Below are 57671 nucleotides of genomic sequence, written 5' to 3' on the forward strand. Positions count from 1 at the left end.
TCAACGTCATTCAATTACAATGCCCTTTATCATTGCTATGGCAATTTTTTTATTCCACAGTATCAAATCACCGAAGATGCTCACATTAACGTCTAATAATAACAATGCTTAAATCAAAAAGACGAAGGGAATGTGCTCCCTTCGTCTTTTTGTTGCGGTCAATCCGTATAGTACATGAATCCGATTGCACCGATTCCCGTATGGGTACCGATGATCGGTGTTGTCGGGACAATGTCGATGTTGTCGTATCCGGTCTTATCAGAGATTTTCGCTTTCAGACTCTCCGCCAGCGGCAGTCCGTCTACATGGACAAGTCCGACGCCGAGGATGTTCTTTCCATCCACATCTTCAACAAACTGATTCGCTAAGTATTTTACGACTTGAGAATGGCTTCGCACCTTGGCTACAGGTGTATATTCGGCATTTTCCAGTGAAGCAATCGGTTTGATGTTCAGCAGGGATCCGATCATCGCTCTTCCCTTTCCGATCCTGCCACCTTTGACAAGGTTTTCAAGTGTATCAACTACAACAAATAATTTCGTGTTCGCACGGATTGTTTCGATGGCTGAAAGGATTTCATCCATCGATTTCCCTTCTTTTGCAAGCCTGGCTGCTTCGATTACCTGAAAAGCCAATCCTTTAGAAATAAAACGGGAATCAACAACCGTTACATCGGCTGAAGACATGTCGGCAGCCGTTTCAGCCGAACGGACCGTACCACTCATTTTTCCGGTCATATGTATGGATAACACTTTTGAACCGTCTTTACCCAATTCATCATAAAGTTCGACAAATGAACCTGCCGGGGGCTGAGAACTCTTTGGTAATTCCGAAGAAGCTTTCATTTTTTCAATGAAGCTCTGTGGTGAAAGATCAACTCTATCTAGATACGTTTCCCCATCGATGGAAATCGATAAAGGAACTACATGAATGTCCAGTTCTTTTACAACCTCATCAGACAAGTCCGCTGTTGAGTCTGTTACAATATAAATCTTGGTCAATTTTGCCACATCCTATCTCCCATATCATATGTATTATATCGTTAAATGCCGAGAATTTAAATAGATAGTGAGGATTTAAACAATTGTCGATCGTGTGAATAGGGAACGCGGAGCTTGCATACAAATGGGCTGCTCCGGCGCAAGCTCTGCGTAACGGACCAGCCCCAGTAAAGAAATCATGCATTATTCTTTAATTCCTCTGATTGATAAATTTCTTCATACTCTGACCATTTCGTCGTTCTCTTCAAATACTCCCTGAAGCTGAATACGGATTTTGGCCCGTTTTCCTTGTGGATCCGATTAATGAATTGATGGAGTCTGAGATTGACTCTTAAATAGAGCGGGCTGCCTTCTTTCATGACAGGAACTTCTAAGATTTTGATCTTCCGTCCATACTTCGATTTAAACTCGATCGTTTTTGTCAGCAAAGTATCAATCCTCTTTTTTTACCCGTTTATACCTATATTATACCCCATTTTTCAGCGCAAAATATGTCAAACCGTGAAAAAGCGCGAATATTTTTTCAATGAACTGGAACAATACATTCCGCTGAATCATTTTTAGGTGAATTTACGGCTTTTGATACCTCGTATGCCTTCATTTCATCCTGCCGGTAGGGCTTCAGGATGGAGGATGCTTCCTCAAAAGAATATGCCTCCGTATTGAGCCATTTTTCGATATCCTCCTGTTCGCTAAGTATGACAGGCATCCGATCGTGAACATTGCCTACAAGAGGGTTGGCTTCTGTGGTGAGAATGGTGGAGGTATGCATATCACCATTCCGCTCCCATAACCCGGCAAACACAAAAGGTTTTTCATTTTTTAATTGAAATCGCACCGGGATCTTTTCACCTTTCTGGCGCTTCCACTCGAAAAAACCATCTGCGAAGATAACCATTCTATTTTGATGAACAAGTGACTTGAAGCTTGCTTTTTCAAGAAGGGTCTCGCTCCTTGCATTGATAAGCGGTTTCCACTTCTCTCGGTCAGCCCAGCGTGGTACAAGCCCCCAGGTGATGCTCCCTGCTCTGCGCTTCCCTTTATGTGAAATGAGGGACAGGACCTTCTGTGTAGGTGCGATATTATACCTAGGCTCCCATTCATCGATGAATTCATCTATCAAATATTGTTTCACAAGCTCCTCCAAAGGAGTGGTCAATGAGTACCTTCCACACATGCTTATCACCTTCTCTTGAATTCTTTATGTAGCAATATACAGTAATTCACTTAATTTTACCAATCTTATTCAAAGATCCTTCAATCCTTTACCATGTTAATGATTGCACAAAAACGGGAAGAGGATTATCATGGATATACGCAAGAATTTCTTAAAACGGTCATAGAAAGGATGAACATGCTTTGACATATGATTTCGATTTTTCCAATTGGAAAGAAGAGATTGCGAACGCCATCACACATGGAATCGGGTTGGTATTGAGTATCCCTGCATTGGTGATGTTGATCATTTTCGCCGTTCAGGAAGGCTCGGCATGGCATGTGGTAAGCTTCTCGATATTTGGAGCATCCATGATCCTGCTTTACTTATTTTCCACTCTGTTACATAGCTTTAAGCCATCAAAAGTGAAAAATCTTTTTGCCATATTGGATCACTCGGCCATTTATGTACTGATCGCAGGAACGTATACGCCTTTCATGCTGGTCAGTGTAAGAGGAGCACTGGGATGGACATTGTTTGGGATCGTATGGGGGCTTGCCGTCATAGGGATTGTGTTTAAATGTTATTTCGTCCATCGTTATCAGATTGTTTCCACTCTCTTTTATCTTGTGATGGGCTGGCTCGTGATCATTGCAATCAAGCCACTATATGCAAGCCTGACAGGTGAAGGATTCTCCCTGCTCTTGACAGGAGGAATCATGTATTCCATCGGGGCAATCTTCTATGTTTGGAACAAACTTCCTTATAATCATGCAATCTGGCATTTATTCGTACTTGCCGGAAGCAGCTTTATGTATTTTTGTATTTTGTTTTATGTTTAGTATCCTAATAAATTTATAGGACTTTCAGGGGCCAGTATTTATTTTACTGTATATGTTATGAAAGGGAATGCCAGAAGATAATCTCCGGCATTCCCTTTCGTTTTTTGGGCATGCGGTGTTCATTCAATCACTCGTAAGAATACCCCAATCATTCTCTTCATTTTCATCTTGTTAGCGATTAATCCGATCATACACAATAAAATAATAATCATAAGGATTTTGCTCATTCTTCATCCCTTTTTCCTTAGATATTACCTTCCATTCATTTGGATCGAGTTCAGGAAAATATGTATCCCCTTCAAATTCTTCATCGATCAAGGTGATATACAAGCGGTCAGCGCTATCAAAAGTTGCATTAAAAATTTCTGCCCCGCCAATTACAAATAATTCTTCATCAGTATTTGCATTGATTCTTTTAATGTCCTCAATCGAATGAATGACTGTACAACCATCCTTTGAATAGTCGGTATCTCTGGTAACTATAATATTTTCTCTGCCGGGTAAAACTTTTCCGATGGATTCAAATGTTTTTCTACCCATAATAATCGGTTGACCCATTGTAGTCTTCTTAAAAAAAGCTAAATCAGCAGGTAATCGCCAAGGTAACTCATTATTTATCCCTATTACCTGATTTTTATCCATCGCCACAATAAATGAAAGCATACATATCATCCTTTTCAAAAAATCATTCATTATTCATCCTATGCTAAAAGTGCCTAAACCTCAAATTTACAATCCCTGCAGGATCATTTGTGTTTTAGCCTGAAGGATATAACTATTAACTTTCAATCATTCGACATGCTCGACAAACATTCCTTCTCTTGAATACGAAAACTGAAAAAGGCTTAAGGGTTAGTTCCCCTTAAACCTTTTTTCTTAAACAGCAATTGGTCCTTTTATTTTTGGATGAGGATGATAATCCACTATTTGGATGTCATCCATTTCAAACTCAAAAATTGACTGTTTGTTGGCATTTAATTTTAATGTTGGAAGTTTTCTTGGTTCACGTTTCAATTGGGTTTCAACTTGTTCTATGTGATTTAAATAAATATGCACGTCTCCAAACGTATGGATAAACTCCCCTACTTCCAAACCACATTCCTGGGCGATTAAATGGGTCAACAATGAATAGCTTGCTACATTGAACGGCACCCCAATAAATACATCTCCGGAACGCTGATATAATTGACAACTTAACTTCCCATCAGATACGTAGAATTGAAACAAACTATGACATGGAGGAAGCGCCATACCTGAGACCTCTCCTGGATTGTATGCGACTACTAAATGTCTTCTACTATCCGGGTTGCATTTGATTTGCTCTACCACATCTTTTAATTGGTCAATTGTTTCACCGCGGGCAGTTTCCCAGTCTCTCCATTGTTTTCCATATACAGGACCAAGTTCACCAAATTCTTTTGCAAACTGATCATCTTCAAGTATCATTTTCTTAAATATCTTCATCTGTTCTTTATATAACTCTTTAAACTCTTCATCTTCTTGACTTCTGATGCCGAAATCAGTCATATCGGGACCGTCATACGCATCACTTTCCACCCACTTTTTAAAAGCCCATTCATTCCATATATTATTATTATGTTGAAGCAGATACCTGATGTTCGTATCACCTTTAATAAACCATAATAATTCACTGGCAACTAATTGAAATGCGACACTTTTAGTTGTAAACAATGGAAAGCCTTCATTTAGATCAAAGCGCATTTGATAACCAAAGATGGATTTTGTACCCGTACCTGTTCTATCTTCTTTCTTCGAACCATTATCCAGAATATAACGGCACATATCAAGGTATCCATATTCTTGATGTTTCAATTATTCCACCCTCTCTCACCGATAATCAATATCATTTTACTAAAGATAGCAGGAAAGTTCTAGAGAGCATTCGTAAAAAACTCTCAAACAAAAGCATACATTGCATGTTATAGATTGGTGAAAAATCGATACGTTGCCGGCGCTTTCTTTTTTAAAAGATTCCTGGTTTCTCCATTCAGGTAAAACATGGCGAACGCTTCAGCAAAATATTCTGCTTCGTATTGGTGGAAATAAGGTTGTGCGGGAAATAACAGTGGAGCTTCTTTCTTCCAGATTGGCAAAAATTCGAGCGTATAGGTGAGGTCTGCCAGCACATACCTGTCAATGCTGTGGGCAAGCTCATGAAGTTCAAGATTACAGGAACCGTGTCCATTCCCCTTTTCACTATGACCAATCTTCACTAATACAAGCTTTGATCCGCCGATTCCGGGAACATTATCCCAGGTGATATTTTCATTTGTGTACCCTCTTGGTGTGACACCTTTCAAGTGGCTTGTTGTAGAGAAATCGGTTAACTGCTGTTGAAAAAACCTTATCTTGATTTCCTGCCTGTCAGCAGCCTCCAGCAGGTTAGGCGGAATATGGTCCAGACGGCTGATCATATCTTTTGCCTCTTCCTGATCAAATGGGCTTTCCGGCAATAAGATAATGTTTTCCAATGCGTGTGTGGATTGAAGGATTAATTGGGTTTTCAATGGGGAGTGTTTCAAGGGGATGCCGCCGTATTCCGCTTTCGTTCTGGTCCATATTAAAAGAATTGTAGCACAGATGACAAATATGATGGATATCCGTTTCAAGCCGTGGTCCTCCCGTTCATCGTGTTCGTATATTACTATCTTAACATAATGATAGAGGGCCATTTAGGCATGATTGTTTCCAGCTGCAATGGATCTGCTTCTATTTTTCAGGGTATCCAGAAATAAAAAAAGCAAGTACAGGGATTGTACTCGCATTATCAGTAGATTGTATATTCATGAATTAAGCTCTATCAAGAAACGCTTCTCCATTGAGGAGGGGTGTTTTTATTCCAATAAATGCTCCCAAGATCATGGTGAGCCTGAAATTGATCTTGTGCAGTATGGTAATGGAAATTAAAGTAGTACCCGTCCTTAGGCGGATGGTCCTTTCTTACGTGAAACCGGATGACATCTTCACCGGTTCTCTCATCGTAAATATGAAAGATTTTTTCCGTTTTGGCATATTGGGGTACTTCGGAAATGGTCAGTGACGATAAGTCTTTGTCTGGATACTGAACAGCTGTATCCATGATGGCTTGTTCGATTTTTGGCAGGATCAATGATTTGAATTCGTCTTCAATGACAGGTTTGATCTTTGTCCCGAACTTTTCATATGCATTTTTTTCTGCCTGTATGATCATCGTTTCAATGAAAGCATCCCGAGATAGGACAGACTCTTCTTCCCTTACTTCTTCTGAAGAAGATTCCATCGAAGAAGCAGGCTTGCCATTATTTTTGGCAAGTGCATGATTTTCTTCATTCAAAAAGGCTTGAGATGGAGAAACAAGGCCGAATGTCAGGATCGATAGGATAACAAAAAACGACTTTTTGAGCCAGATTGACATAAATAACGTCCTTTCCTATGTATTACGTCTATTATTATACTACTTCCTACGAATAAAAAGTGAAAAAGGTTTCATTTTTTTGTAGGATATAAAAATCTTTATGTGGTAGTATATAAATGACAATACTTTGCAAGGAGGCTATCCCGATGGACACTGGAATCATGATCAATATCGGATACATACTGCTTTTGGGTTACTTTATCGTACTTGGCTTTACTGATTGATATAACAAGTGCTATAACAGGAAAATCCGGACGGTCATGCGAGATTCTTTGAGGGAAATCGCAACCGTTCGGATTTTTTTCATGAATTGAAAGATCCGTCGCCTATCTTCACTCGGAGTGAGCTAATCGAATGACGCCGAAGTGAAATTGTGCGGACGGCCTTTTTAATACATCAAACCCCATTTCTTCGAATAATGGAGATTGATAATGCTCTTTCAATACGACCCTCTTTTTCGCGACTCTCTTCGCCTCTTCAATCCCCTCTCCAGTGATACCTGCATAACTTGCCCACTTCCTGATGGGATTGATTCCGTGAGATTCCGTGATCGCTTCTTCAAACATAGGGTCCATGTACACCACATCAAATGCATCATCCGGGAACTTTTTAAGCTCTTCTTGAAATTTCCCATTGATCACGTCAACCCTTCTCATTGCATCATTCAATTCACGAAGGGGGGACATCCAGTCTTGCAGTCCCTGGTCAAGAAGATATGAAATATATGGATTTGCTTCAATGCCGATCACCTTTCCTTTTTCACCGACGATATGGCTTGCAATGATGCTGTCGGAAGCAAGGCCGAGTGTACAGTCGAGAAAGCTCATCCCCTCTTTTAGGTCAGCCGCCTCAATCAATGGATCCTTCTCACCGCGAATGAGTCGTTTAATACGGAAAGAAGCAGAATTGGGATGGAAGAAAAAAGGCTCGGTCCCTTCTTCTCTCACATGAAGTTCCAGTCGTTCTTTCCCAATCACCATGCAGTCCTGATCGTGCATGGACATATGATGGCGAATCGATCTTTTTTTTCTCGGTATATATGTTAAGGAAAGCTCTTCTGCAGCCCGGTGCGCCCGATCGATGACTTCTTGATTTGCTCTCCCGCATGTTGTAACAAACACTAAATTCATTCTCCTTTTAATCGTCCGAATACGGACATTCTATCATTTTCTCTATCCTACCATAAGAGCCTGCTGCTTGGCTTCTACTTCTCATACCACCTGCGGTTGAACTTGCCCGTCTTAATCAAATGGAATGGAGGAACTCATGCATAGCGTGTTACTGCATGGCTGTATTAAAAAAGGCTGTTTTCGTAAACATTGTGGCTTTTAGACAAGCGAGGTGCGGTTGATTTCCGCTCCAGATGCTCGCTTTCCGCGGGGATGGCGAGAGCTCCTCGGCTTCGCCTGCGGGGTCTCACCTGTCTAGCTACGGCGGCTAGCCCCTCGAGGTCATAAGCTAAATGGTCCATGAAGGCAAAGACCGCCTTCACAGCCCATTCATCTTATGCTTGTCGGGGCTGAACAAGCCGCCTCCGCTTTTCGGACTGTCCATCAGTTCCCGCAGGAGTCGAGCATCTGCAGCGAGAATCAACCATTGAAGATAAAAACGAAAAATTCATTGTATAAACTACTTATTCTCTTCTGAAAAATAGTGATCAACGTCATTCAAGTACAATGCCCTTGATTCATTGCTATGGAAGTTTTTCATTACACAGTCAGTCTCACATTAACGTCTAATAATACCAACAATCTATACGAAAGAGCCCAAAAAAAAAGAAACGGACAGCCATGCCATCCGTTTCTCATTGTTGACTTTATCTTAACAGTGCTCATCAAAACCCTTTGCAAGGTTGGCAATAATTGAAGCAATGTCTTGATCTTCAATTTCTTCACGGGGAATGAAATGGACGACTTTGTTCCCTTTCAGTAAAGCCATCGATGGGGAGGATGGCTCGAATCCCTCAAAGTATTCCCTCATTTTTGCCGTTGCTTCTTTATCCTGCCCGGCAAATACGGTGACAAGGTGATCAGGTGTTTTCTCGTTGGTCAAAACAGACTGTGTAGCCGCCGGTCTTGCCAGTCCTGCTGCACATCCACATACAGAATTGACAACAACCAGTGTCGTCCCTTCCGCCTGCTCCATGTAATCCACTACTTCTTCTGCAGTCACAAGTTCTTTAAAGCCTGCCTGTGTCAATTCTTGTCTCATCGGTGTTACCAATTGTCTCATGTATTCCTCATATGCCATTGACATTCTCATTCATCCCTTCTGTCATCTATTTGTTCCCCGGGCTTCAGTCATTTGTTTCCAAACTGAGCCCTTCGCTTCTTCTCCGCCTGCAATCCGTTCGATTGCCATCTTCACCTGCAGCTTCACTTCAAATTCAGGATCATCTTCGGCTTCTTTCAGAGCGGGAAGGGCCGATTCGTCCCCAGCTTCGTAAAGGAACATGGCAGCACGCCACCTGACAAGCTTGCTTTTATCCTGCAATGCTTGAATCATTGCAGGTGCCGCTTTCGCAAAGCCTAAATCAGAAAGGCAGTCTCCCGCCGTCCTTCTTACAGAGACCGATTTATCCTGAAGCCCTTTGTATAGAAGGGGAAGGACCTGTTCATCCTCTATCATTCCTAAATATACCACTGCCAAGCGGCGGATCGAGACTTTATCATCTTCAAGTGCTTTTTCAAGAAGAGGCAGGTCGGCAAGAGTTGGATCATCCATTGACTCAAGTTTCTGATAACGTGTCTGCCAATCCTCTGCCTCCAAGTCTGCCATATTCAGTTTGTGCTTTTTCTTATAAATGAGCGGACCTTTCGAATCGGCAGGCTTTTTCGACTCCTCAACAAGTAAGGCGAGTCTGGACGCAGGGTATGCTGCAATCAACTCTTCCATCACATTGTGTCCGATCTCGTCAAGGTCACCATAGCGTACTCCGTAATCCTTCCACTTCCTGAGAAGAACAACATTATCCCCTTCTTGCTGGGCGTGACCGATTGCTTCCAGGTATGGTGCTGGAAGTGAGAAACGCTTTTCTTCCTCCCCGTCGGCTACTTTCACTTGCATAGGGATCCCTTTGAACATTTGGACAGCAACATTCACTTCACCGAAATGCTCTTCCATCTCCGATTTCGACTGTACATTTCTTGACTCTTCACCAAAGGCTTTTCGAACCTGTGGAAGAAGTTCCTGCCAATCAAACTTGGCATTCCGTTCGACAGCAAGGAAATCTGCGACGTGATAGACGCCTTTGATTCCTTCAATGGCAAGTATGTCTTGAATGACAGAAGGAGCACCTTCTGCCGCATCTTTTTTATAATTGTTGCTTTTCCCAGCTTTCAGTTCCTGATCAAGAAGAACTTTCATCGTATTCGGACTAGGAGTAGGTTCAATCGATACGATTCTCATTGCATTTACCCCTTTCTTAACACACTTCATATACATCCCATTCTAACACAGGATGCGTCTGGCCTTAAATGAAGAGGCTTATTCGGCAAATTCAGAAAGATATGTCCATCTTTCGATCAGTCTCTCAAGCTCTTCATTGAGGCTTTCACTTTCCGACATCAGCGCCTGGGCTTTTTCAAAATTACTTCCGACCTTTTGAAGTTCTTCATCGGCTTCTTCGATTCTCTTTTCAACACCGGCTATCTTATCTTCGATTTCTTCCCATTCTCTTTTTTCCATATATGACAGACGTTTCTTTTCCTTCTCCTTCACTTCCTTGACAGGGGAAGGATCCGGTTTCTTTTCTGCCGCTTGCTTTTTACCTCTCGATGCATTTCTTTCAAGGTATTCTGTGTATTCACCGAAGTACATATCAATGTCCCCATCCCCGTTGAAAACAAGCAGCTGCTCTGCTGTTTTGTCCAGGAAATACCGATCATGGGAGACGGTGATCACGACACCTGAAAATTCCTGGATGTAGTCTTCAAGAACGGTAAGGGTTTCAGTGTCTAGGTCGTTTGTCGGCTCATCGAGCAGCAGGACATTCGGTTTTGTCATAAGCAGCTTAAGTAAGAAGAGCCTTCTTTTTTCACCGCCGGACAATTTCCGGATCAGTGTACCGTGCGTGCTCATTGGGAATAAGAACCTTTCAAGCATCGATGTGACGGAAATCTGCTCTCCCTTATCGGTGGTGACGTATTCTCCCGCTTCCCGTAGGTATTCAATCATGCGCATGGACTCATCCAGTTCCTCATGGCCTTGCGTATAGTACGCTACATTGACAGTCTGTCCGGTCAACAATTCCCCGCCTGTGAGTTCATCGTTTCCGGTCAGGAGATTGAGGAAAGTGGATTTTCCACTTCCGTTCCTGCCTACAATCCCGATACGGTCTTTAGGTTTGATGAGGAAGGAGAAATCTTTCAAAATGCATGTATCGTTGAACGTTTTGGATGCATGTTTAAACTCAAATACTTGCTTTCCTAAACGATTCCCGCCGATCGCCATGTCTACCTGTCCTGATGAAGGTCCCGCTGACATGTTATCCTCCAGACTTTCAAAACGCTGGATTCTGGCCTTCTGTTTCGTCGTCCTGGCCTTTGCGCCCCTCCTCATCCAGGCAAGCTCTCTTCGGTAAAGATTTTGCTGCTTTTCTGATAGCTGGCGCTCCGCCTCCTCACGGGATGCTTTCGCCTCGATGAATGAGGCATAGTTCCCTTTATAGGAATAGAGGCTGCCCCCATCAAGTTCAAAGATGCGATTGGTTACTCTATCGAGGAAATATCGATCATGGGTCACAAGTAAAACAGAACCGTTATACTTCCCTAAATAATCCTCCAGCCACTTGATGGATTCAAAATCCAAATGGTTGGTCGGCTCGTCCAATATTAATAAATCCGGTGTTTCGATCAAAACCCCGGCAAGAGCGACACGCTTCTTCTGTCCGCCGGATAACTCGTGCATTTTTTTTGAAAAATCCTCGATTCCAAGTTTCATCAGAATCGATTTTGCATTTGCACTCCCATCCCATGCATGGTGGATGTCCATCTGTTTTTGAGCTTCAAACAGTTCATCCTGAACGGTTGGATCATTTGGGCTCTCTTCCATTTTCATCAGGGCAAGCTCATAATTCCTCATGGCCTGGATGACCTTTGCTTCACCGCGAAACACCTGCTGAATCACGGTCAAGTCTCCATCGAATGCAGGCTCCTGCTGAAGATAGGCAATATGATAGTCGTTTGGCTTGGATATCTCTCCTCCATCATAATCCTCCATACCCGCTATCAGCTTCAATAGGCTCGATTTTCCCGTACCGTTCACACCGATCAGGCCAACTCTCTCCTTTTCGGTAATGGAAAATGATATATCTTTAAATAGCGTTTTCTCTCCATAAGTTTTGGAAAGATTTTCAGCTGTTAACATTCTCATTCCTGACCATTCCATTCTTTATTAAATTGCTCCAGAAATTGAAGCATGAAATCATGGCGTTCTTCTGCCAGTCTCCTGCCCGTTTCCGTACACATCAAGTCTTTTAGCTTCAATAATTTCTCATGAAAGTGATGGATGCTGGAGCTTTCACCATGTCGGTATTCTTCAAGGGACATCTCTTCCCTCACACCTAAATCGGGGTTATATAAGGGCTGACCTTTTTTTCCACCATATGCAAAAGTCCTCGCGATCCCGATCGCACCGATCGCATCAATCCGGTCCGCATCCCTTACGATTTTCGCTTCCAGGGAAGTCAGTTTTGCTTCATGTCCGCCTTTATAAGATATCGAATAAATGATGGATTTCAATACATTTATTTCATTGTCCGTTAAAGAAAGAGAGGATAAGATACCGTCAAGCTTCTTTTCCCCCTCTTCTTTCCCTACAAATTTCTCATCGGGCACATCGTGCAATAATGCAGCCAGTTCAACGATATATGTATGTTGGACCCCTTCTTCTTTTGCAATCCTCAATGCCTGTTTGCGTACACGTTCCAAATGGAACCAGTCGTGGCCCGTTGACTCACCAAGGTATTCCTTCTTCAAGACATGTATTACATCATTCAATTTCTTTTGTTCCATACACTCACCTTTTCTCCATTGTAGCAAACACTTGCTCTTTATCAGAATAAAAAGGAGGGGTGCAGCACTCTTCAGCCCCCTCCTTCACTATTTCATTCTCCTTCTGCATACCAGCTTATCCCGATTGTATCCGCCCCGGCATGAACGCCGATGACCGCACCGAGGGGATATGCCCCAAACTCAACGTCCGGGTATTCCTTTTTCAGTTCGTCGATCCATTCCAGTGCGTCATCCCGGTTTAACCCGTGGAGGACTGAGACCTTTGTGATCCGCTTCGTTTTCATTGCTTGATTCAAACGGGTTTCCATGCTGCTCAACCCTTTTTTAATGCTTCTCACCTTATCTTTCACTTCAAGTTTTCCATCCTCGATCGCCAGCATAGGTTTTACGTTCAAGACACTTCCGAGGAAGAAAGAAAGGCCTCCCATCCTTCCACTTTTATGAAGCTGCTCCAAACTTCCCACCATCACATATGTTTCACTGGAGGATACCCTCTCTTCGATGGCTTGTTTGATATAGGAAGGATCTTTCCCTTCACCCTCCAGCTTTTGTCCGTAATGAATCAACTCTGTCAGTGGATTAGAAAGGATCTTCGAGTCGATGCAGACAATATTCGGGATGGTATCACTCAAGAGAGCCGCAGCCTGAGTGGCCGATGAATAGGTTCCGCTGAAGTGGGACGATACATGGATGGAGAAAATATAATCGTATTCTTTTGCTAATTGTTCATATAGTTCTTTGAATGTGCCGATAGAAGGCTGTGAAGTTTTGACCTCCACTGCCCCCGCTTTCATTTTAGCAAACAACTGGTCAGGGGACAGGTCCACCCCGTCACGAAACTCAGTCTCGCCAAAAAGAATGATCATCGGCACGATAAAGATGCTGCTGTTCTCTGTAAGTTCTGGCACATACGCTGTACTATCCGTTACCCAGGCAATTTTCATGCACATTCTCCTTTTTTAATATGTATATGAATCCTGATCGGCACTAGAAGTTGTTTCGGTCAAGCTGTTGCATCGTATCAACCGAAAATGAAATCATTTGGAGGACGTCATCAACCATCTCTTCAGTGATGACTCTGTTGAAGCTCAGCGTCCCTTCGTGGGAAGTGGGATGTTTGGAAGAGTAAATCTCTTTCCATTCCCACTGTTTATCGTCTCCCCATACATCCTCAAGGCCTCTCCGTGCAGATTTCAATGCCTCATTTCCTTTATAGACGATGAGGATTTCGGCACCAGCCGTATTTCTTTCAGTCATCATGTTCCTTTCTGCAAGAAAATGGCCCATATCCGCCTTCAAATGAAATGCGACCGAAATGGACTTCTTGTACGGCAGTGAATAGCGGATCTGATAGCAACGGTCATAATGAGCGAAGTCAAAGAGGTCCTTGCGATCGAGTATTTGTATGTCACCAGAAAGATCAAGGTCATACACTGCCCCTTCGAACACGACCTTTAAATTATCAAAGGCTGTTGGATCAAACATGTCATCCTCTCTCCTTTCTTTCGAACATGTTAAAACAATCCGATGGCCCTGCCTTTTTCGTCCACATCCATACCGTATGCGGCAGGCTTCTTAGGCAGTCCCGGCATGGTCATGACTTCACCTGTCATAGCGACGATGAATCCTGCACCGATCTTCGGCTTCAATTCGCGGATCGTAATGGTGAAATCTGCAGGACGGCCGAGTTTGCCCGGATCATCAGACAGGGAATACTGGGTCTTCGCCATACAGACGGGAAGGACGCCCCATCCCTGCTCTTCAAACTGCTCCAATTGCTTTCTTGCTTTGACCGTATAATCTACTGTGCTCGCACCATATACCTTCTTGGCAATGGTATCGATTTTGAACTGGAGGGAATCTGATAATTCATATAGAGGTTTGAATTCCTTCGTATTGTTCTCGATTTTCTCTATGATTTTTTGAGCTAAATCGACTCCTCCCTTGCCTCCTTGAGCCCATACGTCAGTGAGTGACACCTCGACCTGTTGGTTTTCACACCATTTTATCAACAATTCGATTTCCTGGTCACTGTCTGATACGAATCGATTGACCGCAATGACAAACGGCACATTGAACGCTTCCAATGTTTCCATATGTTTTTTCAGGTTGTTCAAGCCTTTTTGGAGTGCTTGGAGATTCTCCTCCTGAAGCTCTGCTTTCCCTTGCCCGCCGTGCATCTTCAACGCCCGTACGGTGGCAACAAGGACGACCGCATCCGGCGCAACGTCCAGGGCCCTGGATTTGATATTCAGGAACTTTTCAGCCCCAAGGTCAGCTCCGAATCCTGCTTCAGTCACCACATAATCTGCTAATTTCAAAGCAGTCTTTGTCGCCATTATACTGTTGCAGCCATGAGCGATATTGGCAAATGGACCACCGTGAATGAGTGCAGGGGAATGTTCGATCGTTTGTACGAGGTTTGGTTTCAGCGCATCTTTCAACAATAGTGTCAGTGCTCCCTCGACACCGAGATCTTCAACGGTTACCGGTTGTTTGTCAAAATTATAAGCGACGACCATTCGTCCAAGCCTGCTTCTCAATTCTTCGATCGTTTGAGATAAGCACAAGACAGCCATGATTTCAGATGCGACTGTGATATCAAAGCCATCTTCCCTTGGCACCCCTTGTAAAGGTCCTCCCAGACCGACGATCACTTGCCTGAGGGCACGGTCATTCATATCAACGGCCCGTTTCCATACCACCCTCCGCTGATCGATATTCAGGGCGTTTCCTTGATGCATATGATTATCAATGAGCGCTGCCAATGCGTTGTTCGCAGTCGATATGGCATGGATATCACCTGTGAAATGAAGATTGATATCCTCCATCGGCAATACTTGTGAATACCCGCCGCCTGTCGCTCCCCCCTTGATTCCCATCGTCGGTCCGAGTGAAGGCTCCCTCATGGCAATGATCGCCTTTTTATCCAATTGGTTCAGTGCATCGCCGAGGCCTACCGTGACGGTGGATTTTCCTTCTCCGGCTGGGGTAGGGTTGATGGAAGTCACTAGAATCAATTTCCCCTCAGGTTTATCTTTCAATTTATGTATTGCTTCAAAGGATATTTTCCCTTTGTATTTACCATAAAGCTCGACATCATCTTCGGTCAGACCGATTTTCTTTGCTATGTCTACGATCGGGCTCAAGGATGATTGCTGGGCAATGGTAATATCAGATGCTACCTGTTTCTTTGTCGTCGTCATGAAAGCCACCTTCTAACTATTGGATTTATGGATTCAAATGTACATAAAAATGGGTGTATCCTTGCTGGCATTTATACTATGTTTGTACTCTTACAATATAATGTTTCTGTCAATTTCTCAATAAATCATTTATTACAATTTACTGCTTCTACGATGATCTGAAGTAAACCAGAGGATTCACCCGCCTGTTCATTTTTGGAACATGAATAAAGTCATAAACGTCAAGGCCTGCTTCAATTCATTGGTGAGCCCTTCTGTAAGAGGAGCGCTCACTCCTTTTTTATACACCCACGATTCATCGATTTTTTTCCATCCTTTTTCACCGGCCAGCTTTTCCAGTTCCCACGGCATCATCGTGTTACAGATCACTTCTTCACCGTGCAAGCGTGGATAGGCATTGTCCCTGGGGTGTGCTGTCGGCCCTAAGAGACCGATACAGATGAACCCCTCCTGAGACACAACCCTCTCGATTTCGTTTAAAGTATGTAAGGGATCTTCCGTCCACTCGATGGAATTGATCGCCATCACGGCATGGAAGGCTCCGTCAGAAAAAGGCAGAGATCTTAAGTCACCCTGTACGAACGACAACTTCTCCCGCTCATGTTGCTTCGCAATGTCTACCATGTTTTGAGAGAAGTCCATCCCTGTCACGTCATACCCTTTTTCATATAGAAGAAAAGAGCCATACCCATCACCGCAGCCTAAATCTGCAACCTGGCTGCCTTCTGCAATATGTTTGCAAAAGAAGGGGATGATTGACTTCCTGCTTCCTCCCTTCCACATTTCCACGCTTTTCCCATGCCAGTTTTCTGCATTGTCCTCCCAGCGTGTTCTTGCACTATTATGCCATTCTGATTGACTCATCTATAGATCCTCCCCCTTTAAATTAAAATTCCACTTACATTCAGTCTATGGAATCCTTTCCCCTGTGGCAAGAGGGCTTTTCATGAAAGGCTGTTTTCGTAAACATTGTGGCTTTTAATCAAGCGAGATGCGGTTGATTGCAGCGAGAGATGCTCGCTTTCCGCGGGGATGGCGGTGAGCCTCTTCCACTCCAATCAACCATCCAAGATAAAAACCAAAAATACACTGAATTAACTGCTTATTCTTCTTCTGAATAGTAGTAACCAACATAATTCAAGTACATTGCCCTTAATTCATTGCTATGGTAATTCCCTTATTCCACAGTCTTATATTTCAGAAGATGCTCACATTAACCACTATTAATAATAGCAACCAGTGCGAAAACAGATTATTGAAACCAGCGAACCTTTTCGTTATGCATCTCCATCAATTTGTCCATACTATAGCTAAACCATGACATGAAAGGTGATGAAACATGGAGGAAATTACGAAGGTGCAAAGAAATTATCATGGAGATATCATCAGTTTCCAAACGTCTTCAGGCCGTATCATTTCCTATAGAAAAGCTGTGTTGGAAGCTTCTGAAGGGATTCTGCATGGGGTGTCGTTGAACGAAAATGAATGGGGAGAAACAGAATTGACCAATTCAGGGCTTGAAGGTGGTTTTCAGGATTATCCGACCATTTTCTAATCAGCCTGCACATGCCGAAAAAGGACTTTCAGTCAAAGCTGAAAGTCCTTTTGGCCATTATGCCATTCTCAATTTCAATACTCAGGTTGCTATTCACTGCGGTTTTGAATCGTTCTGAGCGCATCTACCCGCTTCTTTTCTTCGTCAAAAAATTGGACTAGATCACCGATTCGGTCGATTGAGTCCCAGCTTAAGTGATGCTCGATCCCTTCTACGTCTTCATAAATATGCTCTTCTTTCACCCCAATGACGCGAAGGAACTGCTCTAGAAGTTCATGTCTGTAAACTAAACGTTTTCCTACTTTACTTCCTTTTGGAGTCAAGACAAGCCCACGGTATTTTTCATAGATGAGGTAATCATCCTTGTCTAATTTCTGCACCATTTTCGTAACTGAGGAGGGATGGACAGATAAAGCTTCTGCGATATCCGATACTCTGGCATAACCTTTATTCTCAATTAACATATAAATCTGTTCTATATAATCTTCCATACTTGGTGTAGGCATTCTGTACCCTCCAAATTCCCATAAATATCATTAAAAGTTTACTATAAGTACAGAATGAATACAACCCAGGCATCTTTTTACTCTTCTGTCAGGCGTTGATTGAGGAACCTGGATAAGAGACCGTATCTAGGCGAGAGCATCCAAACAAGGAAGAATACAACCCCCGCCGAAACAGCCATTGCCCCAGATATGGACACATCGAAAATCTTTGCCCCATAATAGCCGATGATACTGTCAAACACGCCAATCAGGCCGCTTAGAAGAAGCATCATTTTATATCGGTCAGTCATCAAATACGCTGTCGCTCCAGGTGCAATGAGCATTGCTACCACCAAAATGGCCCCGACACTATCGAAAGCGGAAACGGTCGTCACCGACACGAGACCCATCAGGATGTAATGGACCACAAGTACCGGTATCCCTATTGCCGCTGCCATACTTGGATCGAAGGATGTCAATTTAAATTCCTTGAATAACAGGAAGATGATCAACAGGTCAAGGATCAATACAGAACCGAGCATCACGACGGATTTGGGAATATCGCCTATGACCGGCAGTGAAAGTGTATTCCAGGGAACGAAGGCGATTTCCCCCATCAATGCGTGCTCTACATCCAAATGGACGTTCTTGGCAAACAATGAAATGAGGATCACACCTACTGCAAACAGAGATGTAAATACAACTCCTATCGCCGCGTCCTCCTGTATACCGCTCGAATGTAATAACTGAACGATAAAAGTGGTCAATAGTCCGGCTATAACAGCACCGATCAACATATAGAAACCATTCATACTTTGGCTCACGATGAAGGCCATCACCAATCCAAGGAGAACGGTATGGCTGATGGCATCAGCGAGCATCGACATCTTTCTGAGGATCAGGAAACAACCGACAATTCCACAGGATAAACCAACCAGGCTACCGGTAAGCAGGATCCATAATTCATAACTCATATTCCTGCCCCTCCTCTCCCTGTCCGGATGTTTAAATTCAAGAAAGGATATTGCTTGTAAATGTCCGACATTTTCAATCGCAAGTGAGCGAGATGCTCATTTGACACCACTTCTTTTTCTTCTTTTTCAAGCCACCTGACATCTAGGGAACCTAACTCACTTGGGTACATTTCTTTCAGCTCCATGATCTCATCCACAAACGAGATCTGCTCCGCTCTCATCGACCCCGATTTGGTTAACGTCCATTTCCCTTCTGCACTTTCCACATACCCTTTCTTCAATAATGCTTTTGTTACACGATTGAATCTGAGTGTGGATACATTGCACCTCTCTGCTACCCGCTGTTTACTGATCGCTTCACCTGATTGATAAAGCATTTTCAGTACAAACCTCAGAGCAAGGCGGTCATCGTTTTTAGATCGTTGAATCATGACAGAGATCAAGCCCCTTTTAGGGGAAAACAGCATGGAAACGATGAATATGACAGTCGCTGTCAATACAATGAACGGGCCTGTCGATAAGCCTCTGCCCATCGTACTGATCAAAGTCCCGACTGCACCGGACAAGCCGCCTGTCACGCCTGATATGAGTACCATCACCCTTAATGAATCGGTCCAATACCGGGCTGAGATTGCCGGTGTGATCAGCATTGCAGCCATGAGGATGACCCCGACTGCCTGAATGCCGATCACCACGGTAATGACCAGCAGGGAGATGAATAAGAAATTTAGAAATCCGACTGGAAGTCCGATCCCTTTTGCGAACTGGGGATCAAACGTACTTACTTTGAATTCTTTGAAAAGCACAGACGTAATGATGATCAATGCAGCTGCGGTCAAGCCCATCAGCTGTACATCCCTCCCTACGAGGGATGCCGCCTGACCAAAGATGAAATCGTCAAGGCCGCTCTGATTGCCGGTCGGCATCTGGGCAACCTTTGTTAAAAGGACGATCCCCAAACCAAAGAAGACGGATAAAACAAGACAAATGGCTGTGTCTTCCTTAATTCTGGTTGTATTCGTAATAAGCTGTATTGTATAAGCTGCAAGGAGTCCCGTGGCTGCTGCACCTATCAAGAGTACAAAGAAGTTTTTCTCACCTATGAACATGAAAGCAAAGCATATGCCGGGGAGCGCTGCATGGGCAACGGCATCCCCGATCAGGCTCTGTTTCCTTAATAGGGCGAAACTGCCTAACACACCACTTGCAATACCTAATAGTAATGTACTGAGCAATACCCATTGTGTATTGCCGTCATGTAATATCGATTGCCATATATGATTCATCTCACTCACCTCTTTCTACGGATGAATAAACATTTGGTCCTTTTCAAGGAAAGACAGGCGTCCTCCATAAGTCAACTGCAGATTCTCAACGTTGAAGACTTCCTTCGTCGGACCATATGCGATGGTCTTCCGGTTAAGCAGCATCGTCCAATCAAAATATTCGCCCACAGTTTGTAAATCATGATGGACCACCAGGACCGTTTTTCCCTGTTCTTTTAATTCATTCAGTAATGATATGATTGCTTTTTCAGTCGCTGCATCCACACCGACGAATGGCTCATCCATGAAATATACTTGTGCTTCCTGGGCAAGCGCCCTTGCAAGGAAAACCCTTTGTTGCTGGCCACCTGACAGCTGACTGATCTGCCTTGAAGCAAATTCGGTCATTCCCACTTTTTCAAGGCACTCCATGGCAAACACTGTGTCTTTTTTAGACGGTCTTTTAAACCATCCTAAGTGACCGTATCTTCCCATCAAGACCACATCAAGTGCATTTGTCGGGAAGTCCCAGTCAACAGAACCACGCTGGGGCACATATCCGACCAATTTACTTTTGGGAGAATAAGCTTCGCCAAATATTTTGATCTCGCCTGAAGAGCGGGGGATCAAGCCAAGGGTCGCTTTGATCAGCGTTGACTTTCCGGCCCCATTTGGTCCAACGATCCCGATCAGTTTTCCTTTCGGCACTGAAAACTCGACGTCCATCAATACCGGCTTCCTGTGATAAGCCACGGTCAGCCCTTTAACATCAACTGAGTTCATACTTTCCCCTCCGATCGATTACTTCAATCCTTTAACGATTGTATCGACATTATGTCTGTACATCCCGATATATGTTCCTTCTTCTGTGCCTTCTTTCCCCATTGCATCAGAGAATAACTCTCCGCCTTTCACGACATCATGTCCTTTGTCCTTGGCGCCCGCAATGACGGCATTAATGGATTTCTCCGAGATACTCGACTCTACAAATACTGATTTGATATTGCGTTCAACAAGTGTATTCACAAGTGATTGAACGTCAGCCAAGCCATACTCGGCATCCGTACTCAGACCCTGTAACCCCATTACTTGAAGGTCATATTTCGCACCGAAATAATTGAATGCATCGTGAGCTGTCACAAGCACTCTTTGTTCATCAGGAATTTTTGATAATTCATCTTGCGCATATGCTTTTAATTCATCTAATTGAGCAAAGTACGCCTCTGTGTTTTGAATGTAATCTTCTTTGTTGTCTGGATCCATTTCAATCAAACCATCCCTAACCTGCTCCAATGCAATCTTCCACAAATCAATATCAAACCATACGTGTGGATCGGTTGCTGTTTTGTCTGCCTGATCTTTTCTCAGCATCTCTTTTGGGATACTGTCGGCAATCGCATAGGTCGGTTTCTCTTCATTCATCTTTTCGAAAATTTCAAGCATTTTACCTTCCAAATGGAGACCACTATAGAATATGATATCTGCTTCTTGAAGTTTCCCGATGTCAGATTGTTTCGCTTTATACAAGTGGGGGTCCACTCCCGGTCCCATCAAGCTTTGTACTTCAACATGTTCTCCCCCGATATTCTTTACAGCGTCACCAATTTGCCCGATCGTTGTCGTCACCTTCACCTTGTCGCCGGAAGTATTTGCAGGAGCGTTGCCGCATCCCCCTAGAATTAGCCCGGCAGTCAATATGATGATCATTCCGACCATTACCATCAGTCTCTTATTCATATGCAATCCTCTCTCCATTCCATTTTGTATTTACCCTATTCATAAATATTATATGTGTTCACTTCTTTTTACATTAGCAATATATTTTTTACTAATATATAAAAGTTTCCTTAGTGCAAATTTTATTTCCTTACTCAATATTTGTCAACACATAATCTAAATTATTTAAATATTCTCTTTTAAAAAACGCTCTTTTCGGATAGATTGTTGCTAATATTAGACGTTAATGTGAGCATCTTCGGTAATTTAAGACTAGGGTTGTCATAGCAATGAATCAAGGTCAGTGTACTTGAATAACGGTGATCACCACTATTCAGAAGATGAATTAATCCAGTGAATTTTTGGTTTTCATCTTCAATGGTTGATTCTCGCTGCAATCAACCGCATCTCGCTTGTCTAGAAGCCACAATGTTTACGAAAACAGCCTTAAACAATGGTGTAATGTTGACTGGTAAATCTCCATATTGTATAGTTAAATCATCATCGAAATGATGGAGCATATACCTATTTCCTCCTTCATTTCATGATAATATTTCCCAAGGCACATACGTGCTTGAACGATTTAGGAGGATTAGAACATGCAAAACGGTAAAGTAAAATGGTTCAACAATGAAAAAGGATTCGGATTCATCGAAGTTGAAGGCGGAGACGATGTTTTCGTACACTTCTCAGCAATCCAAGGTGAAGGATTCAAGTCATTAGAAGAAGGTCAGGATGTTTCTTTCGATGTTGTCGAAGGAAATCGCGGACCACAAGCAGAAAACGTAGTTAAATTATAATCGGTCACCAATATATGCAAGACAAAAAGGACATCCGTCCCGGCTATTTCCGGGACGGATGTCCTTTTGTTTCATTCAATATCTCTCCGTAGGAACGGATTTGTTCCCCTACGGTGCATTTTTCTATACAAAAGCGGTGAGCGTATGTCTTTCCGTACTCTTTCCTGAAATGAACTTTAATCAGGCAGTCATGACAGTAAGTATCCAGAAGCTCATCCACTTTATCAACCACTTCCCTGCGGTTCATTTTATCACTCCCATGTTAAAACCAACGATGTTATTTATAGAATATATAGACTGAGGAAAAATTATTCTATCCGTTTGTGACTGTGCACCTGAACCCCCTGCAATGCTTGATTGGCCAACTTATCTGCCTCTTTATTATCTTTGCGGTTCAGTACATCTACATTGATTTTCAGCCTTAATTTTTTTATCCGTGCTTCGATCCGGTCGAGCCAGCGGTTTAAACCTTCCTCGTAACACGGCCATTCCCCTTCAAGCTGTTTGAGTACGACTTGTGAATCCCCTTTGATCGTACAAGGTGTATTTTTCACGCCGATTTCTTCCAATAAACCAATGGCAATATGTAAAGCTGCATATTCTGCTTCATTATTATTTTCGATTTCCTCTAGGCGTTCATTTTTTCTGATTCTGAAAGATTCCCCGCCTTTATCATAATAAACAGCGATACCGGCACCTGCAAGCTGAGTTTCTTTATCATATCCCCCATCAAAATATACAACGATATTTTCCGGCTCTTTCTCGAGCTCCTGATTGAGCTTGATGAATTCCTTTCTCGACCAGGCATTTCCCATTTCATCGATGATTTCAAGATCAGAGACTCTCCCGGTTTTCATCAGGTCGTCAACGTGGATCATCGTTTCTTTTCTCGGAAAGAAGTCGGATTCAAACCAAATATCAGAAGATGTTTTACTTGCGTATTTAAATTTGATTTTCATTTCCATCGCCATAAACTCCTTTGACGTGCGTGATTTTATTGATAAGGACTTACCGATTTCAGAGCGGCTCGACCCGTCTTTCCCCTTCGAACATACGCTGTGTTTACATTCATAAAAGGATGCCTTCCTGGTCAAACCGCCAACATTTCCCTCCAAACAACGGTTTCAGGGAATGTAATTAGTCGGATGGGACTATTTCGAATGGTGTATCGCTTTATTCGCTTTATGGGCATCCTCTTTAGGCACATAAAGCTGGTAGGTGCTGGCATAGCCATAACCACCTCCTTCTCCTCCCCCAGAACTGATGGTTTTCGTTTTATGCTCCACACCGTTCTGCATAAGCCTTCCTTTCATCGTGGCGTACTCGCCTACATCCTGAGTTGAATAAACCAAATCCCATTTCCTGAATACTTTCTTTAACAGTTTATGAATCATCTTACCACTCCTTATTCCTTTTATACAATGAATGGCTGACCTTCTGTCCTGAAGTCCCGATGGCTGATGCTGATTAGGTTGTTCAACTAACTGTCCATGTATAAACCAATATATGCTACTATATTAATATTCTTACGTTATATGAGAGGTGAAGTTCTATGATAGAAGTGAATATTGATGGAGCAAGTGCCGGAAATCCCGGTCTTAGCGGAGCCGGCATCATCCTGAAAATGAACGGAAATGTGGAAACGTATGCCATTCCATTAGGTGTGATGGATAATCATGAGGCCGAATTCACCGCATGTAAACGGGCACTGGAGATATGTTTGGAAAAAGAAGACGCTACCGTTTGGCTTCGCACTGATTCACAAGCAGTCGTTCAGGCGGTTGAAAAAGAATTTGTGAAGAACCGGCAGTACAAACCACTCCTAGAAGACATATTGAAAATGACAGCCCAAATCAACCTCTTCTTTATTAAATGGATACCGGGCAAGGAAAATAAAGCAGCGGATGAGCTGGCCCGCAAAGCCATCCATATGAATGAAGACGGATCTCTTTGAGCCATTTGGCAGATGGATCGTTACTCAATGACGCCTTCATATGGGGGCGTCATTTTTCATCGTCCAGTCAGCACTCTTCTCCTGTCCTGACCTGGATATAGCAAAGAGTAAGGACGTTCAGGTCACGATTTACACAGGTCTTTGGCATAAAAAAATCCGAACACATTCACCTGTTGAATGACTGTCCGGATTTCCTTTATGCCTGCAGGTTTTACGCCAACCCCTGTTTTTCCATCCATTTCAAAGCATCTTTCCTTGAAGATATTTGTTGTGAATGAAGTCTTTCAAGAATCGACATGTAAAAGCTGCTGTCAAACTGTTTTTGGGCTTTCAATGTAATTTCGATCGCGCTGTTCACCAGCTCATCCGGCGCATCTGTATATTTTTTCCCAAAATAAATAAAACCGATTGCATCTTCCTGAAATTTAAACCCCTTATTTTCTAAATGTATGAGAAATTCTTCGGTTGTCTTTTTCACGCTTCTCCTCACCTTATCGCCACTTTGTCTCTTCTTATCTTACAGAAAATTTTTTCTTTTGCCTAGCCCATCCTTCTTAGAAAACACATAAGCGATAAATCCCAGGACTGAGCCCAGAACTGCACCACCGACGACTTCTTCCGGCTGGTGCCCAAGCATTTCCTTCAATCTTTTCGGTTTCTTCTCTTCAAACTCAACTGATTCATGCTCATGGGCTTTACTAACCAGTTCATCCAGGCTGTTCACTTTCAGGGTCAATTCGCCTGTTTGCCTGCGAATGCCCTGTGCATCATACATGACAATCAACCCAAAGATGAAGGATAGAGCAAAATCAACGGTTTTCACCCCTCTTTTAAGGGCAATGAATGTCGTCAAGGAAGCAACTCCCGCACTGTGGGAGCTTGGCATCCCCCCTGTCTGGAAGAACAACTCCGGCTTCCATTCCTTCTTCTTCAAGAAATGGAGAGGGATCTTCAAACCTTGAGCGAGGCAAATGCTGATTAATGCTGTGAGTATACCTTTATTCACCCTAACACCTCCTATCAGATAGTGTGTCCTACTTTGTCCCGTCTCATGGCATATTTGCAAGGAACAAAGGCAAAATATAAACAACACCATCAAGGAGGGTACACTCATGACAAAAGGAAACAATAAGAATAAAGGTAAGAATGCCAACAGCGTAAATCCACAAGGTATTTCACACGATGCTGAATTCGCCGCTGAACCAAAGGGCAAGCTGGAAGATGCCGCTAAGCGGGCAAATACGAAACGCTAAAAAAAGTGTCAGGGGATCATCCCCTGACACTCACTATCCTATTAACTTAAGGCCGTCATCACGTTCGAGCCCATCAAAAATCTTCTAAGCACTTTTAGTTCAAGCTCGTCCACAATCGAAAGTGTATCTTGTGACACGTGGCTCCATCTCGCTTCTTCTATCGAAACAGTGAGGGGCACTTCACAGTGGATCTCGGCAAGCTTTCTGGATACATGAAGCATCTCCAGGTCTTCTTCAATTTTCTTCCGTTGAGATGGGGTGAGTTGATTCAGATTCTCCAGGATTCCTGAGATGTCGTCATATTGTTGAATCAGTTTGAGGGCAGTCTTCTCCCCGATACCTTTCACACCTGGATACCCGTCGCTCGTATCCCCCATCAATGCCTTCACATCGATGAATTGTTGAGGTGTAATCCCTCTTTCTTCCACGAACAGATCCTTTGTATACGTCTGGTAATTGCCGAATCCCTTCTTCAAAAGCATGATATCGATATTATGATCCAGAAGCTGAAGCAGATCCTGGTCTCCACTCAATACAGATACTTTCCGTTCCGCGTGATGGCTTTTGGCCAACGTACCGATGCAATCATCAGCTTCATACCCTACGACGCCCACATTTGAAAGATTGAAACCTTCCGCCACTTCTTTGGCCAGGTCGAATTGGGGAATCAACTCGACCGGGGGTGCGTTCCGGTTCGATTTATAATCGTTGAATACATCATTTCGGAAGGTCTTGCTTCCCATATCCCAGCATACGATGATGTGAGACGGGTTCACATGCTCTGCCGCCATCAGAAGATGCTTCATGAAGCCCTGTACCCCGTTTGTCGGGAGTCCTTTCGAATTCATCATGAATTGACCGGTTACAGCGGTGGCAAAGAAAGATCGAAATAATAGTGCCATTCCATCTATCAATAGTAAATGTTCATTTTTTGTGTTCACTACATACACTCCTTATTGCTTCATTTCACATACTAAAGTATAACATACATGAAGAAATAGCCGATTGGAAAAGTGATGTATCTCTTCCAATCGGCTATTTTCATTTCCCTTTTTCCACTGAGTGTTCTTCATAAGAAACCCAGTCACTATAGCTTCCTACGTACAACTTAACATGTTTGAACCCAGCTTCCTTTAAGCTGATGAAATTTGCGGTGGCCGTCACGCCTGATCCGCAGTACACAATGATGGGCGAGTCTTTTGAAAGAGAGGCAAATCGGTCATCATGCTTTTCTCCAGTGAAGCTTCCATTCTTCACCCCATCGGTCCAGGGAAAGTTGACAGCCCGGGGGATATGGCCAGGAATCCGGTCAATCGGTTCTTCTTTTCCGATGTATCTTTCACTGCTCCTTGAATCAATCAGGATGACATCATTGTCCCCTCTTGCACAACTCCTGACTTCCTCGAGGGATGCGATGATGCCCTCGTTGAAATGAGGGCGGTAGTTTTCATGTGGGTATTGGGGGACCCCGGTATCGGTTTCTCCCCCGGCTTTTTTCCACGCAGCATATCCACCGTTCAGGATCATGACGTCTTCATGTCCGATATATGAGAATAACCACCAGCACCTTCCGGCGAAAGCCCCGTCCTGATCATCGTAGATCACGACGGTCGATTCATTGCCGATTCCTGCGCTTTCCACTTTCCGTATGAAGTTTTTCATATTCGGAAGGGGATGACGTCCTCCGTGCTTTTTCACGTGCCCTGATAAGTCTTTTTCTAGATCAAAGAATAAGGCGCCGGGGATGTGCCCCTGTTTGTATTGTTCACGCCCTTCCACCGGGTTACCTAAAGAAAACCGGCAGTCTATGATTCTTACGTTTTCATCCTTCACATGCTCCATTAGCCAGTCAGTATCAACGAACGTGCTCACGATATCATCCCCCTTTTTTTCATCAATTCCGTCACTTCCCGCTTAGGTTCCCAGCAGGTGAATTGATAGGTCGTTTTGGTTTCATATCCGAGACGGGAACATACATACGAGGTTTTCTTATCCGTCTTCACCCCTCGTATATGAATGCAGGTGGCACAACAATGATAAGGATTCTCCACGTTTCACGCCTCCTTTTACACAGAATGCTTTTCCAATAAGTCCAGATCCCGTTGCAATGCATCCAGGTCCTGAACAGTTTCCAGCACATCCAAGTGGGACTGGATCTGCTCCATCACTTGACTGTTCACTTCCTTATGGATGGCATTGAATTCCTCTTTCAAATAGGTTGCCCCCCATTCAGAAAGGCGCGTCTGTTCTGTTGTTAAATAGCTGTCGGCAGGCGTTTGCAGGCGTGATTCCAATTGATCCTGAATGATTTTCTTTCCACCCTTTTCAAAAAACTGTTTCGGATTTTTGAATGAGGAGAATGCATCTTCAAATGATGTCGGATCCGCTTGTTTGAATGCATGTTCAAATTCAATGGTATGTTCATACTGTGTTTCCTGTGGAGACAGGACAAGGCCCTTTTCCACCTCTTGTATTTTCCCTTCAAGCACCGTCCAGTGGGCACTTAATTGTTTTTCAATGAACTGCTGGATGCGGAGGGATGTAGCCCGCATTTCCTGTGCAAGATCGAAGCCGATACTGTCCAGAAATTCCTTCAGTCCCTCTCTGATCGCCTGAGAGTGATTGGCGTACTGCAAAAACAATCCTGAGTGAAAGGCTTCCTTATAGAAGTCTGATACCCTGAAAAACACTCGCTGCTTAACATAATGGACAAGCTCTTTGGATTCCTGCATCATTTCAATGGTAAGAGGCTCGACAGACTGGCTGTCGACAAGCTGCTGAATTTCCTTCGCCGCCTGTTTAAGCTGTTGGCTTCGTTCCTGTTTATAGTCCTGATCGCTTGATGCATGGCTAACATATTCCCGAAAACGATGGAATCCTCTTTCAAGTTCATTCTGTGCAGATTCCACGCTCATGCTCACTAACTCATTCTCGATGAAAGCGTTGAATTCCTGCTTGAACCCTTCCATTCCAGACTGCTTTGAACCGGCTTCTTTCAGGGCCTGCAAGGAAGAGACCCCGAAGATCCTTGGAAACCTGATGCCGTATTGTATCAACTGGTTTTCCACATAATCGATGACATCATTCTTTTCTTCCTCATCACGAGCAAGGTCGATGGCATTGACGATGAAGAACATTTTATCAAGTTCGAATGTATCCTTCACACGTCCCAATTGGATGAGGAATTCACGATCGGCCTTGGCAAAGGCATGATTGTAATAGGTGACAAACAGTATGGCGTCAGCATTCTTGATATATTCAAACGCAACTCCCGTATGCCTTGCATTAATCGAATCAGCCCCTGGTGTATCAACCAGGGTGATTCCCTGCCTTGTGATTGGGCAGTCGTAATAAAGATCGATGGATTCGACGAAGCAGGCTTTCGTTTCATCGGCAACAAACCCCCGATATTCATCCAGGTTCGCTTCCACCTTTTGTCCCAGCCTTCCCTTGAACAAAGGATAGCCCTTTAGGAAAGCCTGAAGGAAAGAAAGATGGACGTTTTCTTTCCCGCTTCCTTCACTCGACAGGGCCGGGATGATATCCATCGCTTCATCAAGTGAAGCAGCCGTTCGGTCAAAGAACGTCAGGGAATGGCTGATATCCTGAATCAACTGCTCATGCGTCTTGATTTGGACATGTGCCGTCTCATGTTTTCCTTCCTCTGATACAGGCTTGATCCGGTTGATAGAGGCAGTAGTCGGGTTCGGGCTGACAGGGAGGACTTTCTTCCCTAAAAGTGCGTTTGCGAATGAAGATTTCCCTGCACTGAAAGCACCGAATAAAGCAATCGTGAATGATTGATTGGACAGTCGCGTCTTCTTACCTGCCAGGTGATCGGCGATTTTTGAAAATCCTTTATATTTTCTGAACACATCGGTCATGACATCAAGACGCTGGGTCACCTCTTCAATAGAAGATTCATTTTGCTCCTTCTCCTGGTGATGCCTTTTCGGAGCTTTCGTTTTTTCTTCTTTAGGCTGGCTTGAATCGGATTGTGATGCAACTGTGTAAGTTTCTTCTCTTTCCTTCCATCGTTCTTTCCATTTTTGAATGATGATCTCAGCCTGTTTCGAATCGATTTGGATTGCTCTCATCCGTTTGATTTGCGTGTCCTTTTCATGAGACATGGCGTCCCATTCATAAATGACGGCGGTCTTCTCCTGCAGCAAATGGAGTTCTTTTAGAGCAGCCTCCTTCTCCCTGGCAGAAGATGTTTCCAACTCTATCAGGAGTCGTTGGATTCTTTCATTGGAGTCGTTCCTCGCCCTTTTTTTCAATGCTTCTGAAAGGTCTTCGCAATATTGCAGGACATAATCACTTGTGACCCCTGCCCCCGGCTTGATCAAATCAGTCAGGAACACTTCATCGATCGCAAGTGTCAATCGATCCCATTCAGCGGAATCGCCTGCCCCATATGCTTTCACCATGTCTTTTCCTAATGTTTTTAAATGCCATTCCAGCTGGGATTCAATCCGGCTATTGATTTCTTCTTTGAACTTCTCCAGTCGTTCAGCTCTTTCATCTTCGGTCTTTTGCTTTGAAAAGAGGAAGCCCACTTTAAAATCTTTTTGTCTGCTTTCCAAAAAGGCTTTCGCCATTTCCCTCGTTTCAAAAGGCATGAGATATGCATTCTTGAGGACTTCCTTTCGCTTCTCCTCAAACTGTTCTTTAACCGATGAGACATCCTTTTTTGACACTTCATCCATCAGCTTTTTCTCAGATGATAGAAGGCCCTCTTTGTTCTTCCATTCATGCTCGCTTAGGACGTCCCTGGCTTTTCGTTCGATTTTCTCCAGTTCTTCCTCATACCATCTTTCGTGTTCGGACTTCAATTGAGAAATGGCCGATTGTGCCGATTCTTCAATCAAACCGCTTTTCTTATCCACCTGTTCTCCAATCAGCTTCTGAAATTTCACCAGGTTATTGTGAGGATGGCGTGGATCCCTTAAGCTAGTGAAGAACGTGCCGTCGGGAACAACACCCCATGATGCGAATGATGAACTGACACTTTCTTTGAAATCACGGAAGCTTAATTCTTCTTCCTGATGCTTATCAATCATATTCACGATCAAATACAGCTTCACCCCATGGCGGACCATTTCTTTCGTGAATTCGAAGTTCACCTGAGACTGCACGTGATTGTAATCCATGACGTAAAAGACAGCGTCGGCCAGATGGATTGCAGACTCAGTGGACAGTCTGTGGGCATCATCAGTGCTGTCGACACCGGGTGTATCAAGAATCGAGATCCCTTCAGGCACCTCACTCCTACTCCGTCCGATCTCAACTGAATAAACGTCTTCCCCGTTTTTACAATACTCTTTAACCGTTGAGAAATCGTATGGTGCCTGAAAGTAAAGGGGTTCCGAGTCATGATAGTGAATCTTCGCAAAGTCCACATTGGCACGGTGCACTTTCACCAGATTCGCACTAGTCGGGATGGGGCTTGATGGCAGAATTTCCTCTCCCATTAAATGATTGATCATCGTTGACTTCCCTGCGGAGAAGTGTCCGCAGAAAGCGAGAATCAATTCATCATTGAACAATTTCTCGGCCAGCCTTTCAACCTTGTCAGCCCGTTCACCGTCTCCATTTTGACTGAAAAGCTCGTAATAAGCTGCAAGCTCTTCCATTCTTTTATGTAAATGTATGCTTTTTTGTTTTATGCCACTCATTTCATTCCGTTCCTTTCTGTTGTTCAGAAAATGATAACGTTTTTATTTTATCGCATTTATCGCAATTTCTCTATGAATACATCTATCTTTCAGCTGATACCAGTATATGCCCCGATCCAGTTTTGGGAAAATGGTAAAATAAAAGCCCCCTTCAGATTGAAGGAGGCCGAAAATTTATTGTACTGTTTCAGTTGGAATCAAGTTTGAATGGCTAAAAGGTTTTGCACTGGTCCGATATGTTGATATTTCCCCATTGTGTGCCTGATCTTTCATTACATTAGATAAAACAAACTTCATGACGAAGCCATATGCTACTACAGTGATCAATATCAAAAACCATACCATTTGTGTCCCCACCCTTTTATTTAAGTATAACTGAGAATAATTTTCATCTTCAATTAGAATCTTATCAAAAACGATAATCATTTTCAATAAGAAAATTATTTTTCTTTTTTCATGAGTGATCCCCACCCTTTTGTTTGGATGTGAACCTCCCCGTAATCTGTTTCATTCCGTAAAGCTTTCTCCTCCAGGGGAATGCGTACCGAGAGGATGAGCTGATTGAGCAGTGCGAAAATGAACATCGTCCAATACGCATTGAAAAGTAAGGGAACAATGATCAGTTCGATCGTTACAATCAAATAGTTTGGATGTTTCAAGTATTTATATGGACCCTTATTGACAGACTCAGCATTCGGCAGCACGATGATTTTTGTATTCCAATACTTCCCTAAAGAAGTGATCACCCATATCCGCATGATCTGGGTGATCAAGAATGCGCACAGCAGGAATGGCCAATAGCTGTTGACCCCCGATTCCTTTATACCGCCTTCAATCAACAAAGAGATGAAAAAGGCTACATGGATCGCGACCATCAATTTATAATGGGCCTGTCCATATTCTTTCGCTCCCTGCCTTATCATCCATTTCTCATTTGATTTCGCTATCACAACTTCCACAATCCGTTGAATGATCAACACTGAAAAGAACAGAAAGAAATACAGCACTCATTCCCACCTCATCAATAATAATTCCGAACTGAACCCGGGACCAAGCGCGGTCCCCAAACCAATATCCCCCCGTGAACAGCCCTTATCCATAAATTCTTTCAGCACATAAAGTATCGTCGCAGAAGACATATTTCCATATTCCTTTAACACTTTCAAAGCTTCTGACGTCATCGATTCGTCCATGCCAAGCGCTTCCCGGTATGCTTCAATCACTTTCTTTCCTCCAGGATGGGCAACAAAATGATTGATGCCCCCAAGCTTTACACCATGTTGGTCCAGGAATCCCTCAACATTGGGACGGAGCCAATTCTTCACAAGCGCAGGGATGTCTTTTGAAAACACCACATATAGCCCATTGTCCTTTACTTCCCACCCCATGACATCCAATGAATCCTCCAGAAGCGTTGATTGGGTGGCGATGATCGCTGGCAACGGCTGTGAAACTCCCTCCAGTACAGTACTGTCATCTCCACATACGACTGCACAGGCTACACCATCAGCAAAAAGCGATGTCCCGATCAAGTTACTCTTAGACCGGTCCCCATGCTGAAATGTCAGAGAACACAGCTCTATGGAAAGGACCAGCACAGTCGCCTCAGGAAATGCCAGACAGTATTCATATGCCCGGGCAAGTCCGCCTGCTCCCCCTGCGCACCCCAATCCCCAAAGCGGGATCCGCTTGATATGAGGAGAAAATGGCAGGGAATTCATGATCCTTGCTTCAATGCTCGGGGTGGATATCCCAGATGATGAGATCGTGATGATGGCATCAATGTCATTCATCGTGAGCCTGTGTTCTGTAAGGGTTTTTCTGATCACCCTGCTCCCCAGATCCACAGCATGACATATGTATGCGTCATTCTTTTCCCTGAAAGAATGTTCTTTCGAAAACCATTGAAGATCATTAACGAAATACCGGCTTTCTATCTCTCCATTTTGAAACACATTGATAAGCCGGCCGATATCCTTGAAGCTTGACGAAAACAGCTGTTTGGCAAATTCCGAAGCTTCTTTCTGGGTGATTTTCACCGGAGGTACTTCTTTTTCAACAGACAGGATTTTCGGCATATCCTTTCACTCCCTGCACTTCCAAGTAAGGATAGTATTTCCAGAAACACAATCATTATGTACACAGCAGAGATTTTCCCTCACCATCAAGCCCTTGAAAATGAAAACAATTCCAAATAATCATTCTTTCCGACCAGGTAATATGGTATGATAAAAATGACAAAATACTGGAGGATTCGACATGATTTTAACAAAAAGTGTCACCGATATACTAAATAGTTCAGTACAGGCAATCAAAAGTGTCATCCCTATGAATATTGATGTGAAGCAGCCCTCTTTGTTGACGGAACCTTTCAGCCAACATAAGATTGGCGTGCTCATCGGATTTACCGGTGGTGTACGCGGCAGGATGATCGTAGATGGAGAAGAGGAATCCTTTCAGGCACTGGGCGCATCCATGTTCGGAATGCCGCTTGAAGGGGAAATGCTCGAGTCGTTCGCCGGGGAGTTGGGTAATATGATCGCTGGTAATCTTGCCACATTACTCGCCCAGGCAGGACATTCACTTGACATTACCCCGCCGACCGTCATTGTCGGCCAGTCCAAGATGTATGGATTTGACAAAGCTTTGAAACTTCCTATTACGATTGAAAATGTCGGAGACTTTTTAGTGATATTGATGATTGAAATATAATAGAAGAGTTGTGGTCGCACCACGGGCAAGCCAGTGCTGACGCCATTGAATTAGTAGAGTTGCTGACTGATGTCACATCTTACCCACTCCAATCAACAGCAAAAACCGGCTCCATTCGACGAATGGAGCCGGTTTTTTAGTTTCTATCTTCAAAAGCCGTTGATTGTCATGCCGCCATCAACGAACAGCGTCTGTCCGGTGATATAATCCGATGCATCGGTAGAAAGGAACACCGCCGGTCCCACCAGTTCTTGAAGTTCTCCGATCCTTTTCAGCGGAGTGACTGAGAGAATATCGTTGACATACTCCTCGTCCTCAAGCAGCTTCTTCGTCAAAGGGGTCCTGAAATACCAGGGTCCGATGCTGTTGACATTGATTTGATATTGTCCCCATTCCAACGCGAGCACTTTTGTCATCTGGATCATCGCAGCTTTGGTCGATGCGTATACGACTCCGGTCCGGAGGGCAACGTGTCCTGCCACAGACGCAATATTGATGATTTTACCCTTTCCATTCTCTTTCATATGCTTTCCGACTTCCTGGCTCATCATGAAGGCGGATTTTAAATTGGTATCCATGATTACCTGCCACTCTTCCTCCGTTACGTCCAGTGCAGCAGAGCGAATATTCATACCTGCGTTGTTTATCAAGATATCGATGGATCTTCCTTGAGCTTCTATGTATGGGACTACATGACTGATCTCCTGCTTTGACGTCACGTCTGTCTGAAGGACATATGCCTTCCTTCCCATTCCTTCGATGATTTCAGCCGTTTCTTCAAGGTCTGTTTTCGTCCTGGATAACAGGACAACATCAGCCCCCGCTTCTGCCAATCCGATACTGATTGCCCGTCCAATTCCACGGCCGGCACCGGTTACAATCGCTAATTTGTCCTGTAATGAAAATGATGGAATAAACATGTTTTATCACCCTATTTTTTAGAATCTTCTATATATTATCACAACCACCACTCAACCCCAACTCTGTTCACTTCACTGGCTGCCTTTTTTCCCGTCTTGATGATGAACTTGAATGTGGATCTTTGCTTCTACCGGCAGTTCGCATGTCGGACAGGTCAAGCGCTGGGAAAAGATCTGGCAGCACCGTTTGCAGTAATACTTCTCCATCTTGTCTCCCCCTCTATTCGTTCATTCCTATACGGTATGCTTCACCTCTCTGCAAATGAACCGGCTGAAAGGCCCATTTCTTTCACTTCACATTTATTTCACAAATTCACCCTTCAGGTGTGACATTTATCACAGATTGTGATGCACCAGGGCGGTTACGATAGAAGCATAAATACAATCATCCAATTGATGGAAGGAATGAGATGAATGGGAAAACCGGAATTACAGAATAAAACGGTCGTCAAACTGGAGGATTCCAAATCGCTGAAGGGCACCCTGACTTCCGTTTTATTATTAGGCGGATTTTTGGTCCTTACATGGTTAGGCGTGTTTCTACTATTTTTAGATCGTTTTTAATTCAAAGGAGTGAATCATATGCACATGCATCGTTATGAAAAATGGTGGTTAACGTTAGGAACAGGGTCTCTTATATTATTTTTAATCATTCTCGGTATAAGCGCTTTTCATCAAGGTCATCAGCCTCCAAGCGCTAAAGCCTATATCAACCCAGAACACGTGGATAACATCGCTCCTTTTGACGAACCAGGTTTAAAGAAGGTCGAAGGGAAGGATTGGGATTATGAGCTGGTATTGGTCGCTTCTGCTTTTCTTTACACACCCGGGGAGATTGAAGTTCCCAAAGGATCGACGTTGAAGGTGATCGCCACGACGAAAGATGTCGTCCACGGCTTTGAAGTGGCTGGCACAAATATCAACATGATGCTTGAACCAGGATTTATCAGTGAATACACCACAACCCTTGATAAGACTGGGGAATTTCTTGTTGTGTGTAATGAATATTGCGGAGTGGGACATCACTCCATGAAATCGATGATTAAGGTGGTGGACTAAATGAAATCGTTCGTAAAAATTGACAAAAAAGATGCCCTTCTCGCAATGACCCATATTTATGTCGGCTTCATCGCACTCGCACTCGGTGGACTGGCAGGGTTATTACAAGTATTGGTGAGATCAGGAAGATTCACCCTTCCAGCAGGGATCGGATACTATCAGGTATTGACGGTTCACGGCGTATTGCTTGGGCTCGTCCTCACAACCTTTTTCATTCTCGGATTCCAGCATGCTGCCATCTCACGTACGTCCGGCACCTATTCACCGAAAGCCCGCCTGATGGGGTGGCTTGGATTCTGGGTGATGCTTATCGGTACCACTATGGCGGCCGTCATGATTCTCCTCAATGAGGCAACTGTCCTTTATACATTTTATGCACCACTCCAGGCTCATTGGATCTTCTACCTCGGTTTGACGTTCGTCGTGGTCGGCAGCTGGCTCGGCGGGGCTGGAATGATCATGAAATATGTCAGCTGGCGGAAAGAAAATCCAGGACAACCGAGTCCACTGCTTACATTCATGGCAATCATCAACACCGTGTTATGGATCGTTGCTACAATCGGTGTCGCAGGAACAGTATTATTCCAGCTCCTCCCCTGGTCTCTTGGACTTGTGGATCGTGTTGACGTTCTGGTCAGCAGGACTCTATTCTGGTACTTCGGTCACCCGCTCGTATATTTCTGGCTGCTTCCCGCTTATATGGCATGGTATGTTATCATCCCTAAAGTCATTGGCGGTAAAATCTTTTCCGATTCACTGGCACGGTTATCGTTTATACTTTTCCTCCTTTTCTCAATCCCTGTCGGTTTTCACCATCAGCTGGTTGAGCCGGGAATTGACGCATACTGGAAATTTCTGCAGGTTGTCCTGACATTCATGGTGGTGATCCCTTCCCTGATGACCGCATTCTCACTGTTTGCCACCTTCGAAATGTACGGACGTTCAAAAGGCGCTACGGGATTATTCGGTTGGTTCAAAAAACTGCCATGGGGAGACGCCCGTTTTACCGTTCCATTTATCGGTATGGTCGCTTTCATCCCAGCCGGAGCAGGTGGATTGGTCAATGCATCCAATCAGATGAATCAGGTTGTCCATAATACGATCTGGGTGACAGGTCACTTCCACCTGACACTTGCCACCTCCGTCGTGCTTACGTTCTTCGGTATCTCCTATTGGCTCGTGCCTCATTTAACAGGCCGGGTCTTAACGAAGGCGATGAACAAATTGGCCATCGTGCAAGCGATCGTATGGGCTGTCGGCATGGGCATCATGTCCGGAGCGATGCACGCAGCCGGTTTACTCGGCGCTCCGAGACGTTCATCTTATTCAACCTACGGAGACGCTCCACAGGCACTTGACTGGATCCCTTACCAGGTCGCCCAGGCAGTCGGCGGAACAATCCTCTTTATGGGGATCATCCTGGTCCTATACATCTTTATCAATCTTGCATTCTTCGCACCAAAAGGAAACGAAGAATTCCCGATTGGAGAACAGGCAGAAACTGCTGAAAAAACGCCTATGATATTTGAAAACTGGAGAATTTGGTTAACGGTTGTAGCAGCACTCATCCTCGTCGCCTACTCCGTCCCGTTCATCGACATGATCCAAAACGCCCCACCAGCATCAAAAGGATATCGGATGTGGTAAGAAAAGCGGAGGCGGCTTGGTTAGACCCGACAAGCATAAGGAGAACCAACCGGAAAGGCGCACTTTGCCTTTTTGGTTGGTTCTCCTTATGACCTCGAGGGGCTAGCCGCCGGAGCTGGACAATCGAAAAGCGGAGGCGGCTTGGTCAGACCCGACAAGCATAAGGCGAACCAACCGGAAAGGCGCACTTTGCCTTTTTGGTTGGTTTGACTTATGACCTCGAGGGGCTAGCCGCCGGAGCTGGACAATTGAAAAGCGGAAGGGGCTCGCCCTGGGGCGACAAGCATAAGACGAGTCAGCTGGAAAGGCGGTCTTTGCCTTTTTGGGTGACTTGGCTTATGACCTCGAGCCCCAAGCACCTGGAGCTGGACAAATTAAAAAGCGGAGGCGGCTTGGTCTAAACCAAACATATGAAATGTAACCCTAAAAGGTGTCAGTTGCCTTTTGGGGTTATATTTATGTATTTCTCTGTCACTTGAGTACTATATTCGCACCCATGCAGTCTCGGATATGATCCCAAGAGACTCCTCCACCCCCTTCTACTCTTTTCACCTTATAAAATCCAGAACCATCCAATATTTTACATAATGAATAATATAGGATAATATGAAACTGCCTTTAGATACTTTTCCCCATCAAAAACGAAGCTGGGGAAATGATAGGCTACCAAGTAAACAAAGAATAGTAATAAAATGAGAGTGGGGTTATATGAGGAAACTACATAACATAATTCATTACAGTGTTGCTCTAATATTGTTCGTTTCTTTTTTCGCGGGATGTTCAAATGAGCAGAACAAAGACGCAGCGTTACATACTTCAACAGAAGATTCCGCACCGATTTCAGAGGCCAATACTGAATCAGAAACTTCAACAGAGTCGGAACGAACCACTTTAGAATCCTCCAGCGATCATCCTGGTGAAAGTAGCAGCAAAAGTGAAAGTTCACCTTCTACAGAACACCACCAAACAAGTGGAGAAGAAAGTTTATCAGAAGACGGTACAGACAATCAGATTGGAAAAGAAAAAAACAATAACAACAAAAGTGATGTTCAAATGAAAGAAAATCACTCTGACAGTCAAACTGTTGCACTCAATAATGATCTTCGTACGGATACCCCTACAGAAACACAGGATAAAGCAGTTTCTATAGTGAAAGACTATTTGCGCAGTAAAGATGAATTAATTGAAGATAAAGATCACTTTGTCGGTTACGATGGGCAGATAAACGATTACGTTATCATTAGGTATTCCACTCTATTTTCAGGGCGGTCTGCTACCATTGGACGTTACGGAGTAAACATACATACATGGAATATAGCAACAGACCCTGGTATCTTATTTCCGTAACGACTCCATTCCTGAGCATGACCAGAATACTTATCAAAAAGAGGCAGCCCTCATCAAAAGGCTGCCTCTTTTTCTATTATTAGTCGTCTATTTATCTTAATTCAACCCATACACCTTTGAATACTTCTCATTCAGATAATCAGCCAGGTACTGGGCATTCAGGCCTTCTCCCGTTACTTCCCTGATAATGTCCAATGGCTTTTTCAATTTGCCCCATTGATGTACGTTTTCCGTCATCCATTCACGGATCGGTGCAAGCTCGCCCTTCTCCAGCAGCTCTTCGAATTCAGGAATATCTTTTAACATGGCGCGCTTGAACTGGGCAGCGTACATGTAGCCTAATGCGTAAGACGGGAAGTAACCAAAGCTTCCTCCTGCCCAATGGACATCCTGAAGCACTCCTTCACCGTCATGAGATGGGCGGACGCCAAGATATTCTTCATACTTCTCGTTCCAGATTTTTGGCAGGTCCTTCACTTCGATCTCATCATTAAACAAGCCTTTTTCAATTTCATAGCGGATGATGATATGTAATGCATACGTCAGTTCATCCGCTTCAATACGGATTAATGAAGGTTTCGATTCATTGATTGCCCGGTAAAAATCGTCAAGCCCTACCGAATCGAATTGCCCTGTAGCGTACTCTTTCAGCAGTGAAAAGTTTTGTTTCCAGAAAGAATGATCTCTTCCAACGAAATTCTCATAGAAGAGCGATTGAGATTCGTGGATTCCCATAGACGTACCGGTACAAAGCGGCGTGCCGACCAATTCTTTAGAGATATTCTGTTCATAAAGGGCATGACCGCCTTCATGGATGGTACCGAACACCGCCGTTCTCCAATCCTTCTCGTCATATTTCGTCGTCACCCTCACGTCCCCCGGATTTAATCCGATTGCAAATGGATGGACCGTCTCATCCAACCTTCCAGAGTTGAAATCATATCCCATTTGCTCGAGGATTTTCAAACTGAACTCCTTTTGCTTATCTTTCGGGAAATGTTCAAACAGGAACCCGGTTTCCGGCTTGTTCGCAGATTCAGAGATTTTCTGGACGAGTGGGACGATTTGCTCTCGAAGATCCCCAAACACTTTGTCCAGCACTTCCACTGTTACACCAGGCTCATACATGTCGAGAAGCGTATCATATTTGTTATCTTCATAGCCCCAGTAATCAATGAAGCGTTTCGTGAACGCGACAAGCTTTTCAAGATAAGGCTGAAACATGGAGAAGTCAGATTTATCCTTCGCTTCTTCCCAGATTCCTTCAGCTTTTGATTGCAATACAACATATTCCCTGTACTCGGATGCAGGGATTTTTTTATTTCGCTCATACTCTTTCTGACACTCTTCCAGCAGTTTTTGCGTCATTTCATCCAATTGATCCATCTCTGGGGAAAGTTTCGCCAGATAAGCGGCCATTTCACTCGAAGTGGACATTTCAAATAGCTCTGATGAAAGCATGCCAATGACTTCAGACCGCTGTTCCACGCCATTTTTCGGAGCACCTGTCCGTAAATCCCAGAACATCAATCCAAGCGCTTCGTTGTATGCAGACATCTTTTTCACATAATCAAGAAAACGTTCTTTTGTTTCTATCGTCGTTTCTTTCATTGATAAAGCCCCCTTTTCTAACATCCTATCTATTTTATCATATTTTTCTGGAAACTTGGGCTGTGAATGAGTGAATTGATAGAGGGGATTCTTCGGGAAAAGGTTTCTGAGAGGGTATTTGGGGCGTCTTTGTCTGGAATTTCCTGATGGATTGTGGGGATTAGGGCGTATAAGTCTGACGCCGCCTGATATTTGGACGGTTTTATATCTGATTTCATCCCGTTCCGGGCGCTTATTATCGACTTTGATGCATATATTGTCGACTTCTGGCCTTTTATTATCGACTTTACAGATATATTATCGACTTCGGCCAACTTATTATCGACTTTACGGATATATTATCAACTTCACTTTGATTGTGACCCACCCCACATAAATGTCCTGCTTCACCTTACTTGTGATCAACTCCACACGCACGGCCCCCTTCACCTCACCAATCCCCCCAAATAACAAAAAAACCGCCCATTCCATTCCAGGCGGTTTTTCCATACTATACGTTCAACACTTCAATCCCCACTGGTAAAATAAATTCCACCAATTCCCTGTTTGAAGCTTCTTCTGCATCCATCAGGACGTGGATGCTTCCGTAGTCTTCGCTAGTCCGGATGAGGCGTCCGATTCCTTGACGCAGGCGCAGGATCATGTACGGGATGTCGACTTCATTGATTGAGTCGGCAGCATGATTTCTCTTGGCATCAAATACTGGATCCTTCGGAGGGAACGGCAGGGAGTAGATGATCACCTGGGTGAGTGATTCACCAGGCACGTCAAGCCCTTCCCATAAGTGATAAGAACATAATACAGTCGACGTTTCCTGCTGAAACTGTTCTACTGTATCACTGATTTCCCTGTCACCTTCGTAGATCACTTGCCAGTCTTGACTGCCTTGCTGCAATTGATAAGTTCTGAAGTTCTCCATCTCTTCTTTCGATGAGAAGAGAATCAATGATTTTCCTTGATTGTTCTTCAGCTGGTCGAATGCATAGATATTTTTCTCATCTGTTCCTATGTCCAGTGACGGGATATACGCCTTCATCATTTCTTCGTATTCATATGGTGACGCCACTGAGAACTTCTCATAATTTCCGATTCCAAGTGACTTGGATACGTAAGAGAAATCTTGATTATAAGACAGTGTGGCAGAAGAAAAGATGAATGGAACCTTCTGAGAAAATACGTGGTCCCTCAAGATTTCTTCAACTAATCTCGGCATGACCACAAAGGTGTGTTCTTCATCGGAAGTTTCGAGCCAATAGATCCCTTTTTCATCTTCCAGGAAGAGTTTCAATGAATATTGAATTTGTTCCAGATATTCTTCCACTACTTTTAGCAGATAATCATCCATGACATACATTTCCGATTCGAATACAAGCTCATTCAACAGATGCTCGATTTTCTCGGTAAGTGCACGTCCCCGCTGCAAAATTGCCTCTGAGCGGGTAATATACTGGCGGAGAGAGCCTTCTTCTGCTCTCGCTTCTTTTTCGAGCAGCTCGAACCACTTTTCATTTTCAAGCATAATGTCTTCAATCGTATATAATGTTTCCTCTCTCATATCCGAGGAAGAAAGTTTTTCTAATAGACTTTCCAGCGTTTCCATTCTCATTCGGTAGGTCATCGCTTTTTGGGAAGCAAACTCCAATAAATGTCCTTCGTCAAATACAACCGAGCTTGCTTCAGGCAAGAGCGGAAGTTGCCCTTCACGTTTTCTGGAATCTTTCGTCCAAATATGTTCCATGTAGAAATCGTGGGAACAAATGATTAGATCAGCGGCATTCCTGTAATGTTCACGGTGAAGCGTCAAGCCGCAGCGATGTCGATACGCACACGACATGCAGTCCTGCAGGGAATCCCACCCTACGTTATTCCATTCTTCGTCTGAAAGACCGGCATACTCCTTCCGGTCACCGTAATGACTGAAGCTATTCATAGAGGAGGTATCATGGACAAATCCGGGAAGTTCCTCCCACATGTCATGATAAACATCATGTTGAGAAAGGTTTTCTTCTAATTTTTTGATGCAGAGATATTGCTCCCTGGATTTCGCGAGCCGGACATCTATGTTTAGATCCAGTGCACTTTCAAGCTTTTGGATGTCCCCTTCTTTTTTTACGATCTGCTCAATGAGCGTTTCGTCTGCACAGGCGATGATCGCAGGTTTCCCCGTATACCGTGCATAAGAGAGTGCATATAGGAGATAAACCAGCGTTTTCCCTGTTCCCACTCCCGCTTCTGCAAACATGACCTGCTTATTTTTATAAGCCTGGTTAAGCTGAAAGGCCATGAAGACCTGTTCATCCCGCAGGTCGAAGCCTTTTTCAGGCAAAATATCATAAAAGACATCCCCGACCCAATCAGATAATGCTTCATAAAAGGATTGTTCCTTTGATAATTCAAATGGTAATTTCCGTCTCATGTGGACCTCCTACGTATAACACAATATTTCTAATTTACTAGAATTCTATCCGGTTGAAAAGGTAGAAAGAATAAAGTTCCGTAAAATGATGGCGAAAGAAAAGAGACGATCCATACAAACCCACCTGTATGGATGTCCCTGGTCTCCCTGAAATGCATTCAGTCATATATTCTCTTTTTGTTCAGCAGTTCGTATTGAAAGGCCTGATCAAGATTTTTTGTTGCTTCATGCAGCTGCTGTTGGACAGAATCCCACTCCTCGCCCGAAATAGATGACATAGAGCTTTGCAGCGCCTGATAGATTCTTTGATATTCACTTATAGAATGGTCCATCCCATTCACTCCCCTGAAAATGATAGAACTATTATACGCAGGAAGTGAGAGGGTTATTCTGACCTACTATTATTTTTTTAATGGAAACTTATCCTTTTCTCGGCGGACGTGGTCCAAAGAACTGATAATAATCGGTCCTGATGAAGCCGTTGAATAACTTTCGCTTCTTGGTAGCTTGCTTTCCATAACATTGTTCAAAGTTTTCATGGGAGGTCATCATGTATACGGACCATGTATCAAGCTTTTCAAAAGCTTTCCCCATTTCCTGATACATCTTCTCCACCTCTTTGCGTTCACCGAGACGCTCTCCATAAGGAGGGTTTCCGACGATGATGCCGTATTGAAGTTCAGAAGTGAAATCCCTCACCTGCATCTGCTTGAATTTCACCAGGTCTCCAAGTCCTGCTTCAATTGCGTTTTCCTTGGACACTTCAATCATTCTGTGGTCAATGTCGGTACCCAGTATTTCAAGGGGTTGGTCATAGTTAGCCAGGTCTTCCGCTTCCATCCTCGTCTTTTCCCATACATCACCTGACATCATCGGCCAGTTTTCAGATAGGAACTCCCTGTTGAATCCAGGGGCAATATTTTGCCCGATGAGCGCTGCTTCAATCGGGATCGTGCCTGATCCGCAGAATGGGTCTACAAACGGTCTGTCCGGGTTCCAAGTCGTTAATTGGATCAGTGCTGCTGCGAGAGTTTCCTTCAGGGGAGCCTCACCTTGACCGATTCTGTATCCTCTTTTATGGAGACCTTGTCCACTCGTATCCAGGGTGATGCTTGCCACATCTTTGTGGATCGCCACTTCGATCTTAAACAGCGGTCCTGTCTCTTCCAGCCATGATGTACGTTTGTACGCGGTACGCAGCCGTTCGACGATTGCTTTTTTGACGATGGCCTGGCAGTCAGGAACACTGTAAAGCTTCGATTTCACCGATTTCCCTTGCACCGGGAATTCTGCATCGACGGGAAGGAAATTTTCCCACGGCAGTTTCTTAGTATTTTCAAATAGTTCATCAAAGGAGTAGGCTTTAAAGTCGCCGACCAGGATCTTGACCCGATCCGCTGTACGCAGCCACATGTTTGCGCGTGCAATCGCCGTTTCGTCCCCTTTGAATATGACTTTCCCGTTTTCGACCTGACATTCATACCCCAGGTCTTTCACTTCTTTCGCAACGATTGATTCTAAACCCATCGCCGCTGTTGCAATCAATGTATATGTACCCATATTTGTCACCCCGTTAGAAAGTATCTCTATTCCATTAGTATAGTCCTGTTTTCCATAAAATAAAAAGGACTGATACAAAAGAGCAGTGTATTACCTGCATGTATCAGTCACTTGCATTATTCAATCAGTCATTGCTCTTAACCTGTAATAGTGTTCTGTAAGCCATGTTTTGTTCCGTCGTACTGCATGCGACTATTCGTCTCGTACTCAGGCGGTAATCATCTATCTACAAAGGAAATTCCTTTGTCCCTTTCTTCGTTCAATTCCTCCGAAAGGATTCCCCTACCTAATTTTGGGTTTCTCGCTCGTGGGGTTTACCTCGTTCCACTCCTGTCATTTCTAACAGGACTTCGTCACTGTGGCACTTTCAAAGTAGTCACACCATATCCGTGAAGGACTTAGGTGTTTTCCCTGCCGTCAGCTCAGGTTGAGCTGCCCTAGCTTATGAATTGGCTAGGCACGAACACTACGTGCATCTCAGCACCGTGCGAGCATGGACTTTCCTCTACAACGAAACGTTGCAGCGATTACCCAAACACTATAAAGGATCAGCAATAACTAATTATACTTTATTCCAATCAATAAATCAACCGGAAAAATCAATCGTATAATTTATTGCCAAAAACGTGCTTCTCTAAATTAGACAGCCGCTTCAGAATATCGAAATTCGTCGTGCCCGTCTGTTGTGTCGGAGCAGCTGAGCGCTGTTTCATTGCTCCTTCTGCCTGTTTCTTCAATCGGAGATTTTCCTGCATAAGGTCTTCTATTTCCTGATGGAAGGTTTCATAATCTTTGATGATCAAGTCTAGAAATTTATCTACGTCTTCTGGTTTGTAGCCCCGCATCCCGCTTTTAAACTCTTTTTCGAGAATATCCTTGGCCGTCAATTTCACTTTGTCTGAAATCATTCTTTTCACCTCTATATTAATCATTATTATTTTTTCAAATAACCATCATTTTGTCAATCGATTTTCTGTCAGGAAGTGTATCAGCCCCGGAAAACGATCATTCATGTTTCCATTGTTCTTCTTCGACGATCCACTGAAGATCCTGAAAGCCGATTGCCCTGATATCAAAGGATGGATCGTTTTCTTTCTTCCTTTTCGCCTCTTCATAAAAGTACTTCGGCGAACCTTCTTTTTCATCATCATAGAGGATGACGAGGGCTTGACTTTTCTGTAGAAATAATTGATTTTTATTTCGGAACTGCTGCGGGGTCTTATAGGGTTCTTTGGAAATCGTCTCGACAAAATCAGCCTGAGACAGAATCATTTCATAGTATTCTTTATTTTGTTCATTCCACTTCTCTTCTTGAGAAATGAAAGGCGTCAAGACAGCAAGCTTTAAATCGGGATAGTCCTGCTGCAGGTCGAAAACGACTTCAGCCCCCCATAGTTCTACACCGAGCTGTCCGCTGATGAGGACCCATTCCAATCCGTCATCGGCTAAGGAAATCAATTCCTTCTCGATCGCCCGCTTTATGTAATAAACCGCTTTGTCGTCTTGCTTGAAAATTCCCAGCTCAAAGGATTTATATCCAGTTATGCATGCCACGTTACCCAACTGCAAAACTCCTTTAACTTACTTTGGGTACCGACCATTCTCCTTACCGAATAGTGTACCCCAATCCTTTACACTCTATTGTAACATATTTCGTGAAGTGCGAGGCCCATACAACGAACATAATACCATCAAAAAAAGATGCCCCAAAGCATTCGCTCACATCTTTAAAGTGATACAGCGCATATGGGCTGTATCACTCAAGCAATGAAACGATCACTTTTAGAAGCATCCCTCTAAACTTTATGATAAATCCTTATCTTCCCATGCCGTATGGGCCGAATGGCGGTCTTGGACGAGGTCCGAATCCCGGGCCACCAGGGCCTCCTGGTCCCCCACCACAGTTAAACTGTTGATTTGAGACATTGTCCACTTGTGATTGTGTTTGCGGGAAATAATGCTTATGTTGATACATCACATTATTTACATTGGTCGTGTGAGTCGGGTGGATATGAGGCACCTCTAAAATCGTCATGTTTTGGTTCACACAACACTTTGTAGGGTGCACGACTGCAGGGAGTACTTGATTGGGTCTAGGTCTACAATACATCGTAACGCTCTCCTTCCATATCTTAGTTGTTACAATAATAGCCTATGAAACGGAGAGGGTACATGTACTAATGAAAATACCTATTTTTAGAAAATCACTTGCAGTGGATTACATAAAGCTATATAAACTTTGCGAATAATTGGTGAAAACGAAAGCCGTCAAACCAATCACAACAAAGAATAGAATAAGAATTGCCCGGTTCATTTACATCATCCCATCTAGATATCAAAAATTTTCAACACAGTTACATATTTTACAACTACTTTTGAAAATTCTCAATATAAAAAAAAGGACTTTGTGCCACTTTTCTTATAATTATTCCTGAGAGGGGAACCACTGTATTTTCTTATGATCAGTGAGGTGCCTCTTTGTTCAACTTTCGCTCCAATCTCTCCATGCGGTGATACAGTTTTTCCAATCTCAATTCACGCTCTCCATCCTGTCTTTCTATGGCCAGAATATCCCGGCACCTATCTATCGCAAGCCCGAAGTCCTTCGTTTTATGCTCGTACAATTTTGCCAGTTCCAGTAATGCCTGCTTTCTGATCGGGTCCGGCGCCTCTTCCCTGATGCTTTCCCAAAGCTCCAGTGCTTTATGGACTTCTTTTTCTTTTTTGTACTGAAAGGCGAGCTGGTGAACGGCTTCATAATTTGGATGTTCTTCTTCCTTAATAATTTCCTGGTAACGTTCTTTGGCGATTTCATTGTTCCCTGTGTATTCAAGCCATCTTCCGACTTGGAACCTTTCCTGCCCCGTTGCATCCCGGTGAACGTTCAACAACTGATGGGACAGATGGGTGTAAAGCGTGATAAGTGACAGGATATCCAGCTCATTATGGGTCATCACCTTGAAGATCCCTTCAGGATCCTTTCGTTCAATGTAATCGAAATAAATCATCGGGGCCAGGTACCCGGGTACATCATCCACCCTGTGAAAGCCGAGTATTTCCTTTTCGACATTGATCAGTTTTACAGACTCCAGTTTATGTTTAAAAAGCCTGCGTGAACCGTGATAAAGGTCAAAGTGTCCAAAAGAAGGCAGCTTAGGCACATGATCTTTAATGAGTGTATGCCTTGTTTTCACCTGCGGCCAGTCAAAGGCCTTCCCATTATAGGTGACAAGTGTCCGATAATCGACATTTCTCAAAAAACTATGATACAACGGGACTTCACTGCCCGGGCGGGGCAAGAAGTGCTGTGTGACAATCACTTCTGTGTCAGTGACCCGGCCATGGCCCAAAAGGAAAATCGTATTTCCGACGCCCCCGCCAAGTCCCGTTGTTTCTGTATCAAAGAAAAACATCTCGTCATGTCTCAGACCTTTGGCTGAAAGAGGATGTTCGCCGGAGAAATCCTGCCATGCCTTTACTGCAGAAATGAACTCCCTGAATGAATAGTCTCCGTGGTGATTGTCGATTGGGTACCGTATTTCCCTGACCAGGCAGTAATCATCATCCAAAGTGTACGTTGTCGTATTATTTTCTTTCCATGCTTCCAGAAAAGGAATGTCATGAGAGTGGTCTGTTTCTACCTCAGGAGGCTTGTTTCCACTATTATCCTGATCCTCATCCCGGATGATGTGTTTTTTCATCCGGGTTAATTTTGATTTAAGGGACATGGATATCCCTCCTTCCGTTATTTCTGAAGGAAAAGGTGGAGAAGTTTCAGACTGTCCACTTTGGCGGTTTCCAGGGAATGGTCCGTCCCTATGCACGATGGGCAGCCGCTCTTGCATGGACATCTTTCAATCATTGCTGTCGTTTCCTCAAGGATTTGCTCTATCTGATCATACACCTTTTCACTTAATCCGATCCCTCCCGGATAACGGTCATAAATAAAGATGGTCGGCTGTTCATTGTGTGCCGCCTTAATTTGCGGAACGACAAATATATCACTGGGATCGCACATCACAAACAGGGGGATGATGGATTTCAGGCTTTGTGCGGCACCGATCAGCCCTTCTTCGAGCCGTTCCTGACTGAAGGAGCCAGATTCCTTCAGGGAAATCCAGCTGGAACTCGTATGAAGCTCCTCTTCCGGCAGATGGATCGGTCCGGAACCGATATTTTCATGGGTATCAAATTTTATCTTTTTGAAGATTGTCGCCATGGCCTGAACGGTCACATCCCCGTAAGACACATCAAAGCGATCCGATTCCCTCATTTTGTCCGTTTCCAATACCCTCAGCTGAACGGCGAGATTGGCATCTGTAAAGTAGTCGACATCCACTTCACGGACATAAGCCTTCTTCTCGTCCCAATCGAGTTCTTCCACTTGGAACTGAACCCCCTGATGCAGGTAGATCGCTTCATCATGCAGCAACGTCATGGCAGAAAAGCGATCCATTTCACCGATCACTTTCACGGCTGAAATATCGGTTTGGTCGATGATGATGACATTCTCCTGTGATGCAGACCGGAGGCTGATGTTATGAGCAGGGAATGCATCATTCATCCAATACCATTTATCCCCGTTCTTATGGATGACCCTTTCTTCTCCGAGAAATTCAAGGATATCTTCGATTCCATGTTCCCCGAATTCCTCACCTTCCTTAAAAGGCAGTTCATATGCCGCACATTTGATATGGTCGATGAGGATGATCAAATTATCAGGATTGATCCTTGCCGTCTCCGGCGTCTGCTTGAAGAAATAATCCGGATGCCCGATGATGAATTGATCCAGGGGACTTGAACTTGCCACCATGATGACAAGGGATTCCCCGTGTCTTCTTCCTGCTCTTCCTGCCTGCTGCCAGGCACTGGCGATCGTGCCGGGGTAACCCGTCATGATGCAGACCTGTAATTGACCGATGTCGACGCCGAGTTCAAGTGCATTGGTGCTGACGACGCCATATATCTCACCTGTCCGCAAGCCTTTTTCAATCTCTCTCCGCTGCGTGGGCAGATACCCCCCTCTATAGCCCCGGATTGATTTGGCACCGAGCTGATTCTTCACGAGCTCCTGCAGGTAGGTAAGAATGATTTCCACCCTGACCCTGCTTCTGGCAAACACGATGGTCTGAATTTTATTCTTCAATAGTTCCCCGGCAAGCCTCCTGACTTCAAGGGTTGCACTCCGGCGGATATTCAAAGGTTTATTCACAATCGGCGGATTATAAAAGACGAAGTGTTTCTTCGCACTTGGCGCACCGTTATTATCGATCAAAGCCATATCAGAACCTGTCAGATGTTCAGCCAGTTCTTTTGGATTTGCGATGGTCGCAGATGTACAGATGAATACCGGTGAAGCGCCGTAAAATTCACAAATCCGCTTTAGGCGTCTGATCACGTTGCTTACATGTGATCCGAACACCCCTCTATATATATGAAGCTCGTCAATGATGACGTATTTAAGATTTTCGAATAATGAAACCCATTTTGTATGATGGGGCAGGATAGCCGAGTGGAGCATATCGGGATTGGTGATGACGATATGTCCCGCTTTCCTTACCTTCTGACGGATGTTCGCCGCAGTGTCTCCATCGTATGTATAGCTGTTGATGGCAGCATCTGCTTCTGAAATGATTTCGTTCAGCTCACTCTTTTGATCCTGTGCCAATGCTTTCGTCGGAAAGATATAGAGCGCACGTGCATCCGGCTGCTCCATAATGGTCTGAAGCACGGGCAGATTATAGCATAGGGTCTTGCCAGAGGCTGTCGGGGTTACCGCAGTGAAGCTCTTCCCCTCCATCGCATGCTGAAATGCCGTACTTTGGTGGGTATATAGTTGCTCAATCCCTCTTTTATGCAGGGCTTTTTTAATTCTGTCATCTATTTCAGCAGGCATGTCCACCAGCTGGGCAGGTTTTTCATCAATCGTATGCCAGTGGATGATCTGCTCATTGAAAGCTTTGTCCTGTTTAAATTGCTGTATCAACTGTTGAAGGTCGTTTTTCCTAAACATCTTCTTCACCTCTCCTTCCATTTTACCGAATCTACGTTCGGAACTAAAGGGAAAAGAAAGAATATCATCTTCTCATTTTTATCCAGCAAAAAAAAGAAGCAGGACAAATGCACAACTCCAACAGGACGCCATACACTGATATGAAAACGTTTGTGTGAAAGGAGAATGACCATGTCCAACGATCCGTCAAAAAAAGGCTTTGGGGACCTGATGCATACAATGAATGAGTTTTTTCATGAAAGGCCGATGAGAGGAATGCTTCAAAGCATCGATGAATTTTTTGCCTCCTCCGCCAATCCATTTGGTTCATTTCCGATAGACATCACTGAAACCGATGACCACTATATTGTGACAGCAGAACTTCCCGGCGTGAAGAAGGATCAGATCCACCTGGATGTATTCCCGCAATATATGACCATTTCAGTTTCAGACAGAGAGCTTTTCACCGAGGAAAACGAAAAACAACAAATCATCAGAAGAAGGCAATCGATGAAAAAGAGCACCAGAACAATCCCCTTTCCAAGACCAGTAAAAGAGAAAAATGTGAGAGCTTCCCACCATGATGGATTATTGACAGTGGAGATAAAGAAGGATTCAGGAAAGCGGATATCGATCGATTGACCCTAAAGGTTATGGAGACCAAGTTTTGAGCTGTGCAGGGCAGGGCGGATTTCCCTCGTATTCTTCGCTCTGCACACAATTCAACGGGCTGAAAAATAAAGATCCGAACGGACTCGATTTTCATCAAGTTCCCGTTCGGATCTTTGCTGTCTCCGTAACCTTTTTCATCATCATATCTCACCCATTCGGTCAGCATCATATCCCGTTAAAAGATTTTGAATATCCCGCCCAATCCTTTTACTAATGAAGAGACCTGATTGATTGCCCCCATCATTTGACCGGTGGTATTCATCATCTTGCTGTAATCGAGCGAACCATCCTGGGATTTGAAAGAATTCATGAAATTACTCACACCCCCTGAAGAAGGTTTCGTCAAAAACGACGCTTTTGGGTATGGATTGGCATATGCCTGCTGGTCCTTCGCCTTCATTTGGTATGGATTGTATTCTTTTTGCTGAAGAGGATTTTCAAAATATGGATTCATTTGCTGAGGCTGGGGCGGAAAACTTTGTTGATAATGATTTACCCCATTCCCCGGTCCTGAATAATGGCCATCGAAAGAAGGTAAATAATTCAACTGATAACCTCCATAACTCGGCGGCCTCATCCCCTGTGAAGGATAGTTCATCACCTGTCCCATGTTCATTTGCTGTTGATTGTAATATGGATGATAGTGGTTAGGCATCTGCCATGTGTATTGTGAAGAATTCATACTTAGCCCCCCTACTTCATAATGGTTACTATACATTATGATTCCACTGAACCGATGGTGAATCCACCCATAAACATAATTCGACAAGAACGAGAAGAATGTCGGAAGTTACACTATTCTCACAACTTAGTGAAAGGGTTTTCTATGATAGGATAGAGGTATAGAACAGCTTGTTGTTTTGCATGAAATATAAGATTTGGGAGGAATGAAGATGAACCTGAATGAACTGATGAATCGATATGAGAGCAGTAAACAATATCAAGCAACAGATCACCAAGAACTTCTGACGATGGCCAAAAAACTTTATATTTCGAATGAGATTTCTTTTCATGATTACAGAGATTTAACAAAGCAGATCAACATCGAAGAAACACACGTCATCCATACGCCATAAATGGAAGACATTTAACCAAATGAAAATCCGGACGAGGACTCGATATCTTTATGAGATACGAGCCCGTCCGGATTTTTTTATTGCATCTCTGCAAGCTTCATCCTTCGTTCAGAAAGTCACACTGTGTAAGGAGGACGTATGAAACAGATTGGTAGTGACTGATGAAACGGTTGTAACTCGATTCCGGGAAGAAACAATGTACAGACAGCATTTCGATATTGTCATACGTATTCAAAACCTGGGGCAGATGAATATGTTTTGGCTTATGTTCCCTGATCCATTGCATCGACCATTCTTTCCATGCGTCATTCTTTTCCTTTACTGTATCAGCAAAAGGCTTCACTTCAGTGTAAAAGTCTCCTTTTTCTCCTGATTCTCTTCTACTTTTATATTCGCTCATCATCTTTTCGACAAGCATGATGAGTTCTTCTGTAACTTGCTTCAATTCTTTCAAAAAACAGACCTCCAACTTAAAAATAAACAAAAATAAAAAGTAGCGATGAGCTACTTTCATATAAAGTCAGTTTATGACGTCTTATAAGATAATTCAAGTTTTTGTAAGGCAAAAGTCTTTTCTCTATGTCTGACGGGACCTTTAATTGCAGCAGTATTCTTTTCGAGTGCACTCAGCTGACAATCCATTTTAAATATCCCTTCCTCTAAAGCCTTACATCCATCCTTCTCTTCAACCGAAATCCGGTCATGCAGATTCTGCTCTAATTGATTGAGACTTTCTTCGATTTCAGCTAATTTCAACATAATATCTTGTTTTGGAAGCATGAGAATTCTCCCACCTTTTTTTTGGATTAATACAGTAATTCTCCCTTTAAAGGCACTTCCCTTCCCCACTGACAAAACTAGAAGTGTTTCGCCAAAGAAAGTGCAAAACGGACATCCAACCCTAAATGTTTCGACAGTCCTGTATAAAAGGACGTTAAAGCAAAAATACTAACAATGGAGGTGTTTCATGATGAAAAATCAAAAGGATCAACAAACCAAAAGGGCAACAGCCACAAACAGAACGGAAACAAAAGCATCTAAAGGGAATCCTAAATTAGAAGGCGAAAACAGACCTTCCACTTAATGAATGAAGTTGAAAAGGCCAATGCGCGGTAACTGCGCATTGGCCTTTTCAACTTCATTATCCCCAAGGGAAAATCCTTCCGACCGCCCCTTTGACCTTTGCAACTAGCCGGAGCTGGGATTGTTTATGAAGAAACCATTCTGTCAATACGATTTCAGGGAGGCGCGCAGGCTCTCTGTACCAGCCGGGATTTACTCCCCCTTCCCTCCACCAGTCTGTCCGCTCTTGCCAGTGATGGGGAATCACTTCATACACCTCTCTCAGTTTCGGGGTGTTTGTCCCAGGTGCCGCCTCACAGTACATTTCATAATCTGTCCTTGATCCCGTATGCTCCACCTCCAAAGCAAACTCCGTGAAGGACGGATGATATCTTGGATCGAATAATACCTTATACAGCAGATTGCCAAGGAGGATCCGGTTATCGACTTTCCGGAAACCATGGACACTGCTCCCGAACAATTCCCCCTGAAGGGTCGGAAACAAGACGGAACTGAAATGCAAATGGTCCTCAATAAAGAATAGCGACGTGCCGAATACCCTTCCTTTATATACCTCGTGCTCAATGACAGGCTGCTGGATGATATGCTGCTCATTGATAATGAGTGATTGCACCAGCCTGTCCCCGTCCCTATAGTCCCAGTAATGATTCCATTCCTCTTCCATAAATCTTGAAATACGAAAATCCCTGCACAGGTGAAACATTTTTCTACCATATATCGTCGAATAGTGATAAAGAAGGAGCTGAGCAAAGGCATCTTGAAAAATGCTCCAATTCGCCCTTTCATATGTCATAAACAAAACATCCCTTGTGCGAGGACCGAGGAGGCGCAGGAAGACATCACTTTTCAAATCAGTCATATTCCACCCTGCATTCCGTGAAACCATCGCAGCAAGGAACGACCATTTGATATCAGGATGAAGAAGGTAAAAGTTTTGATATGCCATCGTCCTTGATATATTATCTTGATTGAAAGAATTCACCAGGGAAGTGACTTCACCGATCCACTCACCTGTACGTTTAGGTTCAGGGATATAGGGTAAAAAGCGATAAGTATTGTTGAATTTTTTCATCCTTCCATCCCCTTAATCAGATTACTTATAGCGTGATGTGATTTGTAAACAATTATTCACACATATTGGAGTGGTTTCTGTTATGATATAGATTAGTCTGCGAGGTGGATTACCATGAAATTCCATTACCCGAATGGAAAGAAATATGTGGAAGCAACACTACCCTCAAAAAAACCAAGAGCTAAAACGAAACAGGTATCGTACAGCAATAGAGGGATGACATTAGAAGAAGATATCAATGAAACGAATCAGTATTATTTGACCTTTCACAAAGCGGTCATCCATAAAAAACCGACGCCTGTTCAAATCGTGGATGTCCATTACCCTTCAAGGAGTGCTGCCGTCATCAAGGAAGCCTATTTCAAACAGCCTTCCACTACTGACTACAATGGCGTGTACAAGGGAAGATACATTGATTTTGAAGCGAAGGAAACGAAGAATAAAACTTCTTTTCCACTTAAAAATTTTCACGAGCACCAAATCCGCCACATGGAAGCGGTCGATGCACAAGAAGGGATTACGTTTGTGTTAATCCGCTTTTCTGTCACTGAAGACGTTTTCCTTCTCCCATACGGTCCTTTAAGGTATTTTTGGGACCGGATGCTTGAAGGAGGAAGGAAATCCATCACACGGGATGAACTGGAGGAGAAAGGGATCCTGATTCCGCTCGGCCTGCATCCGAGGGTCGATTATTTAAAAATAGTCCATCAGTTATATTTTTAGTTAGATGAAATTGGGTTAATCTATATTTTGTCTCATTATGAGTAGTATATTTTTAATCTTAGACAATACTAAAAACACAGAAGATTTGAAAGTGAGGAAACAATATGGCTGGTCAATATAAGTCAAGGGAAGAAAAACGCCTGGCCCAACAAAAGTCAAAATCCAAAAAGAGCAATAGAAAAGGCTCAATGGTGAAGCGTGTCATTATATCATTATTTATCATCGGCATCATCGGAATGCTCGCTGGAGCAGGCTTGTTTGCTTACTACGCGTCAAGTGCGCCGAAGCTTGATGAAAAGTTATTGAAAGATCCGATTGCTTCTGAAATATACGATATGAACGGAGATCTGATTACAACGGTCGGAAAGGAAAAACGGGAGTATGCGAACTTCGATGATATTCCACAGGTCATGCAGGATGCAGTTCTTGCGACCGAGGATAACCGTTTCTACAAACATAACGGAATCGATCTGATCCGTCTCGGCGGAGCGGTCATTGCCAACGTAACAGGCGGTTTCGGATCTGAAGGTGCTTCCACGATCACCCAGCAGGTCATTAAGGGCTCGTTCTTAAGCCCCGAGAAGACGCTGAAAAGGAAAGCCCAGGAAGCATGGCTTGCTTTGAAGCTTGAGCAGGAATACACGAAGGAAGAAATCTTTGAAATGTATTTCAATAAAGTGTATATGTCTGCAGGGATCAACGGGATGGCAACGGCTGCAGATTACTACTACGGCAAAGACATCCAGGACATTAAATTGCATGAGGCGGCACTGATTGCCGGACTTCCTCAAAGTCCTAACAATTATAATCCTTTCAAATTCCCTGAAAAAGCGGAAAAAAGACGGAATATCGTGCTTTCCTTAATGGCTCAGCACGGCAAGATTTCAGAAAAAGAAAAAGAAGCGGCTCAGGCAATCCCGATCACAGAAGGATTGGTATCTGCTGAAGATATCAAGGAAAAGAGCAGCGATAAATACCCTGCCTTCGTTGATGCCGTCATCGATGAAGTACAAGATATGGGTGACTACAACTTATTTTCCGACGGTTTGAAAGTGTATACGACAGTCGATCCAAATGCCCAAAAACGCTTGGAAGAGATTCTTGCAGGTGAAGCCACAAGCTTCAACTATCCTGAGGCTGCAGAAGAACCTATGCAGGCAGGTGTGACCCTCCTCGATACGAAAACCGGGGAAATCCGGGCAATCGGAGGCGGTCGTGAACAGGATCCAGAAGTAAAACGAGGCTTCAACTATGCCATCGATTCAAAACGTCAGCCAGGATCCACTATCAAGCCATTGCTTGATTATGCCCCTGCCATTGAGCATTTGAAATGGTCGACGTACCATATTCTGAAAGATGAGCCTTATAAGTACTCTAACGGCACGGAATTGAATAACTATGACGGCCGTTTCAAAGGTCCGATCACGATCCGGGAAGGGCTCTGGGATTCACGGAATATCACCGCCCTCAAAGCATTCCAGGAAGTCGGTCCTGAGAAAGCAGAGGATTTCGTCAATGGACTCGGATTGAAATTCGATCATTATTATGAATCTGCCTCTATCGGCGGCGTGACGCCAGGCGTGAATTCAGTACAGATGGCCGGTGCATATGCGGCGTTCGGTAATGAAGGAATCTACAACAAGCCTCATACCGTATCGAAAGTCATATTGCGGGACGGTGAAACAGAAATAAAGCACGACGAGAAACCACAACCTGCGATGAAAGAATACACAGCGTACATGATTTCTGATATGCTGCAAAGCGTCATCGATCATCCTCAGGGAACAGGAAAATTCGCTAAAGTACCGGGCCTCCCGATGGCAGGGAAATCAGGTACGACGAACTACTCTGAAAAAGAAAGAGAGAAATATGGCATTGCAAAAACAGGGGCACCTGACTCATGGTTTGTAGGCTATACAACGAATTATACAGCAGCCGTATGGACGGGATATAAGACACAATCGATTCCGCTCTCCCCTACTGACCGACGTGTCGCTCAATATATCGTCAGTGATTTGATGAGCTACGTCCACGACGGGGTCGATACACCTGACTTCCATAAGCCGGACAGTGTAGTGGAATCAAAAGTGGAAATCGGAAGCAACCCTCCGAGACTGCCAAGCGAATATACGCCTGATGACAGAATCATCACCGAATTATTCGTAAGGGGTACGGAACCTTCCAAAGTATCTAAGGAATACGATAAAATTGACTCCCCTTCCAACCTGAAAGGGAAGTTTAATAAAAAAGATCAAACAATCACACTTGGCTGGGATTACGGAAAAGGAAAAGATGTGACGTTCGAAGTATCTGTTTCCATTAACGGTGAAGCGAAACAAGTACTGACAACAACAGATAAAAAAGGTTTGAATGTTGAAAACATCCAATCCACGGGCGCATTCATGTTTGAAGTAGTGGCCATTTCCGGAGATCAGCGCAGTAACCCTGCATCTGTAACGGTGGAAGT

General features: G+C 43.8%; 61 protein-coding genes and 1 other RNA gene (1 of these 62 running past the window's edge). 14 read left to right on the forward strand and 48 right to left on the reverse strand.

Features of this window, described 5'->3' with window-relative positions; all coding sequences use genetic code 11:
• Positions 1–158: 158 nt before the first annotated feature.
• The 3 genes from KH172YL63_RS12965 to KH172YL63_RS12975 form a co-directional block, all read right to left on the reverse strand.
• Positions 159–1001 (reverse strand): DegV family protein, encoded by an 843-nt coding sequence (locus KH172YL63_RS12965; protein ID WP_173108169.1) that lies wholly within the window; start codon positions 999–1001, stop codon positions 159–161.
• A gap of 176 nt (positions 1002–1177) precedes the next feature.
• On the reverse strand, positions 1178–1429 hold the full coding sequence (locus tag KH172YL63_RS12970; protein WP_232066021.1) for a DUF2535 family protein: 252 nt from the start codon (positions 1427–1429) through the stop codon (positions 1178–1180).
• 95 nt (positions 1430–1524) lie between these two features.
• Positions 1525–2178 carry an SOS response-associated peptidase gene (locus tag KH172YL63_RS12975; protein WP_173106500.1) on the reverse strand — a complete coding sequence of 218 codons (654 nt, stop codon included), beginning with the start codon at positions 2176–2178 and terminating at the stop codon, positions 1525–1527.
• Between the two features lie 182 nt (positions 2179–2360).
• Here KH172YL63_RS12975 and trhA point away from each other — a divergent pair, with 182 nt between their 5' ends.
• A complete protein-coding gene (gene trhA, locus KH172YL63_RS12980; RefSeq protein WP_173106501.1) occupies positions 2361–2999 on the forward strand; it encodes a PAQR family membrane homeostasis protein TrhA in 639 nt (212 codons plus the stop codon).
• 171 nt (positions 3000–3170) lie between these two features.
• Here the strand turns inward: trhA and KH172YL63_RS12985 are convergent, their stop codons facing one another.
• From KH172YL63_RS12985 to KH172YL63_RS13045, 13 genes are all read right to left on the reverse strand, one after another.
• Positions 3171–3662, reverse strand: coding sequence for a dihydrofolate reductase (locus KH172YL63_RS12985; RefSeq protein ID WP_173106502.1), 492 nt, complete (start codon positions 3660–3662; stop codon positions 3171–3173).
• Between the two features lie 213 nt (positions 3663–3875).
• Entirely contained in the window at positions 3876–4832 is a 957-nt protein-coding gene (locus tag KH172YL63_RS12990) for a thymidylate synthase (protein WP_173106503.1), read from the reverse strand.
• Positions 4833–4939: 107 nt separating this feature from the next.
• A complete protein-coding gene (locus KH172YL63_RS12995; RefSeq protein WP_173106504.1) occupies positions 4940–5629 on the reverse strand; it encodes an anthrax toxin lethal factor-related metalloendopeptidase in 690 nt (229 codons plus the stop codon).
• 191 nt (positions 5630–5820) lie between these two features.
• Positions 5821–6414: a YpjP family protein gene (locus tag KH172YL63_RS13000; RefSeq protein WP_173106505.1), complete on the reverse strand. Its 594-nt coding sequence runs from the start codon at positions 6412–6414 to the stop codon at positions 5821–5823.
• Between the two features lie 332 nt (positions 6415–6746).
• Entirely contained in the window at positions 6747–7535 is a 789-nt protein-coding gene (locus tag KH172YL63_RS13005; protein ID WP_173106506.1) for a class I SAM-dependent methyltransferase, read from the reverse strand.
• Between the two features lie 700 nt (positions 7536–8235).
• Complete coding sequence (locus KH172YL63_RS13010) at positions 8236–8670, reverse strand: BrxA/BrxB family bacilliredoxin (RefSeq protein WP_173106507.1); 435 nt, start codon at positions 8668–8670, stop codon at positions 8236–8238.
• An 18-nt stretch (positions 8671–8688) separates the two neighbouring features.
• Positions 8689–9822: a conserved virulence factor C family protein gene (locus KH172YL63_RS13015; RefSeq protein ID WP_173106508.1), complete on the reverse strand. Its 1134-nt coding sequence runs from the start codon at positions 9820–9822 to the stop codon at positions 8689–8691.
• A gap of 78 nt (positions 9823–9900) precedes the next feature.
• The gene (locus KH172YL63_RS13020) at positions 9901–11787 is read right to left on the reverse strand and encodes an ABC-F family ATP-binding cassette domain-containing protein (protein WP_173106509.1); all 1887 of its coding nucleotides are present in this window, start codon (positions 11785–11787) and stop codon (positions 9901–9903) included.
• Positions 11784–12428, reverse strand: coding sequence for an HD domain-containing protein (locus KH172YL63_RS13025; RefSeq protein ID WP_173106510.1), 645 nt, complete (start codon positions 12426–12428; stop codon positions 11784–11786). The genes KH172YL63_RS13020 and KH172YL63_RS13025 overlap by 4 nt, the downstream gene beginning before the upstream one ends.
• Before the next feature lie 92 nt (positions 12429–12520).
• Positions 12521–13372: a DegV family protein gene (locus KH172YL63_RS13030; protein ID WP_173106511.1), complete on the reverse strand. Its 852-nt coding sequence runs from the start codon at positions 13370–13372 to the stop codon at positions 12521–12523.
• A gap of 43 nt (positions 13373–13415) precedes the next feature.
• Positions 13416–13913 carry a hypothetical protein gene (locus KH172YL63_RS13035; RefSeq protein WP_173106512.1) on the reverse strand — a complete coding sequence of 166 codons (498 nt, stop codon included), beginning with the start codon at positions 13911–13913 and terminating at the stop codon, positions 13416–13418.
• Positions 13914–13942: 29 nt separating this feature from the next.
• Positions 13943–15634, reverse strand: coding sequence for a formate--tetrahydrofolate ligase (locus KH172YL63_RS13040; RefSeq protein WP_173106513.1), 1692 nt, complete (start codon positions 15632–15634; stop codon positions 13943–13945).
• 189 nt (positions 15635–15823) lie between these two features.
• On the reverse strand, positions 15824–16498 hold the full coding sequence (locus tag KH172YL63_RS13045) for a class I SAM-dependent methyltransferase (RefSeq protein ID WP_173106514.1): 675 nt from the start codon (positions 16496–16498) through the stop codon (positions 15824–15826).
• 475 nt (positions 16499–16973) lie between these two features.
• Between KH172YL63_RS13045 and KH172YL63_RS13050 the strand changes: the two genes are divergently transcribed.
• Complete coding sequence (locus tag KH172YL63_RS13050) at positions 16974–17189, forward strand: DUF3892 domain-containing protein (RefSeq protein WP_173104250.1); 216 nt, start codon at positions 16974–16976, stop codon at positions 17187–17189.
• An 89-nt stretch (positions 17190–17278) separates the two neighbouring features.
• On the opposite strand, the gene mntR is transcribed toward KH172YL63_RS13050, so the two are convergent.
• The 5 genes from mntR to KH172YL63_RS13075 form a co-directional block, all read right to left on the reverse strand.
• Positions 17279–17695, reverse strand: coding sequence for a transcriptional regulator MntR (gene mntR / locus KH172YL63_RS13055; RefSeq protein WP_173106515.1), 417 nt, complete (start codon positions 17693–17695; stop codon positions 17279–17281).
• A gap of 77 nt (positions 17696–17772) precedes the next feature.
• On the reverse strand, positions 17773–18648 hold the full coding sequence (locus tag KH172YL63_RS13060; RefSeq protein WP_173106516.1) for a metal ABC transporter permease: 876 nt from the start codon (positions 18646–18648) through the stop codon (positions 17773–17775).
• On the reverse strand, positions 18645–19934 hold the full coding sequence (locus tag KH172YL63_RS13065) for a metal ABC transporter permease (protein ID WP_173106517.1): 1290 nt from the start codon (positions 19932–19934) through the stop codon (positions 18645–18647). The genes KH172YL63_RS13060 and KH172YL63_RS13065 overlap by 4 nt, the downstream gene beginning before the upstream one ends.
• A 15-nt stretch (positions 19935–19949) precedes the next feature.
• Positions 19950–20696: a metal ABC transporter ATP-binding protein gene (locus KH172YL63_RS13070; protein ID WP_173106518.1), complete on the reverse strand. Its 747-nt coding sequence runs from the start codon at positions 20694–20696 to the stop codon at positions 19950–19952.
• An 18-nt stretch (positions 20697–20714) separates the two neighbouring features.
• A complete protein-coding gene (locus KH172YL63_RS13075) occupies positions 20715–21650 on the reverse strand; it encodes a metal ABC transporter solute-binding protein, Zn/Mn family (protein WP_232066023.1) in 936 nt (311 codons plus the stop codon).
• A gap of 578 nt (positions 21651–22228) precedes the next feature.
• Here KH172YL63_RS13075 and cspD point away from each other — a divergent pair.
• A complete protein-coding gene (gene cspD / locus KH172YL63_RS13080) occupies positions 22229–22429 on the forward strand; it encodes a cold-shock protein CspD (RefSeq protein WP_173106519.1) in 201 nt (66 codons plus the stop codon).
• A gap of 43 nt (positions 22430–22472) precedes the next feature.
• Here the strand turns inward: cspD and KH172YL63_RS13085 are convergent, their stop codons facing one another.
• The 3 genes from KH172YL63_RS13085 to KH172YL63_RS13095 form a co-directional block, all read right to left on the reverse strand.
• Positions 22473–22676 carry a zinc-finger domain-containing protein gene (locus KH172YL63_RS13085; RefSeq protein ID WP_173106520.1) on the reverse strand — a complete coding sequence of 68 codons (204 nt, stop codon included), beginning with the start codon at positions 22674–22676 and terminating at the stop codon, positions 22473–22475.
• Between the two features lie 61 nt (positions 22677–22737).
• The gene (locus KH172YL63_RS13090; RefSeq protein ID WP_173106521.1) at positions 22738–23394 is read right to left on the reverse strand and encodes a reverse transcriptase-like protein; all 657 of its coding nucleotides are present in this window, start codon (positions 23392–23394) and stop codon (positions 22738–22740) included.
• Between the two features lie 186 nt (positions 23395–23580).
• A complete protein-coding gene (locus tag KH172YL63_RS13095; protein ID WP_173106522.1) occupies positions 23581–23823 on the reverse strand; it encodes a hypothetical protein in 243 nt (80 codons plus the stop codon).
• 158 nt (positions 23824–23981) lie between these two features.
• Here KH172YL63_RS13095 and KH172YL63_RS13100 point away from each other — a divergent pair, with 158 nt between their 5' ends.
• Entirely contained in the window at positions 23982–24383 is a 402-nt protein-coding gene (locus KH172YL63_RS13100) for a reverse transcriptase-like protein (RefSeq protein WP_173106523.1), read from the forward strand.
• A 211-nt stretch (positions 24384–24594) separates the two neighbouring features.
• On the opposite strand, the gene KH172YL63_RS13105 is transcribed toward KH172YL63_RS13100, so the two are convergent.
• Entirely contained in the window at positions 24595–24861 is a 267-nt protein-coding gene (locus tag KH172YL63_RS13105; RefSeq protein WP_232066024.1) for a DUF6123 family protein, read from the reverse strand.
• 39 nt (positions 24862–24900) lie between these two features.
• Positions 24901–25389 carry a divergent PAP2 family protein gene (locus tag KH172YL63_RS13110; RefSeq protein ID WP_173106525.1) on the reverse strand — a complete coding sequence of 163 codons (489 nt, stop codon included), beginning with the start codon at positions 25387–25389 and terminating at the stop codon, positions 24901–24903.
• Between the two features lie 106 nt (positions 25390–25495).
• Here KH172YL63_RS13110 and KH172YL63_RS13115 point away from each other — a divergent pair, with 106 nt between their 5' ends.
• On the forward strand, positions 25496–25636 hold the full coding sequence (locus KH172YL63_RS13115) for a small, acid-soluble spore protein L (protein WP_173106526.1): 141 nt from the start codon (positions 25496–25498) through the stop codon (positions 25634–25636).
• 41 nt (positions 25637–25677) lie between these two features.
• Here the strand turns inward: KH172YL63_RS13115 and KH172YL63_RS13120 are convergent, their stop codons facing one another.
• The 6 genes from KH172YL63_RS13120 to KH172YL63_RS13145 all read right to left on the reverse strand — a co-directional run bounded on the left by KH172YL63_RS13120 (position 25678) and on the right by KH172YL63_RS13145 (position 33392).
• A complete protein-coding gene (locus KH172YL63_RS13120; RefSeq protein WP_173106527.1) occupies positions 25678–26577 on the reverse strand; it encodes a 5'-3' exonuclease in 900 nt (299 codons plus the stop codon).
• A gap of 100 nt (positions 26578–26677) precedes the next feature.
• On the reverse strand, positions 26678–27478 hold the full coding sequence (locus KH172YL63_RS13125) for a sulfurtransferase (RefSeq protein ID WP_173108172.1): 801 nt from the start codon (positions 27476–27478) through the stop codon (positions 26678–26680).
• Positions 27479–27504: 26 nt separating this feature from the next.
• Entirely contained in the window at positions 27505–27687 is a 183-nt protein-coding gene (locus KH172YL63_RS13130; protein ID WP_173106528.1) for a hypothetical protein, read from the reverse strand.
• A 15-nt stretch (positions 27688–27702) separates the two neighbouring features.
• Positions 27703–31314 carry a dynamin family protein gene (locus KH172YL63_RS13135; RefSeq protein ID WP_173106529.1) on the reverse strand — a complete coding sequence of 1204 codons (3612 nt, stop codon included), beginning with the start codon at positions 31312–31314 and terminating at the stop codon, positions 27703–27705.
• 440 nt (positions 31315–31754) lie between these two features.
• On the reverse strand, positions 31755–32318 hold the full coding sequence (locus tag KH172YL63_RS13140; RefSeq protein WP_173108173.1) for an isoprenylcysteine carboxyl methyltransferase family protein: 564 nt from the start codon (positions 32316–32318) through the stop codon (positions 31755–31757).
• A 3-nt stretch (positions 32319–32321) separates the two neighbouring features.
• On the reverse strand, positions 32322–33392 hold the full coding sequence (locus tag KH172YL63_RS13145; protein WP_173106530.1) for a type III polyketide synthase: 1071 nt from the start codon (positions 33390–33392) through the stop codon (positions 32322–32324).
• A 181-nt stretch (positions 33393–33573) separates the two neighbouring features.
• On the opposite strand from KH172YL63_RS13145, the gene KH172YL63_RS13150 reads away from it, so the two are divergent.
• Entirely contained in the window at positions 33574–34026 is a 453-nt protein-coding gene (locus KH172YL63_RS13150) for a chemotaxis protein CheX (RefSeq protein WP_173106531.1), read from the forward strand.
• A gap of 149 nt (positions 34027–34175) precedes the next feature.
• Here the strand turns inward: KH172YL63_RS13150 and KH172YL63_RS13155 are convergent, their stop codons facing one another.
• Together KH172YL63_RS13155 and KH172YL63_RS21755 are read right to left on the reverse strand one after the other, a co-directional pair.
• Positions 34176–34946, reverse strand: coding sequence for an SDR family NAD(P)-dependent oxidoreductase (locus KH172YL63_RS13155; RefSeq protein WP_173106532.1), 771 nt, complete (start codon positions 34944–34946; stop codon positions 34176–34178).
• 72 nt (positions 34947–35018) lie between these two features.
• A complete protein-coding gene (locus KH172YL63_RS21755; RefSeq protein WP_269475153.1) occupies positions 35019–35153 on the reverse strand; it encodes a hypothetical protein in 135 nt (44 codons plus the stop codon).
• A 207-nt stretch (positions 35154–35360) separates the two neighbouring features.
• Here KH172YL63_RS21755 and KH172YL63_RS13160 point away from each other — a divergent pair, with 207 nt between their 5' ends.
• The 4 genes from KH172YL63_RS13160 to KH172YL63_RS13175 all read left to right on the forward strand — a co-directional run bounded on the left by KH172YL63_RS13160 (position 35361) and on the right by KH172YL63_RS13175 (position 38999).
• Entirely contained in the window at positions 35361–35510 is a 150-nt protein-coding gene (locus KH172YL63_RS13160) for a cytochrome c oxidase subunit 2A (RefSeq protein ID WP_173106533.1), read from the forward strand.
• 18 nt (positions 35511–35528) lie between these two features.
• Positions 35529–36005: a cytochrome c oxidase subunit II gene (locus KH172YL63_RS13165; protein WP_173106534.1), complete on the forward strand. Its 477-nt coding sequence runs from the start codon at positions 35529–35531 to the stop codon at positions 36003–36005.
• Positions 36006–37652, forward strand: a complete 1647-nt coding sequence (locus KH172YL63_RS13170; protein WP_173106535.1) for a b(o/a)3-type cytochrome-c oxidase subunit 1 — start codon at positions 36006–36008, stop codon at positions 37650–37652.
• Between the two features lie 708 nt (positions 37653–38360).
• The gene (locus KH172YL63_RS13175) at positions 38361–38999 is read left to right on the forward strand and encodes a hypothetical protein (protein ID WP_173106536.1); all 639 of its coding nucleotides are present in this window, start codon (positions 38361–38363) and stop codon (positions 38997–38999) included.
• A 96-nt stretch (positions 39000–39095) separates the two neighbouring features.
• Here KH172YL63_RS13175 and KH172YL63_RS13180 read toward each other — a convergent pair whose 3' ends face one another.
• The 10 genes from KH172YL63_RS13180 to KH172YL63_RS13225 all read right to left on the reverse strand — a co-directional run bounded on the left by KH172YL63_RS13180 (position 39096) and on the right by KH172YL63_RS13225 (position 50599).
• Positions 39096–40610, reverse strand: a complete 1515-nt coding sequence (locus tag KH172YL63_RS13180) for a carboxypeptidase M32 (protein WP_173106537.1) — start codon at positions 40608–40610, stop codon at positions 39096–39098.
• Between the two features lie 490 nt (positions 40611–41100).
• Entirely contained in the window at positions 41101–43026 is a 1926-nt protein-coding gene (locus KH172YL63_RS13185; RefSeq protein ID WP_173106538.1) for an ATP-dependent DNA helicase, read from the reverse strand.
• A 158-nt stretch (positions 43027–43184) separates the two neighbouring features.
• Positions 43185–43358, reverse strand: coding sequence for a hypothetical protein (locus KH172YL63_RS13190; protein ID WP_173106539.1), 174 nt, complete (start codon positions 43356–43358; stop codon positions 43185–43187).
• Positions 43359–43446: 88 nt separating this feature from the next.
• Positions 43447–44586, reverse strand: coding sequence for a THUMP domain-containing class I SAM-dependent RNA methyltransferase (locus tag KH172YL63_RS13195; RefSeq protein WP_173106540.1), 1140 nt, complete (start codon positions 44584–44586; stop codon positions 43447–43449).
• 153 nt (positions 44587–44739) lie between these two features.
• Positions 44740–45125: RNase P RNA component class B (rnpB, locus tag KH172YL63_RS13200), an RNA gene on the reverse strand.
• A 60-nt stretch (positions 45126–45185) separates the two neighbouring features.
• On the reverse strand, positions 45186–45494 hold the full coding sequence (gene gpsB, locus KH172YL63_RS13205) for a cell division regulator GpsB (RefSeq protein WP_173106541.1): 309 nt from the start codon (positions 45492–45494) through the stop codon (positions 45186–45188).
• A gap of 97 nt (positions 45495–45591) precedes the next feature.
• A complete protein-coding gene (locus KH172YL63_RS13210) occupies positions 45592–46149 on the reverse strand; it encodes an SLOG family protein (protein ID WP_173106542.1) in 558 nt (185 codons plus the stop codon).
• 253 nt (positions 46150–46402) lie between these two features.
• Positions 46403–46696 carry a CotD family spore coat protein gene (locus tag KH172YL63_RS13215; RefSeq protein ID WP_173106543.1) on the reverse strand — a complete coding sequence of 98 codons (294 nt, stop codon included), beginning with the start codon at positions 46694–46696 and terminating at the stop codon, positions 46403–46405.
• 352 nt (positions 46697–47048) lie between these two features.
• Complete coding sequence (locus tag KH172YL63_RS13220; RefSeq protein WP_173106544.1) at positions 47049–48314, reverse strand: ribonuclease H-like domain-containing protein; 1266 nt, start codon at positions 48312–48314, stop codon at positions 47049–47051.
• A gap of 17 nt (positions 48315–48331) precedes the next feature.
• Complete coding sequence (locus KH172YL63_RS13225) at positions 48332–50599, reverse strand: DEAD/DEAH box helicase (protein ID WP_173106545.1); 2268 nt, start codon at positions 50597–50599, stop codon at positions 48332–48334.
• A gap of 171 nt (positions 50600–50770) precedes the next feature.
• Between KH172YL63_RS13225 and KH172YL63_RS13230 the strand changes: the two genes are divergently transcribed.
• Positions 50771–51220 (forward strand): Hsp20/alpha crystallin family protein, encoded by a 450-nt coding sequence (locus KH172YL63_RS13230; protein ID WP_232066025.1) that lies wholly within the window; start codon positions 50771–50773, stop codon positions 51218–51220.
• Positions 51221–51425: 205 nt separating this feature from the next.
• Here the strand turns inward: KH172YL63_RS13230 and KH172YL63_RS13235 are convergent, their stop codons facing one another.
• Positions 51426–51932: a YppG family protein gene (locus tag KH172YL63_RS13235; RefSeq protein WP_232066026.1), complete on the reverse strand. Its 507-nt coding sequence runs from the start codon at positions 51930–51932 to the stop codon at positions 51426–51428.
• A gap of 211 nt (positions 51933–52143) precedes the next feature.
• Between KH172YL63_RS13235 and yppF the strand changes: the two genes are divergently transcribed.
• Entirely contained in the window at positions 52144–52326 is a 183-nt protein-coding gene (gene yppF / locus KH172YL63_RS13240) for a YppF family protein (protein ID WP_173106547.1), read from the forward strand.
• 97 nt (positions 52327–52423) lie between these two features.
• On the opposite strand, the gene KH172YL63_RS13245 is transcribed toward yppF, so the two are convergent.
• From KH172YL63_RS13245 to KH172YL63_RS13255, 3 genes are all read right to left on the reverse strand, one after another.
• Positions 52424–52780: a YppE family protein gene (locus tag KH172YL63_RS13245; protein ID WP_173106548.1), complete on the reverse strand. Its 357-nt coding sequence runs from the start codon at positions 52778–52780 to the stop codon at positions 52424–52426.
• 71 nt (positions 52781–52851) lie between these two features.
• Entirely contained in the window at positions 52852–53106 is a 255-nt protein-coding gene (locus KH172YL63_RS13250; protein WP_173106549.1) for a hypothetical protein, read from the reverse strand.
• A gap of 361 nt (positions 53107–53467) precedes the next feature.
• Positions 53468–54481: a DUF2515 family protein gene (locus tag KH172YL63_RS13255; protein WP_173106550.1), complete on the reverse strand. Its 1014-nt coding sequence runs from the start codon at positions 54479–54481 to the stop codon at positions 53468–53470.
• A gap of 114 nt (positions 54482–54595) precedes the next feature.
• On the opposite strand from KH172YL63_RS13255, the gene recU reads away from it, so the two are divergent.
• Both recU and KH172YL63_RS13265 read left to right on the forward strand, forming a co-directional pair.
• Positions 54596–55204, forward strand: coding sequence for a Holliday junction resolvase RecU (gene recU / locus KH172YL63_RS13260; protein ID WP_173106551.1), 609 nt, complete (start codon positions 54596–54598; stop codon positions 55202–55204).
• A 104-nt stretch (positions 55205–55308) separates the two neighbouring features.
• A protein-coding gene (locus KH172YL63_RS13265) for a transglycosylase domain-containing protein (protein WP_173106552.1) crosses the window boundary here: on the forward strand, positions 55309–57671 show its 5' portion. The gene runs 328 nt beyond the window's last position; the window shows 2363 of its 2691 coding nt (coding positions 1–2363); its start codon is at positions 55309–55311; the stop codon falls past the right edge of the window.

This window comes from Bacillus sp. KH172YL63, assembly GCF_011398925.1.
GTDB lineage: Bacteria > Bacillota > Bacilli > Bacillales > Bacillaceae_B > Rossellomorea.

Bases quoted from the DNA above. Each gene is read 5' to 3' on its own strand.
- mntR (WP_173106515.1), bottom strand. From the start codon at position 17,695: ATGCCTACACCAAGTATGGAAGATTATATAGAACAGATTTATATGTTA.
- KH172YL63_RS13070 (WP_173106518.1), bottom strand. From the start codon at position 20,696: ATGAACTCAGTTGATGTTAAAGGGCTGACCGTGGCTTATCACAGGAAG.
- recU (WP_173106551.1), top strand. From the start codon at position 54,596: ATGAAATTCCATTACCCGAATGGAAAGAAATATGTGGAAGCAACACTA.
- KH172YL63_RS21755 (WP_269475153.1), bottom strand. From the start codon at position 35,153: ATGGAGAAGTATTACTGCAAACGGTGCTGCCAGATCTTTTCCCAGCGC.
- KH172YL63_RS13175 (WP_173106536.1), top strand. From the start codon at position 38,361: ATGAGGAAACTACATAACATAATTCATTACAGTGTTGCTCTAATATTG.
- KH172YL63_RS13235 (WP_232066026.1), bottom strand. From the start codon at position 51,932: ATGAATTCTTCACAATACACATGGCAGATGCCTAACCACTATCATCCA.
- KH172YL63_RS13165 (WP_173106534.1), top strand. From the start codon at position 35,529: ATGCACATGCATCGTTATGAAAAATGGTGGTTAACGTTAGGAACAGGG.
- KH172YL63_RS13045 (WP_173106514.1), bottom strand. From the start codon at position 16,498: ATGAGTCAATCAGAATGGCATAATAGTGCAAGAACACGCTGGGAGGAC.
- KH172YL63_RS13000 (WP_173106505.1), bottom strand. From the start codon at position 6,414: ATGTCAATCTGGCTCAAAAAGTCGTTTTTTGTTATCCTATCGATCCTG.
- KH172YL63_RS13125 (WP_173108172.1), bottom strand. From the start codon at position 27,478: ATGGAGCATGTGAAGGATGAAAACGTAAGAATCATAGACTGCCGGTTT.
- cspD (WP_173106519.1), top strand. From the start codon at position 22,229: ATGCAAAACGGTAAAGTAAAATGGTTCAACAATGAAAAAGGATTCGGA.
- KH172YL63_RS13100 (WP_173106523.1), top strand. From the start codon at position 23,982: ATGATAGAAGTGAATATTGATGGAGCAAGTGCCGGAAATCCCGGTCTT.
- KH172YL63_RS13190 (WP_173106539.1), bottom strand. From the start codon at position 43,358: ATGGACCATTCTATAAGTGAATATCAAAGAATCTATCAGGCGCTGCAA.
- KH172YL63_RS13145 (WP_173106530.1), bottom strand. From the start codon at position 33,392: ATGCCGAAAATCCTGTCTGTTGAAAAAGAAGTACCTCCGGTGAAAATC.
- KH172YL63_RS13025 (WP_173106510.1), bottom strand. From the start codon at position 12,428: ATGGAACAAAAGAAATTGAATGATGTAATACATGTCTTGAAGAAGGAA.
- KH172YL63_RS13095 (WP_173106522.1), bottom strand. From the start codon at position 23,823: ATGATTCATAAACTGTTAAAGAAAGTATTCAGGAAATGGGATTTGGTT.
- KH172YL63_RS13180 (WP_173106537.1), bottom strand. From the start codon at position 40,610: ATGAAAGAAACGACGATAGAAACAAAAGAACGTTTTCTTGATTATGTG.
- KH172YL63_RS13075 (WP_232066023.1), bottom strand. From the start codon at position 21,650: ATGAATAAGAGACTGATGGTAATGGTCGGAATGATCATCATATTGACT.
- KH172YL63_RS13225 (WP_173106545.1), bottom strand. From the start codon at position 50,599: ATGTTTAGGAAAAACGACCTTCAACAGTTGATACAGCAATTTAAACAG.
- KH172YL63_RS13150 (WP_173106531.1), top strand. From the start codon at position 33,574: ATGATTTTAACAAAAAGTGTCACCGATATACTAAATAGTTCAGTACAG.
- yppF (WP_173106547.1), top strand. From the start codon at position 52,144: ATGAACCTGAATGAACTGATGAATCGATATGAGAGCAGTAAACAATAT.
- KH172YL63_RS13255 (WP_173106550.1), bottom strand. From the start codon at position 54,481: ATGAAAAAATTCAACAATACTTATCGCTTTTTACCCTATATCCCTGAA.
- KH172YL63_RS13185 (WP_173106538.1), bottom strand. From the start codon at position 43,026: ATGAGACGGAAATTACCATTTGAATTATCAAAGGAACAATCCTTTTAT.
- KH172YL63_RS13135 (WP_173106529.1), bottom strand. From the start codon at position 31,314: ATGAGTGGCATAAAACAAAAAAGCATACATTTACATAAAAGAATGGAA.
- KH172YL63_RS12985 (WP_173106502.1), bottom strand. From the start codon at position 3,662: ATGCTTTCATTTATTGTGGCGATGGATAAAAATCAGGTAATAGGGATA.
- KH172YL63_RS13085 (WP_173106520.1), bottom strand. From the start codon at position 22,676: ATGAACCGCAGGGAAGTGGTTGATAAAGTGGATGAGCTTCTGGATACT.
- KH172YL63_RS13215 (WP_173106543.1), bottom strand. From the start codon at position 46,696: ATGTATTGTAGACCTAGACCCAATCAAGTACTCCCTGCAGTCGTGCAC.
- KH172YL63_RS13015 (WP_173106508.1), bottom strand. From the start codon at position 9,822: ATGAGAATCGTATCGATTGAACCTACTCCTAGTCCGAATACGATGAAA.
- KH172YL63_RS13230 (WP_232066025.1), top strand. From the start codon at position 50,771: ATGTCCAACGATCCGTCAAAAAAAGGCTTTGGGGACCTGATGCATACA.
- KH172YL63_RS13115 (WP_173106526.1), top strand. From the start codon at position 25,496: ATGACAAAAGGAAACAATAAGAATAAAGGTAAGAATGCCAACAGCGTA.
- KH172YL63_RS13220 (WP_173106544.1), bottom strand. From the start codon at position 48,314: ATGTCCCTTAAATCAAAATTAACCCGGATGAAAAAACACATCATCCGG.
- KH172YL63_RS13035 (WP_173106512.1), bottom strand. From the start codon at position 13,913: ATGTTTGATCCAACAGCCTTTGATAATTTAAAGGTCGTGTTCGAAGGG.
- KH172YL63_RS13160 (WP_173106533.1), top strand. From the start codon at position 35,361: ATGGGAAAACCGGAATTACAGAATAAAACGGTCGTCAAACTGGAGGAT.
- KH172YL63_RS13065 (WP_173106517.1), bottom strand. From the start codon at position 19,934: ATGAATCATATATGGCAATCGATATTACATGACGGCAATACACAATGG.
- gpsB (WP_173106541.1), bottom strand. From the start codon at position 45,494: ATGATTTCAGACAAAGTGAAATTGACGGCCAAGGATATTCTCGAAAAA.
- KH172YL63_RS13010 (WP_173106507.1), bottom strand. From the start codon at position 8,670: ATGTCAATGGCATATGAGGAATACATGAGACAATTGGTAACACCGATG.
- KH172YL63_RS13090 (WP_173106521.1), bottom strand. From the start codon at position 23,394: ATGGAAATGAAAATCAAATTTAAATACGCAAGTAAAACATCTTCTGAT.
- KH172YL63_RS13250 (WP_173106549.1), bottom strand. From the start codon at position 53,106: ATGCTTCCAAAACAAGATATTATGTTGAAATTAGCTGAAATCGAAGAA.
- KH172YL63_RS13050 (WP_173104250.1), top strand. From the start codon at position 16,974: ATGGAGGAAATTACGAAGGTGCAAAGAAATTATCATGGAGATATCATC.
- KH172YL63_RS13020 (WP_173106509.1), bottom strand. From the start codon at position 11,787: ATGAGAATGTTAACAGCTGAAAATCTTTCCAAAACTTATGGAGAGAAA.
- KH172YL63_RS13040 (WP_173106513.1), bottom strand. From the start codon at position 15,634: ATGACGACGACAAAGAAACAGGTAGCATCTGATATTACCATTGCCCAG.
- KH172YL63_RS12975 (WP_173106500.1), bottom strand. From the start codon at position 2,178: ATGTGTGGAAGGTACTCATTGACCACTCCTTTGGAGGAGCTTGTGAAA.
- KH172YL63_RS13195 (WP_173106540.1), bottom strand. From the start codon at position 44,586: ATGGGTACATATACATTGATTGCAACAGCGGCGATGGGTTTAGAATCA.
- KH172YL63_RS13030 (WP_173106511.1), bottom strand. From the start codon at position 13,372: ATGAAAATTGCCTGGGTAACGGATAGTACAGCGTATGTGCCAGAACTT.
- KH172YL63_RS13170 (WP_173106535.1), top strand. From the start codon at position 36,006: ATGAAATCGTTCGTAAAAATTGACAAAAAAGATGCCCTTCTCGCAATG.
- KH172YL63_RS13060 (WP_173106516.1), bottom strand. From the start codon at position 18,648: ATGAGTTATGAATTATGGATCCTGCTTACCGGTAGCCTGGTTGGTTTA.
- KH172YL63_RS13155 (WP_173106532.1), bottom strand. From the start codon at position 34,946: ATGTTTATTCCATCATTTTCATTACAGGACAAATTAGCGATTGTAACC.